Source organism: Treponema sp. R80B11-R83G3, assembly GCF_054786115.1.
In genome coordinates this window covers 1-44,121 of the sequence record NZ_BDHF01000012.1, presented here as the reverse complement: position 1 = coordinate 44,121, position 44,121 = coordinate 1, and the positions used below count along the sequence as shown (strand labels likewise).

Genomic DNA, 44,121 nt, shown 5'->3' with positions numbered 1-44,121 from the left:
CGTTACATGAAGAACGGCTGGCTTTTGTCAGTCCAGATACCTGAAAAAGAAATATTTGAAGATGTGGAAAAAAGGAATTCCCTATTTACGGGCATAATAGAAATATCGTTTGTCACCATGATTGTTTTCGCGTATCTGCTTGTTTCCATGTTTATTAACACTCCCATAAAAAATCTTACAAACGGCGTAGAGAATATTGAACTTGGCAATTTGGACATGAAGATTGATATTAAGTCAAATGATGAATTGGGACAGCTTGCGAGAACATTTAACAAAATGACGGGTGATTTAAAAAACGCGATTGATGAAAATATCCGTGAGCGCGAAGAAAAAAACCGAATTAATACGGAGCTTGCCATAGCCCGTGAAATACAGGCAAGCATGCTTCCCGCCAAGTTTCCCGCTTTTCCGCTCAGGGATGAATTTGACATATTCGCCGAAATGATTCCCGCGAAAGAAGTAGGCGGCGATTTTTATGATTTTTTCCTTATTGATAAAGATAATCTTGCCGTAGTAATAGCCGACGTATCGGGAAAAGGAATACCGGCCTCTTTATTCATGGTAAACGCAAAAACGCTAATTAATTATTATTCATCCGATAAAAACCCCAAAGAAGTTTTTGAACTTATAAATAAAAAACTATGTCAAAATAATGACGCGTGCATATTTGTAACCTCGATTATGGGCATTTACAATATTCCCAAAGGCAGATTTGTTTTTGTCAACGCCGGACATAATCCGCCGCTTATAAAAAAGAGCGGCGCTTCATTTGAATATATAAAAGGCAAACCGCAAATAGTGTTAGCTGTAATGAGAGACGCAAAATACGCGCAAGAGGAAATAACGCTTAACGGCGGCGATACCCTTTATTTTTACACTGACGGCGTTACGGAAGCCATGAACCGCGCCAAAGAATTGTACGGAGAGGAAAGGCTTCTTGACGCGCTTAATAAATACAAATTATCTTCTCCTAAAGAGCTAATTATCAATATAAAAAAAGAAGTGGATAATTTCGCCGAGGGAGCGCAGCAAGCTGACGACATTGCCATGCTGGCGCTGCATATAAATGAGAAGGAAAACGCCGGCAAAAAAAACGAAATAACAGTTGACGCTGTAAAAGAATGTCTTGCCGAAGTGGTTAAATTTATATCCTCGGAATTGAAAAAGACAAGTTATCCGCCTGACATTCAAAATGAAATTGAAATTGCAACAGAAGAAGTTTTTACCAATATTGTAAATTACGCCTACGGACAGGAAGGCGGGAAAGTTAAAATTTCCGTCTCCTCGGAAGATGAAGTAACAATAAAATTTGAAGATAACGGTCAACCGTTTAATCCGCAGGATCAGGAGTCTCCTGACTTGAATAAACCCATAAATGAGCGTGAAATCGGCGGTTTAGGCCTATACATGGTCAAAAAAATCATGGATAGAGTAGAGTACACTCGGGAAAATGGTAAAAATATACTGATAATCGCTAAAAAACATTGATTCCCTTATCACTCTTAGTGTGAACCTCTTTAAGATAAATTCCAAAATACCGATATATAAAGAGAGGTATAGTCATGATTTATGAAAAATGCAGGGATATCCTGCTTCAGGAATGTGAATTAATCCAAAACGCCGTTGTTGAGCAGGAAAAAATACGCCAGGCCGTTACAAACAGGGAATGGACGGTATTTGAAGACCATCTAGGCGCGATGAACTCAATTGAAAGCAAGATTGAAGCTCTGGAAAAAGAACGTGAACAGCTTTTTACCGTTTTTAAGGCGTTAATTCATCAAAATAGTTTTTCTGAAAATCTGGACGCTAAGGGGCAATTTTACGCGTTAGTCATGCTCCTGCCTGAAAGTCAGCGCAATGAATTAACCGCTATTTACCGCAGTTTAAAAATTGAAGCTATAAAATTGAGAATGGCAAACGAATCGTTGTTTGCATATTTGTCGGGAATAAAATCTACGTTAAAGGATTTCTTTGATCTTGCGTTTCCCGAGCGGGGCGGAAAAATGTACACAAAAGAAGGAATGCATTTTTCCAACGATATGCAGAGTATTTTTTTAAACCGCAGTTTTTAAGAGGAGAGTAAAATGACATCGACATTCATGGGATTGGAAATCGGAAAAAGAGGCGTTCAGGCGCATCAGCAGGCGCTTGCAGCAGTAGGACATAATCTTGATAACATTAACACGCCCGGATACTCAAGGCAAAGAGTGGAATTTACTTCTGTTGAACCTATTTTTATGCCAGGGCTTAACCGCGCTGAAACCGCAGGGCAGATAGGGCAGGGGGTCAACGTTGAGCGCATTGAGCGCATCAGGGATCAGCTTCTTGACAGAAGAATTGTCGCCCAAAGCTCGGGCGAAGGCTATTGGACAACGCGCGACCGTTATGTGCGCGAAATGGAGCAGATATATCTTGAAACAGGCACGAATTCCGTAAGAAGCAAAATGGACAGCTTCTGGGACGCGTGGCAGGAACTATCCCAGCACGCTTCGGAAAACGAATTCCGCATCGGCGTTATTCAAAGGGGAAAAACTTTAATTGACGGCATAAAAAATCATTATAACGGTCTTAGCAGGCTGCAAACTCAGACTGATGATGACATTCAGATGACGGTTTCCAGAGTAAACGAAATATCGCGCCAAATAGCCGCCATTAACGGGGACATACAACGGATTAAAGCGCAAGGCGATAACCCGAATGATTTAATGGACAGGCGCGATTTGCTAGTTGACGAGCTTTCATCGTTAATTGACGTAACCGTTACGCAAAAAGACCCGGATGAATTTATGGTTCACACTTCTGGCCATATTCTTGTGCAGGGGCAGGTAGGCAGGCAGTTTGACATGAGAAAAGACGTTGACGCGGAAAGTTTCGCTTACATTTATTGGCGCGATACCGGTAGTGAAATGGTTTTTTCAAAAGGCAGTCTTGGGGCATTGATGGAACTGCGTGATGTGACAATACAAAAAGAAATCCAAAATCTTGACAACATGGTTATGAATTTTACCGACCTTGTAAACGAGATTCACAGCGAAGCCTACGGCGCAAACGGCTCGACGGGGAATAATTTCTTTTCCGAATATCCGTTTGTCACCAATGTAAACGGAAATTACGACAGATCGGGTGACGGGGTTTTTGATTCAAGTTATATTTACAGGATTAACGGGCAAAATACACTCCAACCAATGGCGCAAGTAGGCTTGGAAGGAGTAATAACTCTTTCAGGAAATGACAGGCAGATAGAAGTGCCTTATTATCCGACGGATACCGTGAACGACATTATAATCCGCATAAATAATTCAGGAGCGGAAGTTGTCGCGCGGTTGAACAGGGAGGGGAAAATCTCTTTTAAAGGCACTCCTTCAGAATTAGTTGACGGGCAGAGGGTAAATCCTGATTTTGTTATACGCCATGTGGAAGACTCCGGGCACTTCCTTGTGGGATACGCGGGTCTGCTTCTTCAATCGGGAGCGGACGGCGCTTATGATTGGGGACGCGCGGACGCTGTAACAAGTTTAAGGGGTACTCCTGAAAATTACGCGCTCGCGCCTGTCGCCCATCCCGCCGGTTGGATAGAAGTAAGTCCAATGCTCATTAAAGACCCCACTTATGTGGCGGCGGGCTTTGGCTTTAACGGAAGATCGGCTAATTCAGGAAACGGAGACGCTGCGGCGGATATCGCTTCGATAAGAAACACTCCCGTAATGGTCGGGCGGCTTGAGACATTTGACGACTATTTTGCCGTTTCAGTCGGAAACGTCGCTTTAATGGGCGAAGAATCTGAAAGGGCGCTTGCGACTGAAAATCAGATAATGAAATATTTGCGCGATTGGAGGCAGTCAATATCCGGCGTAAATATCGATGAAGAACTTGCCAATATGATCCGCTTTCAGCAAGGTTATAACGCTGCTGCAAGGTTTGTCACGACTGTCAATTCAATGCTGGATACGCTGATAAACCGCATGGGCGTTTAAATAAATAACACGGAGGAAAAATTATGAGAAGGATATCAAGCGACATGGCCCATTCGGACATGCAGTTTTATTTAAGGCGGCAGGAAGAAAACCTGAATAACATACAATCAAGAATTGACACGCAAAACAGGATACAGAGATTAAGGGACGATCCGCTTGCAGCGTCTCACGCCGTAAGATATGAATCCTATATTACGCGCCTAAACCGTTTTGAGGAAAACACGTATAAGGCAAGGGAGCATTTGGACAATACACATGATTATTTAAACGAAACAAACAGTATTGTTCAAAGAATAAGGGAACTTGCCGTTAATGGGGCAAATGGAGTCGTTCAGCAATACGAGCTGCAAATAATGGGGATGGAAGTAAATGAACTTTTAAAAGAACTTGTAGCGTTATCCAATGCCGTCGGACCAGACACAAGGCAGATTTTTTCAGGCGATAAAGTTTACACTGAACCTTTCAGAGTTGTTGAAGGAACGGTAGAAGGAGCCGGTGAAACGGTGATAACCCGCGTTGAATACCGTGGCGCTGGGGCGAGCAGAAAAGTTGAAATTGGCGACAATATGTTTTTGGAACTGGATTTGGCGGGAGACGAAGCTTTTTGGGCTGAGAAAATGCAGATTTTTTCAACGACTGACGCTACAGATTACAGAGTGCGTGAAAACGGCGCGTTTTTTATTGACGGAGTGGAAATAGGCGTAAACATCGGCGATACATTGCCTTCGATTGTCGCGAAGATTAATGATTCAGCCGCTCCAGTTAAAGCGTATATAGATATTGATACAAGAGGGCTTGTTCTTGAAGGCACAAACGCCCATCTTATCCGCGCCGAAGACAAGGAAGGAGGAGCCGCAGTGTTACGCGATTTGGGAATAATCGCCGGTAATCCGGAAAATGGCGCTCCAAACTGGAACTCTTCCGCGAAAGTTTACGGCGGTTCGTTATTTGACATGGTAATACGCCTAAGGGATGCGATGTACCGGGGAGACCAGGATTTTATAGGAAGCCAGGGAATAGGAGGGATGGATCTCGCGCTTAACAATGTTGTACTAAGATTAGCCGACGTAAGCAGCCGCAAAGAACGCGCTGAAACCGCGTGGCAGAGGATAAACGCTCAAATCCCCAATGTTACAAGCATGTTGGGGCGCGAGACGGGACTTGATTTGGTTGACGCTATTACGGATTTTAAAATGGCGCAATTCGCGCATCAGGCCGCGTTGCAGACGGCGGCAAAAATATTGCCTGCGACATTACTTGATTTTTTAAGATAGGAGTAAAAAATGAAAGTTGATACCAAGGTCTACGGAGTTATAGAAGTTGACGAAAAACAAAAAATAAAAATACCTCAAGGGCTTTTTGGCTTTGAAGATTATAAAGAATATGTATTGTTGGACAATATCGAGCAAGGGCAGTTTTTTTGGCTTCAATCCGTGGATGATAAAGAAATCGCGTTTATCTTGATAAATCCTTTTCTTTTTCGCAAAGACTATGAAGCTAACGTAACTAACGATGAGCTTGCCGAAATTGGAATAAAGTCCCCTGAAAACGCCCTTGTTTTTGTTATTGTTACAATTCCGCAGGACGGAAACTCAATGACGGCCAATCTTCAGGGACCGATAATAATAAACAAAGAAAATATGACGGGAATGCAGGCAATACTATCAGACTCAAAATGGAAAACAAAGCATGACATTATAGCTGAATTTAACAAACAAGGACAATAAAATGCTTATACTGTCAAGAAGAGTAGATGAAAAAGTGGTAATTGGCGATGATATTAAAATCTCGATTATTGAAATTCGAGGCGATCAAGTTCGTATCGGCATTGACGCTCCTAAAAAAGTAAAAGTTTTCAGGCAGGAAGTTTATGACGCTATCAAAGCTGAGAATAAAGCCGCTTCCAAGTCCGCGACTGTTATACCAAATGTAAATTTTGGTAAGAAATAAGGAAGAATTCTACCACGAACCTGACCACTCCAGAGTGGTCAGGCAGGCCAACTTAAACATGAATAAAAAGTTTTATACTATTATTTATCAGGATGAAAAAATAATTGCGGTTAATAAAGCGTCGGGCATTTCCGTGGGCGGTGACAGATGGGACGAGTCGAAGGAAAGGCTTGACAGGCTTATTGAGCGCGATTTTCAACTGCCAAAAATATTTACAGTTCACAGAATAGACAAGGAAACGTCGGGGCTTGTAGTATTTGCGAAAGACGGCGAAACGCACCGAAGTTTATCAATGTCTTTTGAAAAGCGTGACGTGAAAAAACTCTATACCGCCATTGTTCATGGCCGCCCTTCATGGAAAGAGACTTCCTGCGATTTGCCACTTATTCCAAACGGAAACAAAAAACACATGACAATTATTGACAAATACCGAGGTAAAAAGTCTTTTACCCGCTTTATCTGCCTCACTATTGCCGCACACTACACCGTCCTGCAAGCGCTCCCCGAAACGGGCAGAATTCATCAAATCAGGGTACATTTAGCCGCCCTTGGCCATCCTGTAGTTTGCGACGAATTATACGGTAAAATGTCGCCAGTAAAACTCTCATCCTTCAAACGCGGCTACAGAGGCGATCCATTTGAAGAGCGTCCATTACTGGAAAGACTGGGACTGCATGCTCAAGAACTGACATTGCCTGATGGGGAAGTGCTTGTCGCTTCACTACCTAAGGATATGGATAGTTTGATTAAACAACTGGAAAAAAATTCTTAATAATTATCACGAACCATACGAACTAAGAGAGATTGCTTTAAATACATATATTGGCATTAGATGAAAAAAGAGGATTAAATTAACAATTAGCAATGAGCAATGTTGTTGTTCGTTATCAATGCGTGACACCTTCACGCTAAGATAACGAACAACAACCCCTGCTGCCTTCAGCTGTCTACTAAGCTTATATATGCAGTAAACTCTCCGCTTACCTGGTTCGCTCTGGTTCGTGTGGTTCGTGGTAAAAATATCTTCTAATACCTATCCCTAATAGAAATATCACCTAACTTAGAAACCTTGTTATCTGCCATGTATTTGTGCAGTCCGTCAATAATTTCTAACATTGTGTGGGGGTTCGCTAATGTGGCTGTTCCCACTTGAATGGCGCGGGAACCTGCCATGAGGAATTCAAGCGCGTCGTTTGTGCAGGAAATTCCGCCCATTCCTACAATGGGAATATTCACTTTTAAATCTTTTAGTGAGTCGTATAACTCCCAAACTATGCGAAGGGCTATTGGTTTAATCGCGGGGCCGGATAAGCCGGCTATTATATTGTCAAAGACAGGTTTGCGTTTTACAATGTCAATCGCAACAGCCCTGAAAGTGTTTACAAGGGATAACGCGTCAGCGCCGGCATTGACGCAGGCGTTGGCGACAGAGGCGATGGAAGGGCAGTTAGGTGAAAGTTTTACCATTAGCGGCTTGTGCTGGCAGGCTCTGCGGACTGCCACGACCAACGCGGCGGAGGTTCCCGGATCAAGTCCGAAGGCAAGGCCTCCGTCTTTGATATTCGGGCAGGAGATGTTAAGTTCGATCATGTCAACGGAAGAGTTGTTCAGCATAGCGGCGCCTTTAACATACTCGTCTGAAGAAGAACCTGAAAGATTGGCGATTATCGCCGGCCCAAGTCTGCGCATATATTCAAGATCGTTTTCTATAAATGATTTAATGCCGGAATTTTCAAGCCCAATTGAATTTATCAGCCCGCTTGGAGTTTCCCAAACTCGCTCCCCCGTGTTTCCCGGGCGCGGAGTAAACGTCAGTCCTTTTGTGCATATTCCGCCAAGAAGCGAAATGTCAAAAATATTACTGTATTCCCTTCCTTTGCCAAAAGTTCCCGAAGACGCGATGACGGGATTATTGAATTTTACGCCGGCAATTTCTACCGACATATCAACAGGATTTTCATTTGACGTTACATTAGTATTATCACTCATTAAAGATCACCTCACGAGATGAAAAAATCGGACCTTCCATGCAGCAGCGGCGGTTTCCGTTTGTTGTTTTTATTGTACAGCCCATGCACGCTCCTGTGCCGCAGGCAAATTTGTTTTCCATGGAAATAAAACAGGGTACGTTTTTATCTTCGCATTTATTTTTCAAGACGCTCAACATAAGGGCGGGACCGCAACCTAAAATTACGTCAAAATCCTGAGGTGAAAAAAGAAAATCGGTAATCCTGCCGTTAAGGGCGTTTCCGCCGTCTTCTGCGGCAATGGAAAAACGTTTTGAATTAACGGCGTGTCCCATAATGGCGTTTTCCTGCTCTTTCTCCCTGAACCCTCTTCTAAAACCGGCAAAAAAATGAAAATAATAATCCGGTTTTTCACAGACGAGGGCTGCAAGAGGAGCGACTCCCGCGCTGCCGCCGACAAGGGCGGCCTTTCCGTTTTCGGGAAGAAAATCCGCCCAACAGTTGCCAAACGGTCCCGTTAGCTGAATATTTTCCCCCGCTTGAGCGCAGGAAAGTTCCTCCGTCCCCCTGCCTTTTTTTTGTATAAGGAATTTAACGGTATTCGTTTCGGCTATATATTCAAATACGCTGATGGGACGCGGCAACAAAACGCTTGTGCGCAGGGGTTTTATCATAAAAAATTGACCTGCTCTTGGAACCGGCTTTTTCCATGAAAATTCAAGAATAAAATATTCATCAGTAACATTGGTATTTTTTTCAAGTTCGCATACAATACTTAGACTCATTTTTTATTTCCTTGCCTCTTTAAGTATATCATCTCTCATCAAAATAACAGAGAGCCTTGCCTTTTCTGCGGCAAACATATTATCCGCGTTCTCGCTTCCCGGTTCTTTCTTCCATGCGGCAATAATCGACCTTGAAGCGTTCACTACGCCGCCGTTTCCCTCCCGTAACAATAATGCCGCGTCCTTTGCCCCTCCTCCCTGAGCGCCGTAACCGGGTATCAAAAAGAAAAGATCGCCGTAATTTGCGCGTATTTCGGCTGCTTCATCTCTTTCCGTACAGCCTATAACCGATCCAAAAAGCCTGTAGCCGTAATTTCCCATAAAATTCGCGGGAAACGCCGCTAATTTATCACCCACGCTATGATATACGCGTTTTCCGCCGCCAATTTCAAGGTATTCAAAGTCTCTCATCCCGGCATTACTGGTTCGCATTAAAACAAAAGCGCCTTTTTCTTTAATTTGCGCCTCTTTTAACCACGGCTCAATTGAATCTAAACCCATATAAGGGCTTAAAGTTACAAAATCAGCCTCAAAATCGCCTGAAAAATGGGCTTTCGCGTATCTTATAGCGGTATCCGCAATATCGCCGCGTTTGATGTCGGCGATAACAAGGCAACCCTTACTACGAATATATCTTAAAATATCAGAATAAACACGAAGCCCGTCAAGCCCTTTTTCTTCATAATAGGCAATCTGCACCTTAAAACAGGCGCATACGTCGCAAACCGCGTCAACTAGTGTCCTATTAAAAGCCAGCACCGCCTCAGCATCGTTACCCGCTCTGCGCCTCTCCAACTCAGGCACATAATCCGCAGACGTATCCAACCCCACGCAAACATGCCCCCTCTCTTTCACTCTTTCAAACAATCTGTCAACACTAAACATTCACATTATACTCCAAAATTTTTCGAGGAAGACTCTCACAAAGAACACAAAGGGGGAGTAGGGATTGGGGAGTAGGGAGTGGGGTATTTGTCCGAAAGTTATACGTGAGCTTCTCGATAAGCTAACGGACAAAAACCCCCTCTTCCCCCTTTGTGTTCTTCGTACCTTTGTGCTCTTTGTGTGAAGTTCTTGCGAAATAAGTTTCATTTAAAGTCCCCGGCGGAAATGATTTCATCGCAGTACTCGCAACGGTAAGTGCGCTGTTCGCTGTTTTCAAGGTGGAAAACATGGGTCAGATATTTTTCCGTGGAACTGATGCAGCGCGGGTTTTTACAAATAAGTACGTTTTCCACTTTTTGCGGAAGTTGGAGCTTTATCTTTTTTGTTACTTGCTCATTTTCTATGATGCTTACGGTAATATTAGGGTCGATTAAGCCAAGCACGTCAAAATTAATTGATATTGTATTGTCAATTTTGATAATATCCTTTTTTTCGCATTTTGCGGAATTGGCGTTAGCTACAAACGCCACAGTATACGGAACTTTATCAAGCCCAAGCCAGTTAAAAATACGAATTCCCAAACCCGCCTTAATGTGGTCAATAACAATTCCATTTTTTATTTTCTCTATATTTAACATTCGCTTACCCCCAGTATTGAAGCAAGTAACGCCATGCGGACATACATTCCGTACTTAGCCTGTTTAAAATACGCGGCTCTCGGGTCGCAGTCAATCTCAACGGAAATTTCGTTCACGCGGGGCAGGGGATGCAAAACAATCATTTTTTCCTTACCCATAGCCATTTTTTCGGTATTAAGAACATAAGTGTCTTTCAGGCGGATATAATCATCTTCGTTAAAAAACCTCTCCCTTTGAACGCGGGTCATGTATAAAACGTCCAATTCACGCATTGATATTTCTAGGTTTTCCCTTTCTTCAAAAGCGATATTTTGTTTCATTAGCAAGCCCTTGATGTATTCGGGCAGGACAAGTTCGTTAGGAGAAATAAAAATCAGTTTTATTTTGGGGTAACGCGCAAGGGCTTTAGCCAAAGAATGAACGGTACGCCCGAATTTCAAGTCTCCGCAGAAACCTACGGTAATACCGTCAATTTTACCTAAAAGCCGTTTAATTGTAAGAAGGTCGGTCAGCGTCTGGGTAGGGTGGTGGTGGCCTCCGTCACCGGCGTTTATAACGGGAACGGAAGAATAACGGCTGGCAAGAAGCGCAGCCCCTTCTTTTGGGTTGCGCATAACTATGGCGTCTGCGTAACTTGCCGCCATACGGATTGTATCGGCTAAACTTTCACCTTTGGAAACCGAACTGGATCCGGGCTCGGCAAAGCCAAGACAGCTTCCCCCAAGGCGCAACATGGCGGCTTCAAAGCTAAGACGTGTCCTTGTGCTTGGCTCGAAAAAAAGGGTAGCTAAAAGCTTTCCTCTAAGGCTTTCCCTAAGGTATTTTTCATCTTTTTCTATCAACTCTGCAAGCGAGAAAAGATAGTCCATATCACTTAGTGAGAAATCTTCCGGCTCAATTAAGGATCTTCCTTTTAACATTTTAACCTCATTGTAAGCCTGACCACTTTGTAAAGTGGTCAGGCTATCTTAATCGAAGTCTCCGCGTAGCGGAGACAAACCTCATTTGTATTAAAAAAAAACCGCCCTTGTAGGCGGGTTTCTCATAGTAATGTATTTTAGGCAGACAATAATCATAGATGTATTATACCCAAAAGATAATTTTTTATCAAGAGAAATATAAATTTTTAATGATATTTAATGCAAAAAACTAAAATTTGAATTATAATTTAAGGAAGAATATTATGATTTTGCGAATAAAAATTACACTCATGTTTAAAATTAACATGAAGGGGGCTTAAAATGTGCAAAAGAAACCTGTTTATTTGCGTGTTGTTTTTTCTTATTGGAAGCAGTCTTTGGGCAGGCGGCGGAAAGGATAATGTATCCAAATCGGCGGAGGATCCGTCAGGTTTTACAGATACTTTGGATATTTCTGAAAAAAAACCCGGAAAATACAATTATTATATGGAAGCTACGGACAGGGCGGGTAATGTAACCCTTGCAGGTCCGGATAATATCTATATCGATCCAGAATCCGATCTTCCAAGGACGACAATAATTAACCCTCTTCCATCCATGCGCGTTCAGGGCAATATGAATATAGTCGGCATCGCTTTTGACGATGACGGCATTAAAAACGTGGAAATCGCCGTTTATCGGGGAACGGACGGCAAGGGTGAAGAAATAACCCGCGTAACGGCAAACGGGACTGATTACTGGTCGTATTTTCTTGACACGTCAGACGGGGAAATTTGGCGTGACGGGGATTATACCGTAAAAGCATGGTCAACCGATATAAACGATCTTCCCGGTAATGCGGCAAAATACCCTAACGGGGATAAAGTTCCCGAAAAAAATCAAAAAATCGCGGTTGTTTACTGGCGGCTTGACCGTAAAAAACCTGAAACAACTATTACAAGCCACTCGGTAGGCGCCCTTGTCTCAGGGAATATCCGCCTTAGCGGAAAGGTTACAGACGGTAACGGCATAGCCGCTATAAATTACTCTGTTGACGGCGGGGTAAAATACGCTCCGGCAAAATTAAAAATTGACAAAAGAAACGGTAATAATACATGGGAAGCGAGTATTAATACAAAACAATTTGAAGACGGTCCTGTCGTTATCTGGTTTAAAGCGCGTGACGGCAACAACAGTATCGGAACAGCCGCCCATCTGTTATTTGTAAATAATACCGGCCCCGACGTAAAAATCGTATATCCGGAACCCGGCACTACGGTAAACGGAGTTTTTTCAATAGCCGGTTACGCGAAACATCCGGTCGGGCTAAAGTCAGTAACATGGAAAGCCGGAACGCAACAGGGCGAATTTGAATTACTTGCTGGAAATCATTGGTGGTCTGCGGATGTGGACGCGCGCGGTTTAAAAGGCAATGCGATAGAAGTCGAGATTAAGGCGGTTGACGTTTCAGGAAATACGACTGTCGTAAAACAAAAATATAAACTTGATCAAGCCGCTGATATGCCTGTGGTATCTTTAGATTTGCCTAAAACAGGCATTCTTGAAAATAAGCTTGGGCTGGTTGTAAAAGGAAAAGCGGTTGATAAAGAGGGCGTAGCTTCGATTTTTTATTCGCTTGACGGAACTCCGCCTGAGGAAATACCATGCAGCGGTTATTTCCAATTTATAATTCCAACTCCCGCTGAGGGAACGCACATTCTTGACGTTTGGGCAAAAGACGTTACCGGAATTACGGGCAACAAAACGCAGGTGAAGGGCATTGTAGTTTCAAACGCTGTAATACAGCCGGGTATCGCTAACTTTACATGGCCGGAAGGAAAAACCACAAAAGTTGATATTTTCTATACGGGCATGAAAATCAGACCTGTCCCCAAAATGACTATGGCTCTTTCCTACAAAGCTCCCACCGCGCCCAAGTCCGCTACAATTACATTTGGCGATCAATCGCCGGTACCGGTAAAATTATCAGGCTCAAAAGACGTATTTACGGCGACAATTCCCGTTCCTTCTTCTTTACAGGAAGGGCTTATGGAAATTAAATTAACGGGTACCGACCGTCAGGATAAAGAATTTACATACAGCGAATTTGTTTTTGTAACCAATCAACCGCCGCCGGCCGCTGACGAAGAACCCCAGCCTTTTGTCGCCTCTAATAACACATTTACATGGGTAAGGCAGACAGCTCTTAATGACGGGCGCATATTATTGAAAGAAGGCGAAACATTGATGGGCATCAGTTCTGTTCCCGTCATTAACGCGACTCTTCAAGGCACGGGGGCGAATTTATTAAATGTGTCTGTTGACCAAAACGGAATGGTATTGCTTACGGCGGTAAGCGAAGGCGAAACAGGCCAGCTGACGCTCAAGCTTGATGTTGACGGCGGCACATTTAATAGCGGCCAGTTCAGAGTTGTCGCGGAAGCTATTGGACCTGTCGTCACGCTTCAAAACATTGAAAATTACAAATGGATAAAAAATAGCGTTCCCGTTACTTTTAACATAACAAGTAAGAACAAAGTAAGCGCCGTTGACGTGTCTTTAGATATGGGCGACAACTGGCAAAACCTTTTAACTGCGGCGGAATTGGCGGCTATTCGCGCTCCCTTAAACAGTAATTATACAAAAACGCTCGACCTTACGGCCGCTGAAGACGGCTCGATCAACATATTGATAAGGGCGGCTAACGAATCAGGACTGGACTCAGTCGCTAATTTTTCAGTGTTAAAAGACACGCAAGCTCCGCAGGCGCAGAATATTATGCCAATAGCGGAAGCGGGAGTAAACGGAACAATACGCATGGCGTTTGCGGTGGAAGAAATGGGCGCTATTCAGTCCATTACATACAACAGGACAGTTACAACTCCGGCGAGAGCCGCGACTCCGGCTGTCCCTGCGGCTCCTGGGAGAGCCGCAGTTCCGGCTAGTCCCGCAGTTCCGGCATCCACCACAAATCAGGTGAAAGAGATTTTTAACGATAATCAATGGGAAAAAGATTACGCTCCAAGGTTCTTCGAGGTATTGATGGATTCGCTGGAAATGCCCCTTGATAAAAACATGCGTTTTATATTTACGGATAAAGCCGGCAATTCAAGCGAAGTCAATACATGGCTATTTGTAATTGATCAGGAAATGGACGTTCCCATCGTGCAAATAATCCTGCCTATAGAAAACGAGGTAATTACAAATGATTTCATAGTTTCCGGCGTAATGTTCGATGACGACGGAGTGAAAAATTATCAGTGGAAAATAGACAATAATCAGTGGCAAACCGAGGATGCCGAATACGGTTTTTCAATTCCCGTAGCCCTGTCCACGCTGACAGATAACGACCATACAATATCGGTAATTGCCGAAGATATTTACGGCGTAAAAAGCCAGCCCGTTACTCGAGTTTTCCGCGTATCGTTAAACGAACCTACCGCTACGATGACATATCCTCTTTATGACACCGTGTTAAAGGAAGGGATTGAAATTAGAGGGACGGCTTCTGACAAGAACGGCATCAGGGATGTAAGAGCTTCCATTGATAACGGAAATTCGTTTAACTTCGTAAAAGGAAATTATGGAACTGCGGCGGAGACAATTCAGTGGTCGTATCAGTTTAACACTACGATATTAAAAGACGGTCCGCACGTTGTATTTATAAAAGTATATGACAGATACGATATACCGGCGACTTACGCGTTTATGATCAATGTTGACAATACTCAGCCTGAAATTATACTGGACAGCCCTGGAGACGGTTCAATCACCGTTGGTAATATTTCGGTAATGGGCCGCATATTGGATCCCAATTTGAAGGAAGTAAGCATTGAGCTAAGAAGCCTTGACGGGTTTACAATTCCCGCCAATTTAAGGTTAAGGAAACTTGATTTAAGCTCAATGATAAGGGAAAACATTGATATCGCCGCAATGGCGGACGGGCAGTACAATGTCGCGATTATCGCAACTGACAGGGCCGGGAATATGACCCGTCTTTCGCGTAACGTACAAATGGCGCGGCAGACGTACAGAAACTATATAGAAATCCTTTACCCGCTTGAAAATGAAGAAACAAGCGGAGAGTTTAACCTGTACGGTTTTGCCGGAGGCGCGAATCCTGCGGGGACGGTAACGATAAAAATAAACGGAAATGATTTGGATACTGTTCCTGTTGACGATTCCGGTTATTTCGTATTTAAAATGGACGGCGAAAAACTCAATGCCGGAGTAAACGCCATTACGGTAAACAGCAATTTTGGAGGCCCGACTCTCGTATCATCGCGGCCTTACAATTTAATTTACAGGGACGGCGGTCCATGGGTAACGATAGATCTGGAAAGCTTTACATTTGGGAAATTCGCTTATGAAAGGCCGTATCTGTACGGGCGCACGGGATATGTTTTATCGGAAGAAGACCAGGAACTGCTTAAAGATAAAACTGCTGAAAAGGCGGTTAAAGCAAGAATCTTGGCAAAAACTCCTAAATTTACGGAAATAAGTTTTGATAACGGAAGATCGTTTATAATGACAAGCAAGGCTTCGGCAAAAAATATTGATTACCGTTACAGATTAGAAGACGGAGAAATGGCGGAAGGTTACCATTATATTGTTGTAAGAACAACAATGAAAAACGGCGAATTCGCGCTGACAAGAATGTTAGTACAAGTTGACAAGACAAAACCGGAAATCCGCCTTATTTCGCCTGAAGCTGGAAGCAGATACAATCAGAAAATCGCTTATTCAGCGTCAGCGACTGACGACATTGAGCTTGTAAGCCTTACTTACCACCTCCGCGCCGGAGACAAAGCCGCTTATGAAGTGCCTGGTTTCCTGCAAGGACTTTATATTGAAGGCGTAATTCCGCCGTTCTATAGGCAGCTTGCCGTTTCTAACGGCATTCAAGAATGGGCGCCGTCAATGCCATTCGCCGGGGGCGCGACATATACTGATTTTGGCTTTGGGTTAAGCTTCTTTGACGACAATGTAAAAATTCAGGGACAGTACGGATTCCTGACACAAGAACTGTACGATGCTCTTGGCGGTGAAGGCCCGGTTCGTTACGGCGGAGACGTCATTGGCCTTAAGATACTTGCAAATGTTTACACATTGCCTCTTGGCTCGGTATGGGGACCTGACTTTGACTGGCTTTACGCTTCGTTCTCCATAGGCGCTAATTTCTCCCTGTTTAATTTCTTAAACAAGGAGAATCCGGATTATTCGCCGAATAAAGATGGAGAACTCGTGTATTACACCCAGAGCGGCGAATCCACTTGGCTAAGCGCGTTGTTATTGCAAATAGAATTTCCAAAGGTAACCATTCCAAAGAAAAAAGCTTTTAGGACATTCAGCTTGTTTACGGAAGGACAGCTTTGGTTCGTGCCTACCGACGTAAAAGCCAGCCAAATGGGCATAAAGATAATGATTCCTCACGTAATGATGGGATTAAGAATTTACATATTCTAGAAATTTCTAGGAATGAAAATGGGCTGCCGCGATGGCAGCCTCTTTTTTTTACTTTTACTGAAGAGGTCACAAAAAACCAGATAAGCTCTAATTTGGATAAAAATTCGAGCCAGATCAACGTGAGTGCCGTATCCTCGTGCAATCGCGTTAGCGTGGGATATTACCTGTCCACGGCGTACTGTTAGCTGTAGTAGAGGTATTACCGTTGTTATAACCATAATGAATTATAACAGGATTAGTAGTAACAGAATATTATTAAATATTTCTAAATACTAACATCACGGCACTATACATGGGGTTATTGTTATATAACTACGCTATATATAGCGTATACGAAATGAAGTATTTAAAAAAAAATTTGATTTTATGGTAAAGAAAATGTATAATTATAATAGTAATGTGTCAACATTATAGGTTCCTTTAATTGATTTTTCTTTTCATGGTTTCTTCTTAACTTCTTAAGAAGGTTTTATGTCACCTAACATCCGAATGTGGATAGGAGGATATATGCGGTTTAATCCAAATTGGCGTTCTGTAAGGGGGGTGTTATGAAATCAATTATCAAAGCCGTTTTTATAGTTTTGATAGCTATTTCCTTTTTTATAACTTGTGAAAGCCCTATGGGAATGGGCAAGCAGGTGGACTTTGAACCGCCCGTTTTAACGTTGGATCCGGTTCCAAGCCCATACTATGTGCGGGATGGATCAATACTTTCGGGAACCGTTACGGACAATGAAGTGGTAGACCGCGTCATATTTATAAATTCGGTTACGGAAAAAGAACTGTTTCCGGTTAAAATAGACGGAAACAACTGGCGAATTGATTTGGAATTTACCGAGGAACAGAATGGGGAAAAAATTGTTGGAAAGATTGTAGCGTATGACAAGGCGGGAAATTCAGGCGAGCCTTCAATCGCCTTTGTTACGATGATAATAGACATAAGGCCGCCTGTTGTGGATAACATTACCATCCAGCGCACGGACACAAGAATATCAAGGCTTGAACCTTTAAGAGATTTAAAAAATCTTGAGACGACCGACCCTAGCGGGGAGAAAAAAGACGAACTGTACAGATACCAGAACGGCTGGTTTTATCTGAGCGGCGTAGTTAACGACGAAGAAACAAAAATAGAAATAATATCGCTTGACTTCTACGACGTTACCGATGGAAGCAAATCAAATACCATATTGCTTTCGTTATCTGTCGATGAAAATTACACAAATTATTTCCCGCGCTGGACAATTAAAGAAGACGATATTATTAACGCGGGCGTAACAAAATGGGGCACAAGTTATAAGACTGATTATTACGGCGAAGGCAAGCGTTACTACTACCGCGTAGTTATAAAAGCTATAGACAAGTGCGACAATGAAAACATTCCCGTAGAGGAAGACGAGGGATGCATCTGCCTGTTCGCGAAATCTGACAACCCCAAAGGAATTCTTGACCCCGCCATCGGAACCATCATATCGCGCGGCACTCCTTTGCCAATTGACTTTTATGACGATGATTCCATTGACTGGGCTTACGCCGGACTTCTTACATACGAACAGTGGGAAGGGTTAAACGCCGTGTGTTCAGGCGACATCAAGATTCCTTCAGAGTACAGCGACGAGCAAAAACTTGAATGGTTGAAAGACAAGCTTAGGGGAGGGGGAACCGTTTATAACTGGAGATTTGACGCGGAGAGACACGGTGACACTTCCAAAGACGCGATTATCGCCGAACAAATTGAAGGCAAGAAACTGGACGAAAAACTTGTATATATTCCGACAGGCAACCAGGAAGAAGATTACGGCGAGTTTGTGCTGTTTACCCTGACCGCCGACAAAAAACTCGCTCCGCATGACGGGAAAGGCCCCGAATTTACAAACAAAAACGGATGGGCGGGAAGAATCTTGCGTGTTCAGGTAATAGACGAAAACGCCCCCTTGATTGTGTTTGACACGACGAAAACAGATAAATCGGGCAATCCTAAAGATTTCTGTCCGGAAGAAAATACTTTCCCCACGCCGCTTATAAACGGCGAATCTTTTAACATTGTAGGATACACCCTGCGCGAAAACGCTTCCGGAAATAACAGCGTAGTAAAATTCCGCATGGCGTGGATTCCTTACGGAATGCCGGACAACGCCGACAAATGGATTCCGGCTGTACAAAATGCCCTTCGCGGTTTAGACGAAACAGGCAAAATAAATGTAGGCTATCCTGTCAGCTTTGGCGATAATCCTAAACTTGAAGGCGTACAACACTGGGAATTTGTTGAAGGCGGCGCGTCTGAAAAGGGAGACTTTAAAAATGAAGGCAAGGAAGATATTGACACAAGCGTTTATAAAAAACAGAGCTTTATTAAAAAATTCAACGTTTTGGGCGGTTCTGACGACATAAAACCCGCTACCGATAATTTTAAATATAACGGCAACCTTGAAAACGAGACGAAGCTTTTTATCTTCTATGCGGAAGACAACATGGGACATCAGGTATTCAGGCAACTTCGGCTATTGGGCATGAAAACTCCGCCAGACTTGTCAATTTACGACATTACAAACATATACGCAAATGAATCCCTGCCCGGTACAATTGGCGGCGCTAACGGCTTGCCCGACCCCAATAAAACTGGAAACATAGATGTCGGTACGGGAATACCTACAGACGCGTATTATAACGCTCTTAATACGTATAATAATACGGCATACGGTTTCTTAAAGGGCGTAAGAACGCTAACCCCGGACGACAAAACCATTCCGTTCCAGATATATCCGCGCGGAACAATCGTAAAATACTGGGTAAACGCGGCAAAGACGGGGGATATCGCCGTTAAAACCATAAGTATGAAGGACATTACCTTTGAAGTGGGCAAAGATATTTTTATCGGAAGCGATTATAGCATAACGGACGAAGCGCTTAGTTTCTGCGAATATTATCCCGACGTTACGCAAAGAACGTTCCTTTTTGAAGCTACGGACAAATTGGGCAACGTTGCGCGCGTACAGCGCACGATAGCGGTTACAAACGCGGCGCGGTTGGAAAATATAACCACGACGACTCAAAACGGAACTTACGGCATAAACACAGACATTATCCTTAAGGCTAATTTTTCCAGCCAGATATATGTGGAAGAAGGAACCTCGCAGTCAGGTCCCGTAAGACCTTATCTTAATGTGCGTTACAAATTTAAAGGAGAGGATGAATACAGATATGAACGTATCAGATGCGAGGATCCTCCAACCTACGCCAACCCTTCATTGTCTCTTGATTTTAAATTTAATGTACGTGAAAATTTTATAGGACAACTTGAAACAACGTATGAAGGAATGCCTTATGACGATCCTACTGAAGAATATAACCGTCCTATTATGCTGTATAACGCGAAAATCATGGATTATATCCGTAATGACCCCGCCTTTGTTCCCGGTTATAAAAACGAGTCCGTAACAATGCCCAACTGGCAAACCAAAGCGAATACCTTACAAGAAAAGAAAAACATTACTCTTGACGGTGTACGCCCTGTGGTAAAATCAATCATCATGGGCGGGAAAAACGCTAATACTGCTAACAATTACTATTTTAAAACTGGGGAAACAATTGAATTAACTATTGAAGCTGACAAGCCTATCAGAGCTAACATTCCTATAAATCCGACACTCCGATTCTATATACTAGATTCAAGCAACACCCGGCGCGGGCCATTTAATCAACCTTTTAAATATCAAAGGCCCGGCATCGGCAATCAGCTTGTATTCAGTCTTCCAATAATTCCTGAAAGTAATATTTCTTATGATGGAAAACTGACTGATATATCCTTCTCTTCATCGGAAGTCATACTGGATGATGTTGGTAATTCAATTAACACAATAAATATAGTGACTACTCCTCCTGCACCGATTCCTTGGGCTACCGACAATTATTACATTAAACAAAAAGTCCCTGACGCTCCTGCGGCGACATTGGACGGCGCGTTGATCTCATCTTTATCCGAGTCAGGTACAAAGTATTATGTTAATCAACCTAATCTGGTTATACCCGATTCCACTGCGACAGCCTTTGCCGCGTGGGAAGACACCAAGCAGTACTCGCTTGATAACGGCGTGTCATGGGAAACCTACTCTGCGCCTATTTTCGTAAAAGGCGGCGCACACACGATAAGAACCCGTTACATGGACAGGGCGGGGAACGAAGGCCCTTCCGTCTTTAGAAAAATAGAGGTAGAAGGCTCTTTCCCACAACTTGTTTCGGTAAACGCCGTACAGGCTAACGGCTATTATAAAGCGGGAAGCAACTTAACGTTTAACTTGAATTTCGCCGAAACGGTTACCGTAAACAACCGCGATAATGTAACAATAACTGTTAGAAACAGAAATACCGCTACGGCAGATCCTAATGAAACTCAAACCCTTACCACAAATATGGCGAATAACGCGAGCGGTACTACAATTACATTTTACTGGTCTGGCATTACAGGAAAGGAAATGCGGGACGGCCTGTATATTTCCGCCGTAACGTTAACTGGGCTTTCAGATAAATTCGGCAATACAGGCCCTACCGGATCAGGTAACTATACAACTAATAATTTTAATTTCCCCAACAGTTACTCAAATAACTGCCCCAATCTTGCGGCTGGCATAAGGGTAGACGCGATTCTGCCGTCTGTTAGCGGAAGAACTCCGGATCCAAGCGTAACTCCTTCAGGAAACGGCGCAATTACGCAAATAAAACTTACATTCAGCGAACCGGTAATGAAAGGCAGTGGAGCCATTACGGTAAAACCGCACGGTAATTACTCCATTCCGCCCGTGTTTGAAGACGAAGGGTATTATCTCGGAACAGACGGAACAAGGAATCCCACTTATGGGGCAAAAACTTATATTTCCAGCTTCTACGATATTTACAATAACAGCTCTTTGGATTCTACTGACCGAGGGTATCTGCTGCAAGGTGACAGCATGAGCAGTCATACTCTTAACGCCAGAACAGGCCAGAGCGCCGGTCCGTACAAAAAAACGACCCAGGGATTGGTTGCAGGACGCGGCTATTCGGGAAATTATACAGGCGCTAATGTTACAAGCGGCACTAACGCTCCTGATACCGCCACGGGCTACATGATCCCCGACACGGCGACAAAATGGGTGCTTGATTACCAATACGTTATAAACGACACGACTGCCAACAGCGCCGTCAGCCGTATCAGAGGCGTTCTTACTAAAGCAAAATTCCGCTGGCAGGAAATTGACGTTTCAAGTACAAGCATAAGCGGCAGTGAAGTTACCATTAACCTGAATGAGCCTTTGCTGAAAGGTCTGGAATGGGACGTAACTTATCCGGCGGGCGCTTTTACCGATATGGCGGGGAATTCTGCCGTAGAGGGAACAGCAGACGCTTACATCTTTACAAGTCCCGGCGTACAGCCGCCAGTAATACGCGTAAACCGCAGAAGTTACGACGCGAGGACAGCCAACTGGCAAACCAGTCCAACCGGTAACAGTGGAACCGGAGCGTATGCAAACCCGGCGAATACAACACCATGGGACGTGTCCACTGCTGTAAACGATAATAACGGTTGGGGCATTGGCAATTTTAACACCGTGCATTACCGCGTGGAAAGCGAAAGCCTGGGCGTAACAATGACGGTCGGAATTTCCAAAGGAGTAACGAATGGCGGTACCACGGATATTACTTACTCGCGCGCGGCTAAAGGCGCATGGAGCGGCACTGTTCTCGCTGCCAATACGGACGCTACATCAGTCAACGCCATGAACTGGACTGCCGCAGCCGCCAATACCGCTGGCACATGGGTATTGAACAACATTATACGAAGATCAAATAGTGGTACTAACACCAGTCAAACCTATACTGTTATTACAAAAAACGGCATATCCGAATCACGCACGTCCGTAAAACGCGACTTAAGAATGTTTAGATCGTATAACAGGGATTTAACGGCAAGCGAGTTAGACGGCATTACATTATCACAATCATCTAACGGATATCAGGGCGTTCTTACCTTTGACCCGCTTGAATCCAACAAGAGCTATGTCGCCGCGCAGGCTGAAAAGAACGGACAAAGCGCAAAAGGATATGAAGGAATCTATAGAACCGTCGTTGCTTTGAATTTTTCGGCTAATAAAGGCAATAATTACCTTGTGATAGAAGGCTCTAATATTAAAAACGGTATGCCGTCTGTCGCGGGCTTCCCTGTACGGGATGCCGCAGAAACAGGAGACAGGCGTTTTATTAAAGTGTTTTATAACCAGACCACAAACGGGACTCCTGGAACTAGTGAAGGTACTACATTAACAAATACCAGAACGCAATTCTATTGGGTAAGCACGGAAATAGTCTGCGAATGGTATCTTCTGTATTGGGGCGGCAACGGTACTCATCAAAATGCCGGCGAGGTAAATAATTACCTAACCGTAGGTTATGGCGATTTAACCTATGCTTATGACTTGACAAATAGTTAGGAGGAAGAACATGAAAACAAAGATAAAAATATTTGCGGTTTTATTAAGCATATTCGCGGCATCAATGTTCTTTTCCTGCGAAAATCCCATATCGCTTGGAACTAAACTTGATCTTTTAGGGCCGGTCGTTACAATAGTTTCCCCTGCGCAAAGGCAGTCGGTTCCAGTGCGGTTTGACATAGAAGGGACAGTTCAGGACGAATCCGTTGTTGACATATTGCTGATAACCGCCGTTAAAGACAATCAGAATTTTCCGCGCCAGTGGCGTTATAAAAAAGGCGCATGGGAAGTTTCCGACAATGACGGCGCTACATGGTCGCCTTTAACGGGCGCGTCATGGGTTGGGGATAAGTTCGTAACATGGAAGATTACCATCGACATGGTCATTGACGGACAACTCTCTGCCGAAGGCGAGGTTACATTTAACGTTCAGGCGTGGGATAAGGGCGGAATGTCGGACGACAATTCATTTAAAGCGCTTGTCCTGATAGTCGATATTGACCCGCCCAAAGTGATTATTACTAATCCTTACCTTTACGGCAAATACGCGTATCAAACGGACGAAGATTTTAAAAAATTTGACGCTATGCCGGATTCAAGCGACGAATGGAAGGATCCGTCTTATTTGGGCAAATTCATCACGCAAGAATTCCCCCTTAAATGGCAGATAGAAGACGCGAATGACGTCTGGTCGATAAACATAAGCTTTTATCCGTATAATACCGAGATAGACAACGCCCCCGAAACCCCTCTTCCCGAAAATTACATTTTCCGTTATTACAAAAACCTTCCTCCTCCCCCAGCCGGCGCTAATCCGAATGATTATGTCAGGCTGAACGGGGCTGTAACGGTTCCCGATCTTTATGACGAACCCGGTATCTACGATGAAGGCGGGGAATTAAAAAACCCCGTATCGGAAAAAATGACGGTAAAAGTAGTCGCGGTCTGCTATGACGCGGCGGGAAATCCGAATCAGGAAAAAACGCTAGGCTATTTTATTTCATGGCCAAGGGCGAATTCCCCATGGATTGTTTTTACGGAAGGCATAGAGCCGCCGGATAATTATTATGACAAGCAGGTCGCCGTTGACGAGAATAATCCTTTTGCCGATTACATTGAAAAAGACGTGTTTACGGTTTACCCAGGCAGAAGCGTTAAAGCCACAGCCTTCCAGGAGCACGGCGTTAAGGAAGTTAAATACTCCCTATATAAGTGCGACATATCGGGCAACAAGCTTAATAGGCCGGAAACCCATCCTTTTGAAGACGTGTTTATAGACGAAGAAAAACAAGAAAACATAGTCAAATCGAACACGGCTTATGGCGGAACCTATTCAACCATTTTCCCATGGGAAATAAAAGTGCCGCCGCTTACGGGCTATTATGTTTTCACTGCCGAGGCTTTCAGCTCTCAGGACAAGCCAAGCGAGAAATATACGATGCTTTTCAGGGTGCACGACATTACCTTCCCTGATTTTACCGAAGGCCCGTTCCCTGCCGCGACTGATCCTCTTTTCCTTGACATAACAAACAACAAAATTACGATTCACGGCGGCGTAAGCGACGCTACTAACGTAGTGTCCCTGTGCATGGTTTGGATTAATCCTGAGTCGAAGGATTTCGCGGCAATGAGCCAGCTTGCCTATTTTCGCGACAAAGACTACGTAGGCTGGAAAAAAGCGTTAAATCTTTCTGCCGGCGCTTCCGAGCTGGAAAATGCGAACGATGCCTATGATCGCAATCATCTAAACAGATTGTGGATGCTTAACCTTAAACCGGATGTCCCGCCCGTGGACAATGTGACAAACCGCAGACGTTTTACCTATTCACAAGTAATCGATCTTACCGATGATTTAAACATTGCCGCTAATAAACAGCCGTTAAAAAGCCAGATATTCCTGCTGAGGGCGCAAAACCCCGATGGAAAGTGCACGATAATAACTTACGCTCCGCAGGGCGACACTCTGGCGCCGGATATTAAAATTACAAATATGACAATAATCGGCATTGATAATCCTTTTATACCTAACGAATACGCGGTAATCCCCAAGTTTAGAGACGGCAATACGATAACCATTAACGGAACATGGAGGGAAGATTCTCTTGAGATTTTGTCTATAAATGATTACTTTAAGACAAATTTTAATATTAACGTAAATAATCAAGGATTACCGTTTCCTGTTTTAACCTCAAATGCTGACAAGACTACGGGAACATGGACAATAACGGCTACGGTAAAAGATACCCCCGGCGGAGAAGGGCAGATCGCGCTGTCCGCGCTTAAAGACACTCTGGTAATCGGAGCGAGCGTTAAAGACATAGGCGGAAACGTAGCTGAAGCGGGCTGTTCATGGCTAATAGAAAGCGACAATTTAAGGCTTATGCGCATTTCAAGTGAAATAGATGACGGCATATACACGGTGGGAAAACAAATTGACATTTTCCTTGAATTCAGCAAGTCGGTCAGATTAACAACCAGCGGCAATAAGCCTGAACTTATTCTTAGTAGTGCGGGCGGTAATACAGCGCGTGCCGTTTATAAAGACGGGCAGGAAAACCAAAACAGCCGCCAATACTTTACCTATACCGTAGGCGCAGGTCAAAACGCCATAGCCGATAACTATTTAAATGTTATAGGAATTTATTTTAACGGCGTTGCTAACGAGTCTATACCATATAATACCATTAATTATCCATTCTCTTGGTCAAGAGGATCATTAGGAGTAGACGGATATGAAGAAGTTCGCATAACAATGGCTAAAAAAGGCGGCGTTTCATATGACGGCAACACCAAAGAAGCCGAAGGTTACTATTTGCGCACCCTGCCTATTACTACTACCTCGACTGATCCTGATTATCAGTTTACCCTGACGGCTGGAAAACACATTGAAATAGATACGGCTGTTCCTTCCATAACATCCGTTACATCATCCGATGCCGGTTATCACAATTCCGGCGATATTTATATTACCGTTAAATTTAATAAAGCTGTAACAATACCGGTTGCGAAACAATCAGACCCGCCAAACGTTCCGTGCCTTACCTTAAATGTTACCAACGGAGCAAATAATACCGTTCAAACAAGCGCGGACGCGAAAGACGTAAGGGTAAACGGCAGTGATATTACTTTTATGTACAGCATAATAAAACCAGGTGATACGACAAACGGAAACGAGGTTGTCGTATCGGGCTTAAGCGGAATCATTACCGATATTGCGGGAAATGAGTTTACTTATTCAGGAGGCAACAGAACGCTTTCCGGCATATATATCGAAACGCTTAACCCTTCGCCTCCCACGGTACGGGTTCTTACCGCTAATGAAACGGCAAATGACGCTAATGTTATTTTACAAAATGTAAGCGGCATTACAAATCAAGGCTTGTCAACATCTAATAACAGAGATCTTTCCAACGTCTACCAGAATAATTTATGGCTTGCGATAGAGAGATCAGGTACGGCGTATAAATATTCAGGTGGAATTGAATATTCTTTAGACAACGGCAAAAATTGGGTAAAAGCCCCTAATACGGACAATACTCCGTTTAGTCTTACCAAAATCGGTGACAACACATTAATAGCGCGCCAGATAGACGCGGCGGGGAACCGTTCAGATTTAACGTCGCCAATAACCTTTTATTGGGACCCCGGCACGCTTATTTCCCGTATAAGTTCAACTAACGCTAACGGAACCTATACCAATGTGGCTGGGAGCAGCAACGGCAACCAAATCGCGTTTACGGTGTATTTTAGGAAAAATATCTGTATCGCGGCAACACCAACTCCGCAAATTACATTGCAAAACGTTGTGGCTTACAATAACAATCCGATTAACATAACTCCCACTAGCATACCCGGCGGAGCCGTAAATTCGCTCACCTTTACCTATACGGTAGGATTTGACAGCGTGTCGAAAACCGGCGATAAAATGTCGGACGGAGCTTATCTGGACATTGGCGCAATTTCCGGCATTACCGCTTGGGATGGCACTGCCGTGGGCAATGGGGTAAATGTAAGCAGTTTAATTAATATGTCAAATGTGAGTCCAAAACTGGAATCGACCAAACAATTTACGGTGGAAACGGGGGATCTTACAAACACCACGCCCGGGTTTGAGGAGGACTATGGAGCGGAGTCAAGCGCCGACTTCCATGGGATACGTTCCGATGACGGCTCTTACTGGACAACTCTGAAGATACAGTTTAACCGCGCTATTACCAAGGGGTCAGGTACTATAACCATCCAGCAAATTGCCGGAAGCGGAAATTCAGCGTACCGCATGCCCGCAGTCCTGACAGAATCGCAGTACAACAGGTTTAAGGGTAATAGTACATTAAGCGCGGATATTGACAAGTATTATATCAAAGGGACAAATGGCTATGACAATGCGACAGGCTCATCGGATACCACTACCAAGTATATTTTGCAGTACAATTATAATCCCGACAGCAATGTTACCGGTAATGACTCCGCTTTTACCGGCGATGCTTTTATACCGTCCGCGTTCATTTCCGCGTTCCGTAACGCTGAAGCGATCAGCATTAATGTTAACTCGCAGGCTGTTACGATAAGCGGAGACGGTAAAACTCTGAATATACGGCTTACAGGTTCCAGCGCGCCGCAGGTTCCCGGAGCAAGCTATGAAATTACATATCCGGCCGGCCTTGTTGCAGACAACTTGGGTAACGTTTCGGCGGAAGGGAATTATACAGGCGCGACAGCTATAGCCCTGCGAGGCATCGCCAAGCCGTTTGTCAGAATCAGAAAAACACAGGATACGATAACTGTTAGCAATAGCTACTCTCTTGCCCAACCCAGGCTTGTTGCAGTACAGCCGTTACAGTCTTACGCGCGAATGGACTGCCGTACTCCGAACGCGACTATAACTTATGTCGCTACCACATACAAAAACAGCAATAATGCCGATGTAACCGCCCGTAACTGGGGCACTGGTCTTTCTACCACTGCAAGTGGCGCTAACGGTTATCCTGCGGTTAATATTAACGGTCCTCAGGATACGGCCAACGGAGCAACCCGACCTACGAATGTAGCGGCGGAAGCGGTGTTTGATTATACTTACAGTACCCAAATAACTCTGGGCGACAGTAATTATCAGGGATACCAATGGTGGGTATTAGCAAAGGCAAGGTCAGGAGCGACCCCCTATGCATACAGCGCCGTAACGGAAGAAAAAGCCTACCGCACGGTTATTACCTACCAACTGCGCCGCAATGCTAATACTAACCCTTACAATCCGGGACCAATAACAATAGGTGAAAATGGCGGTGAATCTCTTCTTGAATCAGGCGATCAAGTCTGGATACGCGGCGGAGACGCCATAGGCTCTTCTTCCATACCCGGTTTCCCCTTTACATGGGAAGATAACTGGAGCGGCGATTTTACCAATAAACGGGCTGGCATAAGGCTGATGACTCTGACGGAAGCAACCAGCAATAACATGAATCAATCAATATGGAAGTTTGTAACATGGGAAATTAACACAACCGCTTATGTGGACTTTATAAGGGGGAAAGACGCTAGTTCATCGGCGAATCAAGCGTGGCAGTACGGTCCGATAGGATCGGCATATCAAAGATCCGGTTGGACTTCACACAAAGACAAGTACCCCATCTATCCTGGCAAACACCGTTGGTGCGACACGGCAAATGATTGGGCAGGTTTGTATGGAATGAGCTTTTCCGATACTTTCCATAACAGGCCTACGGTTGCTCCTTTTGATGATACCAATTACACGCGCTGGCCGGGGATAAACTCGGAATAGGGAAAACGGCAATAAATAGAAAGGCGGCTTCCGTATGGGAGCCGCTTTTTTTTACAACGAACCAGACGAAGGGGGACAAAACAACGTTTTTTGAGTATTATTTTATCTTTTATTAAAATATTATTTAACTTTAATATTGATATATTCCGTAAAATATAGTATTTTGTTCTTAATATGTATAACAAATCATGGCTTGTAAGAAAAAGCATTTCAAAAAAAAACATCAATGATTGAAGAAAATCATACTAATTCCAGCCATGAAAAAAGAATGGATGCTTCATATTATGAAGTAAAAAGATTAATAAGCGCAATAAAAGCTATGCTAATGTTTATTCCTTATAATGAATTACGTAATACATTACATAAATATTTTTTTCTAAGAAATGCAAGAAACTGTCATTATATGAAAGATTTGCAAAAATTAACAACAAGGAATAAATTCTATCAAAGAAATTCCAATATTGATATTACTCTTTCTAGACTCAGTAAATTATACTATTTTTTAAAAAGATATAAAAATAAAACTAATGATGCGTATCCATTCACAGAGAAAGAGAAAAACGACACGAAATATTCCTTAGAAACAGATGATATTGCTGTTAATATTGGGAATGTCTTTGAAGAGCTATACACGCAATGGCGCGCTCAGACAAAATTCGATTCATTTATTGGCAATTCAACAGATAGTAATCACGAAAAAATTATTCAACTTGGCAACGATGCTGTTCCATTTATTATAAATAAATTAAGAACAGAAAATGCCCATCTGTTTATTGCTCTAAACAAAATAACAGGAAAGAATCCGGTAAAAAAAGAAAACAGAGGGAATGTCAGAAAAATGGCTAAAGACTGGATTCATTGGGACGATAATATAAACGTTTTACATTCAGACTAATATTGTTGACAATCGTGTGACAATTTGGTACACTTATGAATAATAGTAAACAGGAGAATATTTATGAAATTCGTTACAGTAAGAGATTTTAGGACTTCCCCGGCCGCTATTTGGAAAAGATTGCCTAATGAACAAGAAATGATTATTACACATAACGGGAAACCGATAGCCTTATTAACGCCATTAAGCGACGAGACATTGGAAGATACGGTTTCAGCGGTCAGAAGAGCAAAGGCGATAAACGCGGTAAAGAAAATGCAGGAAATATCTGTTTCTTTAGGTAATGATAAAATGACGCTTAAAGAAATAAACGCAATAATAAAAGAGACAAGAGAAATGAGGAAAAATAAAGGATGCGAGTCGTAGTCGATACAAATGTAATTGTTTCCGCATTAATGAATACAAGCGGAATTCCGTCAAAAATATTGTCGTTGACATTAAAAGGAGACCTAAGAATACTGTATGATAACAGAATTATCTTTGAATATATTGATGTATTGTCAAGAAAAGAATTTGGTTTTCCTAAAGAAATAATAGATGATTTGATTAATTTTTTTAAACATGAAGGTGAATTAATTATTTCTGATTATATTAACAAGAAATTTACAGATGAAACAGACAAGAAATTTTATGAAGTATATAAGACCGGTAAAGCGGAATATTTAATTACCGGCAATAAAAAACATTTTCCCAAAGAAGAAACAATAATTTCACCAAAAGATTTTTTATTAATTTTTAAGAATTAACGGGACATTAATTAGCGGCTTCCATGTGTGAGACGCTTTTTTTGTGAAAAAAGTTTTACAAGAAGTCGCCAAACGGCTAAAGTAGACAGAGCGGGTATTCTTGAACAACGCGATGAGGTAAACAATATATATCAAAAAAAGATAAGAAAGACATAGACCTTTCGGATAATACAACTGGAATATCAAATAATGAGGAAACTTTTGATTAAGAAGTTAAATGGATAGAGGAAATTAACGAGGAAATATTTAAAGAATTTGAGTGTAATTTTGGAAATATTTCGGATTATCTTGTAAGACCTATTTATGATGGGAATATTGCGTAAAGCTGCGGATAAAAGACATGATAAACGTAAATTTCTTGGAGCTATTGCCGTAGCGGACAGTAACAAGGAAAAACAAAAATATATTTGGCAAAATGGCTTGTACGTGATAGAGCAATCCGGCGACACAATGAAGATAGATATGCCTGACGGGTTTATCCCGCGCGAGTGGTAATTATTTTCAATAACATGCTAGAATAAATCAATGTCAATAGAATACCAAAAAATTGTCACTACCCTTAAACGCAAAAGAAAAGGCGCTGTCGCGGCGGATGTTTGCGCGGCTACGGCGCTGCCTCTTTCCGTTGTTAACGAACTTTTGCCAAAAGCGGCATATGAGTATTCGGGGCATTTGCGGGTAACGGAATCTGGAGAAATTTTATATTATTTTCCAAACGGTTTTACAAGCCGTTACAGGGGATTAGGAGCAGTGTTTAAAAAGACTGCAAAAAAAATATTTGCCGTTATTAAAACATCTTGCGCTTTTTTATTTAAAATCTGGATAGTAGTGATGCTTGTGGGATACTTTATGCTTTTTATGGCGCTAGCGCTCGCAAGCGTATTTTTATCCGCGGCGGGAAAATCAGGCGGCAGGGGAGGGCGCAGGAGCGGCGGCTCCGTCAACTTTGGCTTATTTAATCTTATTTGGCGGATATGGTTTTACTCGGAATTGACCCGCCCAAGATACGGATATGGGCGCCCAAATGTCAGGCAAAACAGCGAAAAGCGCCCATTGCACAAGGCGGTATTTTCTTTTGTTTTTGGCGAAGAAGACCCGAATAAAAATTGGGAAGATCAGGAATACAAGGCGATTATTTCGTACATTCAGGCAAATAGGGGAGTTATCTCCATTGCGGAATACATGGCGTTTACAGGCATGAACAGCCTTGAAGCGGAAACGGATATTCTTTCTTTTTTATCGAAGTTTGAAGGAAGCCCGGAAGTAACTGAAGAGGGAACAATTGTTTACCGTTTTGACAAACTGCTTTTAAGTTCCGTTACGGGAAAATCAAACGAATTAATTCCCCCCGTAAAAAGGCTTAAAACGTTTTCTGATAATAAAAAGCCGATGAACGGCTGGTTTGCGGTAATTAACGCGGTAAATTTAATATTTGGCTCATATTTCTTATATCAGTCTTTTAACGCGGGACAATTATTAAGCGAGATTCAATATAAAAGCGCGTCTTCGCTTTACGCGTATACGCATTATTTTCTTTCACAAATAACGAATGAGCCTCACAATATTATAAGAGCCGTCTTAGGCATAATACCGCTTGCTTTTTCCCTTTTGTTTTGGATTATTCCCACAGTCCGTTTTTTCATTGAAAAAAAAGAAAACAATGAGATAAAGCTAAAAAATTTTAAACGTTTTAGTTTTAGCAAAATATTTTCTTCCCCAAATAAAATTGACGCGGGCGCGTTTAATCCTTCCGTATCGGAATGCCGTCCCGATGATCTTGCGTCAGCCGCAGACAGGGTAATAAAAGATATGGGCGCGATTTCAAATCCGCAAGTAGAGATAAAAGAAGGTAAAACAATTTACACGTTCAATGAACTTGAAAGAGAGAAAGAAGCGTTAGAAAAATACCGACTATCAGTTGACATTTCGCGTCAAAAACTTGGAAAAACCGTATTTGACACCAACGATTGACATTTGCCGAACAAAAAGTTAAATTAAAAAATACGGCAGACTAGCTCACTTGGATAGAGCGTCAGCCTCCGGAGCTGAAGGTAGTGGGTTCAAATCCCGCGTCTGTCAAACCCTTTGTTATCTTTGTGAGAAAATTTTGCGTACTATCTTAACAACTCGGAATTATCCCTGCGGTTCCATCTTAAAGCAATATCATTGGGGCTTTCAGAGGAGATATTTTTTATGGTTCTGTTCGCGCCCAATTCAAGAAGAAGGGAAATTATTTCAGGGCCGCCTAACCTTGCGGCATAATGTAAAATTGTATTGCCGGAACTGTCTTTGTCGCTTATCGCTTTTCCTGAAAAAACCGCCCTGATGGCAATTTCACCTTTGGAAAACGCGATTTCAGCGGGAGACCTGTTGTCAGCCGCTACAAAGAACGGATCGGCGCCTGAATCGGCGATAATTTTTACAGCTTGCCATAACTCCAAATCAAGCGCCAAACGCAGGGGAGTTTTACCGTTGTTGTCAATGGCGTTTATTCTCGCGCCTTGATTTATTATCGCTTTTATTATTTCATCTGACGTTCTTTCGAGTAACGCGATATGAAGGACGGAATTGCCGTAATCGTCCGGTATGAAAATTCTGTTGTTTTCTAAGAGGGTTGATACCATTTTTGGCGATATGCTTAACGCCGTCTGATAAGGAGTAATGTTTCTTGTATTACGGGCGTGAATGGAAACTCCTGTTTTTAACAAAACATTTGCTATATCTATACGTTCCATCGCGACAGCGATATGCAAGGGGGTATCTCCCCTAGTATTTCTGCATGTTGTATCGGCGCCGTTTGTGACAAGTTTTTCAACTGAAGTTATTACTCCGCATCTTATGGCTTCCATTAAAGGAGTGTTACCGTCAATATTTCTGCATTCAAGATTGGCGCCCTGAGTAATAAGTAATGATACAATTTCAGGCAAATTAAGAATAATCGCGTCATGAAGAGGGGTATTGCCGTTTAACGAATTGGCGTTAATATCCATTCCCGATGAAATTAAAAATGAAATTGAATTATTGGCGTTCCAGCGTACTGCGGCATGAAGAGCGGAATTACCCTGACTGTCGCGTATGTTTAAATTGGCGTTGTTATCAATAAAAATTTTTAATGTGGAAGGGCTGTCGCATTTTGTAGCTAAAAATAAAGGAGTCTGCCCCGTAGCGTTTTGCGTGTCAACGGAAATGCCGCTTCTTATAATTATTGTAATAGCGTTGTTTAACCCCCATTCAGAAGCATAATGAAGCATATTGTTCCCTAAACCGTCTTTTGCGGTAATGGTTGTGGAATTAATTATCCATTCCCGAATATTATCCGTTTTTAACGCAAGGGAAAGCGGGCTATCTCCCGCGCTGTTAAGTGAAAAAACATTCGCCCCGCGAACAATTAAATATTCGCCGATTTCCCTCTGATTAGTCCTTACGGCGATATGAAGAGCGGTATCACCGTCTTTGTTTCTTGAATCAACTAAAGCCCTCTGGTCAAGTATCCGTCCTATTTGTTCGGATTTTGCGCGGTTTATTACCGCAGAATGAAGCATTGTATTTCCCGAACTGTCCCTTTGATTAACCGTTTCTTTTGTAATTAGTAAATTATATGTGCCGTCATTTGCCTTTGCGGAGATGTCAAAAGGCGTTACTCCATTATTGTCAAATGCGAATATTTCCGAACCAAATTCTATTAAAAGCGGAATTATCAAGGTACGGCGTTCCTGAACGGCGATGTATAACGGCGTTTTTCCATTTATATTCCTGATGTATACGTCCCCTCCTGAATTCAATAATAGTTTAATGGATTCGGGAGATCGATTTAACATAACGGCAATATGAAGAGGCGTATCGCCGTGTTCATCGCGAAGATTGACATCGGCGCCTCTGGAAACAAGCAAGGCTAAGACATTCAAATACGCGTCAGGCGGAATTCCAACATGAAGAGGGGTATTTCCGCCGGCATCCATCGCATTGACATCGGCTCCTGAGTTAACAAGCATGGAAATAATGTCAATGTTTCCAATTCTTACGGCTTCATGAAGGGCGGTCGCTCCTGATGTGGTTTTTATATTTAAGTCTATATTTTTCTCAAGCAAGAATATTACAAGGCCGGCATGGTTATCCATTACGGCGTAATGAATCGGCGCAAGCCCCTCATTGCGGCGGATATTATAATTCGCGCTGCGGACTGCGGGACCAAAGTAGGCAAATACCGGATTATCACAGTAACCGCCGGCTAATATTAATTGTTCGGCTATAGCGATATGGGTTCTGGAATCCGCCCGTTCAAGGGCGTAATCAACCGCGTTTTTACCGTCATTATCTTTTTTATTTATTAAGACTGTGGAAGAGGTGGAGGCAGATAATAATTCCGTTACTGCGTTCATATTACCCACAATAACGGCTTTATGAAGAATGGTTTTTCCGTCAGAGTCTGTTGAATTTATTGTCGTGGGGTTTAAAATTGCCGTAAAAATTGCCGGGTTTGTTTCAAGCGCAAGAACGGCTGGGGTAGCGTTATCTGATAATGGTATGGATTTATGAATATCCGCTCCGTTTGCGGCTAACACGCCCGCTGTTTTTGGATCATTATTTTTAAAACAGAGTCCAAGAGGGGTTTGTCCTTCACTATCAACAACATTTGGATTAGCTCCATGCGATAGGAAAAAGATTACAAGCTCCGAATCTTTTTTTTCCACCGCATAAAAAATGGGAGATCTTCCGTCAGAATCAACGGCATTAACGTCAACTTCACCTTGGAAAAATGATTTGGCGCTGTCATCACCTTTCTTTAACAATCCCCAAACTGGGGATGTTTCGCCTTCTGGGGCGCTTTTACGGGCAGTTAAGCAGCTAATGGCAAGCGGTAAAATTACCATAAAAACGCATATAAACACGGGAAAAGAAAATGCCTTTTTCATGTTTATATTATCGGTATAAAAAAAATATCAATTAGCAGCTTAAATATTCAGTTTTTAAGGTTTTATCTCTATTGAAAAATTTTAATTTTGTGATATACTGGAATATAAGCGGGATATGCCGTATTTTCAGGAGGAAAGCATGAAATATTTAAAGCCCTTTATTCTTGCCGCTCTGATGCTGTTTGCGGTTGTCAGTCTGGCGTTTGCCCAAAAGGGACAAACTCTGGAACTATGGTCAATCGCGACAGACGGAAACGGCCCTGATATTTACAGGCGCGCTGTCGCGAGATTTAGAAAAAATAACCCGGACATCAAAGTGAATATTACTATGATTGCCAACGATTCCTACAAACAGAAACTGGCTATAGCCCTGGCGTCGGGACGGGTGCCGGATTGTTTCTTTTCATGGGGCGGCGGCCCTATGCAGGAATTTATCAGAAACAACCAGATTGCGGATATTACCTCATATATGAACGCCAACAATTACAAGGCGAAATTTCTGGATGCCGCGATTGCTCAGGCTACCTATCAGGAAAAAATTTGGGGCGTTCCCGTAAATAACGTCGCGGTTGGCACGATATTCTATAATAAAGAAATTTTTTCAAAGTACAGGCTGGCGGTACCCACAACGATAAGTGAACTGGAAACGGTCTGTGACACGCTAAAGAAGAACAATATTTTCCCCTTCGCCCTTGCGAATAAAACCCAGTGGACCGGCTCCATGTATTATATGGCGCTTGCTACCCGCCGAGGCGGAATTCAGCCGTTTCAAAAGGCGGTTGACGGTTCCGGCACTTTCATGGATCCCGCTTTTATCTACGCCGGTGAAAAAATTCAGGAATGGGTGAAGAAAGGCTATTTTATTACAGGTTTTAACGGTCTTGATTGGGATGCCGGCCAGGCGCGTATGACTATCTACCGAGGAGAAGCCGCTATGGTTTTTATGGGAAGCTGGTTTAATATGCAGGCTCTTAACGAAAGCCCCGTTTTCCATGCCAAGATGGGCATCTTCAAATTCCCCAGAGACGAGCAGGGAACCGGAAATCCCAATACGGCATTTGGCACAATCGGGGATAACTTCTACCATGTGTCTGCGTCTTCAAAAAATCAGGCAAAAGCTTTTGAGCTTATCACCTGCCTGATTGACGATGTCGCGGTAAAAGACGCGCTGGAGGATGGGCGCATACCTCCCGTAAAAGGGGCAAAGCTGACCGACCCGATTCTGATAGAATTGTTTAACCAGATTCAATCGGCTCCTGATTTGCAACTTTGGTATGATCAGTCACTATCCTTTGAAGTGTCCGAAGTTCATAAAGTCACCAGCCAGCAAATTTTCGGCGGAACTTTAACTCCACGCGCCGCCGCGCAAAAACTTCAAGATGCCCAGGCTGCTTATCTTAAAAAGAGGTAAGCCAATGGCCGGCAGAAAACCAGATTCACTTCGCGGCGTTCGTCAGAGAGCGATCCGTATCGCTGCAACGGTGTTTCTATTGCCGGCTCTTATTTTTCTCGCTGTTTATGTCGCGTATCCCATAATTGATACTTTTATCACAAGCACGATGGAATGGAACGGTATGGGGCGCAGCCGTACTTTTACGGGGCTTTCCAACTGGATCGCACTTATAAAGGACGGTTATTTTTGGAGCGCCTTTATCAACAATCTGAAGATTATGTTCTTGTCACTGTTGTTTCAAGTTCCTTTTGCCATGGCGCTTGCCACTTTTTTAGACATTACCGAAAAAAAGGGAACTGTTTTCAAAATTATATGGTTTATTCCCTATCTGCTCTCATCCGTGGCTATAGGCGTGCTTTTTAAATACTCACTGGACGCGGGCAGCGGGATTTTCGCGTCAATTTCAAAAATGTTTGGGGGCGTTGGGGTGGATCTGTTGGGAAATCCAAAGGCCGCGCTATATACCGTCATTGGGGTAGTCTGCTGGCAATACATTCCCTTTTATATGGTTTTATATCTTGCCGCCTACGGGACAATACCCGTGGAACTCTTTGAGGCGGCCAGCATAGACGGGGCGACGCGGAGCCAGTATTTTTGGCGCGTGTCCCTGCCTCTGCTGAGGCCAACAATTATCTCAGGAATAACTCTTTCGATTATCGGCTCTCTTAAATATTTCGATCTTGTCTATGTTATGACAGGCGGAGGTCCAGGAGCGGCTACGGAACTCATGGCGACGTATATGTACAGGACATCCTTCATCAGTTTTAACATGGGCTACGGAGCCGCCATCGCTTCGGGAATGTTTATTCTGATAACGCTGACGGCCCTTGTCGTTGTCAGTACAATAAACCGGAAAGTGGATGCGTAAAATGAAACCGAAACGTTTTTCTTTTTTCTGGCTGTTCGCATTGCTTTTTGCGGTACTGTGGCTGGTTATAACCGGCGCGCCCTTTGTGTTTCAGATAATGACCACTTTCAAGAGTCAGGGAGAATTTATTACCGACGGTCTTTTCAAACTGCCTAAGTCGATAAATTTTAGGAATTACGTTACCGTCATGCAAGGCGGATTTTATCAATATTTCTTAAACAGCATATTCGTCCTTGCAGTTTCCCTTACATTGCTGTTATTCCTGAGCGCTTTTGCCGCCTACCCGCTTTCACGGATGCAATTCAAGCTGAACAGGCCAATATTCGCCGCCATTGTCGCCGCCATGTCCATTCCCATTCACATTACCCTTATTCCCGTGTTTATAATGACTATTCGTTTTAATATGTATGACAAGGCTTACGCCCTTATCGGCCCCAATGTGGCTTTTAACCTGCCCATATCCATTTTCATCCTGACATCGTTTATGCAGGGTATTTCCAAAGAGATGGAAGAAGCCGCCGAGATTGACGGCTGCGGAAAATTCTCGACATTTTTCAAGATAATCTTCCCTCTGTCAAAATCGGGGCTTGCGACTCTGGCAATTTATAACGGGGTAGTAATATGGAACGAGTTTGTATTTGCAATGGTGCTTACCCAGTCTCAGGACGCACGCACCCTGCCGCTTGCGATCTGGGAATATCAGGGGCAATATTCGATAAATACGCCGTTGATCATGGCGTTGCTGGTTTTATCCAGTCTGCCGGTCATTTTATTGTATATTTTCGGTCAAGACAAGTTAGTTAAGGGTATGATGGCGGGAGCGATCAAAGGGTAGCGCCGCACGCTTTTTGTTGACAAATGGTTTATGGGGCGGTATATTTTTAAGTAGTTAAAAAATTATATATATTTCTGAGTATTCAAGGAGTTTAATATGAAAATGAGAAAAGCCGTTCTTTTTTTATTACTAAGCGTACTGCTGGTATCGGGAATGTTTTTAACAGGCTGTGCTGAGGAGGAGACGCAACAAATAATTCCTACTACCAAGCAGGTGGAGATAGTTAAGCATCCTGTCAGCAAGTCTTTTACTCTGGCGGAATGGAATTCAGCCTCCGCCGCTTCAAAAACATTAACCGTGGAACTGTCAGAATCGAAACCTAATACTTCATACAAATGGTACTCAAGGACTTCGCCTTCCAGCGAAGGAACGTTAATCACAAACGAGACAGGAGTTTCCTATGCGCCTGTAATTTCATCACCCGGAGACTACTACTACTATGTAACAGTTACAATAGTCACGACAGAAAACACAAATGAGCTTGTAAGCGGCACCGCGCGTATAAGAATAACCGATACAGCCGTTCCGGCGCCTACCTCATTTGCCATAGGCAGTACCCGCGTCAACTATGTGCGCGGCGTAGGCGGCACAGGATCATTTATGTTCAGGGACGGTAACAACGCCGATGCCAGCCCGGACGCTGATGTCCACTACATTGACCTGCTCATGGGCGAGATGGGTTGCAATATCCTGCGCATAATGGTACAGGACGATTATTTAAGATACATACAAAATGAGATTCAAAGCCGGAATCAGAGCGTGTTTTACCATAATGCCCGTAGTAATTTCTTTGCCGTTATTAGGCGGGTCAACCAATTAGGCGGTTATGTGTACGCGAATCCCTGGACCGCTCCCGGAAGATTTAAAGCGAATAACGCGGTACGGGGCGGTGTCATCACTGAAACTCCATCAAACTTTGTAGGCTACTCTGACTGGTTACGGGACTTCCTTAAATGGCTCAACTCCAACAACGCGCCTATTTTTGCGCTCGGCATCCTCAATGAGCCTGACAATGGCGCGAATGCCGCTTATGAAGGTATGGGGATGACATCGGCTGTTCATAGGGACTGGTTCAGGACCGTAGGGCATTTTACTACCCAGCGGGTAACAAACCCGAGCGGGGCGGGTCTCACTTCCTCAATGTTTGAAGACGACATTATTCCAGGCTACGGCGGCGGCAAAGCGACCCACCACGTATTAGCGATGACCGCCGACAATATGGGCAGGCCTGATTATTATACTGATATAATAAACAGTAACAGCGGCACAAACCCGGCGAATAATAATTTCGAAATACTTGGCCACCATTGGTACAACAGCACTCAGAGGGTTACCGCTCTTGCCGGTTCCGCCGGCACCGCGTGGGCAGACCGACCCCAGGCAAGTTATACTGGCCGCTTTGAGTCGGAATCACTGGCGATGTCCCCGCAAATGTACGCGCCCGGATCAACGGCAGGGAGTATAAAACGGGAGATTTGGCAGACGGAGCATGACTTCAACTACTGGTCAAAATCAACAGAGATACCCGGCAGTAATGTTCAGCGTTACTGGAATTCCGCGTTTGCCGCGATGAACGATGTGGATTGGGGTTTGCGCGTTGTCCATGAAAGCGTCTTTGACTGGTGGTTTTCTTCAAGCTACTCCGGCCTTGTAACCAGTTATCAGGGTACTCCTGTAAACGGCAACGGACAAGGACAAGAAACGGGGAGCGTTGGAGCGACACCGTGGCCGGCATACACGTATACCCCCAGAGGGAGGGCCTTTGCCCACTATGCCCGCTATGTCAACGAGACATGGCTTCTGGACATAAGCCTTACGCGGGGTACTATTAATTTTAATACTACTACTAACTATTTCAACGCGGGCGCGACAGATCCTAAGATAAGCGCGTTTGAAGATACCGATGGCAAGTTTATCAGTATTGTCATGTTTACCCCGAATGCCTCTACCAATACTTCTAACATCAACAGCGCCAATTCCAGCGGCAGTATAGACGCCAGTTTCGGCAGCGGCGGTACAAATGGGACAAACGATCCTACAAGGCTCAGCGTCAATGTGGGCAGGATAGAGGTTGTTCTGCCAGATGGCTTTACTGCAGAAAGCGCCAGCGCTTTGCGGTCTTATGGATGGGAAAACGCCAACGGTCAAACATGGGATGACGTGCCGAACGGCACGCCTCGGTACTGGATTAACGAGCCTGTGTTCCTTTACACCACGACCGAAGGCAAATCAGCCGTAGAGGTTACTTTGCCGGGAGGAAACATTATCTCGATCATGGTTAAGGGGCAATGGACAAATGCCGGTGGCAGACATTTTGAGCCAAGAAAGAGGCCTTATACCGTAAAATAGGAGAGACTTTATAATGAAAAAAGCTGTCGTTGTGCTTATTGCCGTTTTTACGGCAATAAGGGCGTTATACGCGCAGGAGATAATCTATTCCGGCGAGATTAAAACCGGTTTTTACATTGAACAGGAAAAGATAGGAGACCATGACCCCGTGGCAACTGGGGGAATGACCAATAACGACGGCGATTCCGGCACGGGCCAGGGGCGGCTTCGCCTTGATTTTAATTTCACTTATCAAAATCTTGGAGTGCGCCTACGCTTTCAAATAGAGCCGGACTCTACTAATCTGGGTCCGTATTACCCTGAATGGAGCTTTGTCTACGCTTATGGCAATTTGTTTAATGACCAGTTTAGAATATCTATGGGGCTTTTAGGCGAATCGCCATGGGGTACCGGCGGTCCTAACTTACAGAGTGATCCGGAAAACCGTGAATATACCGGCTACAACAGCCTGAGTAAAGAACCCTACACCGTGAGTGAGGGGCTTATGGGAATACGCTTTGAAATTAAGCCATCCTTTGTTCCGGGACTGAATGTGGGTTTCGTGTTGAACCAGCCCGATCGTACCCAGCTTCCTACCGTGGAACAAACCTTCGGCGATGTGCTTGGTGAGTCGGTCGTGGGCGCCGCTTATGAGAATGATTATTTTGCCATCCGAGTTGGCTACCGCTTTGACAGCAAAGTAGACACTTACGCTAACCCCCAAATAAACGAAGGAGGCCGCCTGACCTACCGTCTTGAGGAGAAGGCGCTTAGAACCATTGTAGACGATATGCGGATATGGCTTAACGGTTATTATTACGGGATAGGAGGCGAGAAGCAAGATATTGACAGTTTAGACGAGGAAGGAAAAACTATCAGGAAGACAATGGGCGGGGGAGAGTATTTTATTAACTGGCTGTACTGGCTGTGGGACACGGATAATTTTATTGCCCAATTTAACGCCGGTTTTGGCATATACAAATCGTATTACAACCCGGAATTCACGCCAACAGAGAGACAGGAATACCAGAGACTGGAATTCAGGCCGGCGTTTTATTATAAATTTTTTGACAACCTGTTACAGGCCGGTCTTGGTCTGGGGTTCGGCATGGAATTCGGCGACGGCAAGACTTATAAATCTGCCCCTTATCAGTATATCTCCGTTGAGCCGCAAATAAGGCTGAATATTGGAGGTGGCGGTTACATAGCGGCGGTGTACGCTTTTACCGACAAATACGCGTGGTTCAATGAAGATGAAATAGAGCGACGTGGAGAAAAGTCCGTAAAACATTCGGTAAACATCCGAGCGGTGTACGCGTTTTAGCAAAGGGGGAACCGCATGAAAAAAATAGTCACCGCGTTGCTAATAAGTCTGGTTGCGGCAAGTTTTACTTTTGCTTTGGAAGACATAGAGATTACCGGAGAAGTTAAAACCGGGTTTTTATTCGAGCGGAGGGACGAGGGCGGCGAAACCACTTCTTATGCCAGAATAAACAACAATGACGGCGACACGGGCGCGTCTGAAGGACGGATTCGGATTGGCATTGCCTTTGAATTAAAAAATATCGGGATACGGACGCGGTTTTTTCAGGATAATTTCAGACGCGGGACAAGCGCGAACGATCCTAACCTGCTCAAAATCCGAACGGATTACGCTTATGGTTACGGCGGCACAATCAACAACCAACTTAGAATTTCAGCCGGACTTTTAGGCGAGTCTCCCTGGGGAACCGGCGGGCCTGAATTGTATCAGGAACTGGAATCTTCAGGCGGCGCCCCGATAATGGGGATACGCGTCGAATGGAAACCCCTAGGTCCTTTACGCGGTCTGAACTTGGGCTTTGTGCTGAACCGGTCAGATGAAGGGGTGCCGTTGGACGCTAAGGAACAATTCGGTGATCTTTTTAAAGAGTCGATAGTGGGTATCGCTTGGGAGCATAAATATTTCGCGTTCCGTTTTGCCTACCGTTTTGACCGTGACGTAAAAAGCGACGCTGTATTCGTAACCGGGGAAAAATTTGTGTACCGCGTTGAAGAGCGCCTCCTTTGGATGCTGTTGCCCGGTATGCAAATATGGGCAAACGGTTACTGCGAAGGCATTAACTCGGAAGGGAGGGGAAGCGGGTATGGCCCGCCAGGTTATATTCAGAACTGGCTCTATGCCCACTATGATTCCATGTATTTTAACGCCGGCATTGACGCTGGATACAGGGATAACTTTGTAAAAAAAACAGGGCAGTTATTGGAGATCAGGCCGTCTTTCTATTATAAATTTATCAATAATCGTTTGGTCGCCGGCGTTATGGGCGGTCTTGTAATGGGCTTTAACGGAAGCGAGTCATATCCTGACGTTTTTTACAATAACTGGTATCTTGAGCCTCAGGTAAAAGTAAACATATACAACAATTTCTACATTGCTTTCGTCTACCGTTATACTTCCAACGCCTACCAAACGCTTGACAATAATGACTATTACACCCAATGGTTTAATTTGCGTCTGTGTTATACGTTTTAAAAGTACAGTGAAAAAAGTATCTTTCCCGCATTTTTTATGGCATGGTAAAGGCGCAAAAAAAAGCTGCCCGGAATTTTTCCGGACAGCCCTCAAATAAACTTAAACCGTGTTATTCGGTGTTACCGGGTTCAATTGTAATTGAATCAATGGTGATAATCACTTTTGGGAAACCAGTTGCTGTAGTACCGGCAGCATTATTATTATCTCTAAACATTGCCTGTATCGCGAAATATTTGAGCGCAGCCTCTTTTTTATTACTGGAGAATTGCCGATATTCCACAAGATGATCATTTGACGGGTCTGTATTGCCTGTTAATGGGTCTTCTTTACCGGTGTCAGTTCCATTCCAAGCATCATTGACAGTCGGGTCAATCAAATGTAGGCGGAATCCGGCGAATCCAAGCTCACCGGATGCGATTTGCGTATCTGGCAGCGTCCCCTGTTCCCCTCTTGCTACGGTTCCGACAATTCTGAAGGTGACTCCTGTTAATGACGGATCCAACAACTCATAGATTTGGTCGGCATTAAGAGGTATGATCGCCCTTTGCCTGTTGCGCCCGTCGAATGTAATTGTCAATTTACCTTCATCGTAAGCAGTTGTCGCATAATCTGTTGGCCATTTTATGCTGCCTACTGTCCAATTTGACGGCATACTTGGAAGCGCACTCCAATTAGAGTTATTCAAATCCAAATTCATGTCTACAGGTTCTGGATCGCCGTCTGCCCACTTTGCGGTAAGGTTATAATTTCTATTAATGAGGGTT

At 43.7% G+C, this 44,121-nt stretch carries 28 protein-coding genes and 1 tRNA gene; 22 read left to right on the top strand and 7 right to left on the bottom strand.

Annotation, left to right across the window (positions count from 1 at the left end; genetic code table 11):
• The 7 genes from ACYVRH_RS03140 to ACYVRH_RS03110 form a co-directional block, all read left to right on the top strand.
• On the top strand, nucleotides 1-1,488 hold a 1,488-nt coding region (locus ACYVRH_RS03140), incomplete at its 5' end, for an ATP-binding SpoIIE family protein phosphatase (RefSeq protein ID WP_461255477.1).
• 74 nt (nucleotides 1,489-1,562) lie between these two features.
• Nucleotides 1,563-2,072 carry a hypothetical protein gene (locus tag ACYVRH_RS03135; protein WP_461255476.1) on the top strand — a complete coding sequence of 170 codons (510 nt, stop codon included), beginning with the start codon at nucleotides 1,563-1,565 and terminating at the stop codon, nucleotides 2,070-2,072.
• Between the two features lie 12 nt (nucleotides 2,073-2,084).
• Entirely contained in the window at nucleotides 2,085-3,974 is a 1,890-nt protein-coding gene (gene flgK / locus ACYVRH_RS03130; protein WP_461255475.1) for a flagellar hook-associated protein FlgK, read from the top strand.
• A gap of 23 nt (nucleotides 3,975-3,997) precedes the next feature.
• Nucleotides 3,998-5,248, top strand: a complete 1,251-nt coding sequence (locus ACYVRH_RS03125) for a flagellar hook-associated protein 3 (RefSeq protein WP_461255474.1) — start codon at nucleotides 3,998-4,000, stop codon at nucleotides 5,246-5,248.
• 9 nt (nucleotides 5,249-5,257) lie between these two features.
• Nucleotides 5,258-5,701: a flagellar assembly protein FliW gene (fliW, locus tag ACYVRH_RS03120; RefSeq protein WP_461255473.1), complete on the top strand. Its 444-nt coding sequence runs from the start codon at nucleotides 5,258-5,260 to the stop codon at nucleotides 5,699-5,701.
• Between the two features lies 1 nt (nucleotide 5,702).
• On the top strand, nucleotides 5,703-5,924 hold the full coding sequence (csrA, locus tag ACYVRH_RS03115; RefSeq protein WP_461255472.1) for a carbon storage regulator CsrA: 222 nt from the start codon (nucleotides 5,703-5,705) through the stop codon (nucleotides 5,922-5,924).
• A complete protein-coding gene (locus tag ACYVRH_RS03110; protein WP_461255471.1) occupies nucleotides 5,911-6,696 on the top strand; it encodes an RluA family pseudouridine synthase in 786 nt (261 codons plus the stop codon). The genes csrA and ACYVRH_RS03110 overlap by 14 nt, the downstream gene beginning before the upstream one ends.
• A gap of 254 nt (nucleotides 6,697-6,950) precedes the next feature.
• Here ACYVRH_RS03110 and ACYVRH_RS03105 read toward each other — a convergent pair whose 3' ends face one another.
• The 5 genes from ACYVRH_RS03105 to pyrB form a co-directional block, all read right to left on the bottom strand.
• Nucleotides 6,951-7,913: a dihydroorotate dehydrogenase gene (locus tag ACYVRH_RS03105; protein WP_461255470.1), complete on the bottom strand. Its 963-nt coding sequence runs from the start codon at nucleotides 7,911-7,913 to the stop codon at nucleotides 6,951-6,953.
• On the bottom strand, nucleotides 7,906-8,676 hold the full coding sequence (locus ACYVRH_RS03100) for an iron-sulfur cluster-binding protein (protein WP_461255469.1): 771 nt from the start codon (nucleotides 8,674-8,676) through the stop codon (nucleotides 7,906-7,908). Before ACYVRH_RS03100 ends, ACYVRH_RS03105 begins: the two co-directional genes overlap by 8 nt.
• Before the next feature lie 3 nt (nucleotides 8,677-8,679).
• Nucleotides 8,680-9,561, bottom strand: coding sequence for an orotidine-5'-phosphate decarboxylase (gene pyrF / locus ACYVRH_RS03095; protein WP_461255468.1), 882 nt, complete (start codon nucleotides 9,559-9,561; stop codon nucleotides 8,680-8,682).
• 203 nt (nucleotides 9,562-9,764) lie between these two features.
• Nucleotides 9,765-10,199 (bottom strand): aspartate carbamoyltransferase regulatory subunit, encoded by a 435-nt coding sequence (locus tag ACYVRH_RS03090; protein ID WP_461255467.1) that lies wholly within the window; start codon nucleotides 10,197-10,199, stop codon nucleotides 9,765-9,767.
• A complete protein-coding gene (gene pyrB / locus ACYVRH_RS03085) occupies nucleotides 10,193-11,119 on the bottom strand; it encodes an aspartate carbamoyltransferase (RefSeq protein ID WP_461255466.1) in 927 nt (308 codons plus the stop codon). Before pyrB ends, ACYVRH_RS03090 begins: the two co-directional genes overlap by 7 nt.
• 321 nt (nucleotides 11,120-11,440) lie before the next feature.
• On the opposite strand from pyrB, the gene ACYVRH_RS03080 reads away from it, so the two are divergent.
• The 9 genes from ACYVRH_RS03080 to ACYVRH_RS03040 all read left to right on the top strand — a co-directional run bounded on the left by ACYVRH_RS03080 (nucleotide 11,441) and on the right by ACYVRH_RS03040 (nucleotide 32,524).
• Nucleotides 11,441-16,564 (top strand): Ig-like domain-containing protein, encoded by a 5,124-nt coding sequence (locus ACYVRH_RS03080; RefSeq protein WP_461255465.1) that lies wholly within the window; start codon nucleotides 11,441-11,443, stop codon nucleotides 16,562-16,564.
• A 548-nt stretch (nucleotides 16,565-17,112) separates the two neighbouring features.
• Entirely contained in the window at nucleotides 17,113-23,025 is a 5,913-nt protein-coding gene (locus tag ACYVRH_RS03075) for a hypothetical protein (RefSeq protein WP_461255464.1), read from the top strand.
• A 10-nt stretch (nucleotides 23,026-23,035) separates the two neighbouring features.
• Nucleotides 23,036-28,804, top strand: a complete 5,769-nt coding sequence (locus ACYVRH_RS03070) for a hypothetical protein (RefSeq protein WP_461255463.1) — start codon at nucleotides 23,036-23,038, stop codon at nucleotides 28,802-28,804.
• A gap of 226 nt (nucleotides 28,805-29,030) precedes the next feature.
• Entirely contained in the window at nucleotides 29,031-29,699 is a 669-nt protein-coding gene (locus tag ACYVRH_RS03065) for a hypothetical protein (RefSeq protein ID WP_461255462.1), read from the top strand.
• Nucleotides 29,700-29,762: 63 nt separating this feature from the next.
• Nucleotides 29,763-30,065, top strand: coding sequence for a type II toxin-antitoxin system Phd/YefM family antitoxin (locus ACYVRH_RS03060; RefSeq protein ID WP_461255461.1), 303 nt, complete (start codon nucleotides 29,763-29,765; stop codon nucleotides 30,063-30,065).
• Complete coding sequence (locus ACYVRH_RS03055) at nucleotides 30,053-30,445, top strand: putative toxin-antitoxin system toxin component, PIN family (protein ID WP_461255460.1); 393 nt, start codon at nucleotides 30,053-30,055, stop codon at nucleotides 30,443-30,445. Before ACYVRH_RS03060 ends, ACYVRH_RS03055 begins: the two co-directional genes overlap by 13 nt.
• Before the next feature lie 303 nt (nucleotides 30,446-30,748).
• Nucleotides 30,749-30,940 (top strand): hypothetical protein, encoded by a 192-nt coding sequence (locus ACYVRH_RS03050; RefSeq protein ID WP_461255459.1) that lies wholly within the window; start codon nucleotides 30,749-30,751, stop codon nucleotides 30,938-30,940.
• 30 nt (nucleotides 30,941-30,970) lie between these two features.
• A complete protein-coding gene (locus tag ACYVRH_RS03045; protein ID WP_461255458.1) occupies nucleotides 30,971-32,416 on the top strand; it encodes a hypothetical protein in 1,446 nt (481 codons plus the stop codon).
• 34 nt (nucleotides 32,417-32,450) lie between these two features.
• Nucleotides 32,451-32,524, top strand: a tRNA-Arg gene (locus ACYVRH_RS03040).
• 35 nt (nucleotides 32,525-32,559) lie between these two features.
• On the opposite strand, the gene ACYVRH_RS03035 is transcribed toward ACYVRH_RS03040, so the two are convergent.
• Nucleotides 32,560-35,316 carry an ankyrin repeat domain-containing protein gene (locus tag ACYVRH_RS03035; RefSeq protein WP_461255457.1) on the bottom strand — a complete coding sequence of 919 codons (2,757 nt, stop codon included), beginning with the start codon at nucleotides 35,314-35,316 and terminating at the stop codon, nucleotides 32,560-32,562.
• Between the two features lie 181 nt (nucleotides 35,317-35,497).
• Here ACYVRH_RS03035 and ACYVRH_RS03030 point away from each other — a divergent pair, with 181 nt between their 5' ends.
• From ACYVRH_RS03030 to ACYVRH_RS03005, 6 genes are all read left to right on the top strand, one after another.
• Nucleotides 35,498-36,769: an extracellular solute-binding protein gene (locus tag ACYVRH_RS03030; protein WP_461255456.1), complete on the top strand. Its 1,272-nt coding sequence runs from the start codon at nucleotides 35,498-35,500 to the stop codon at nucleotides 36,767-36,769.
• 4 nt (nucleotides 36,770-36,773) lie between these two features.
• Nucleotides 36,774-37,679: a carbohydrate ABC transporter permease gene (locus ACYVRH_RS03025; RefSeq protein WP_461255455.1), complete on the top strand. Its 906-nt coding sequence runs from the start codon at nucleotides 36,774-36,776 to the stop codon at nucleotides 37,677-37,679.
• 1 nt (nucleotide 37,680) lies between these two features.
• A complete protein-coding gene (locus ACYVRH_RS03020; RefSeq protein WP_461255454.1) occupies nucleotides 37,681-38,514 on the top strand; it encodes a carbohydrate ABC transporter permease in 834 nt (277 codons plus the stop codon).
• Between the two features lie 96 nt (nucleotides 38,515-38,610).
• Nucleotides 38,611-40,863: a glycoside hydrolase gene (locus tag ACYVRH_RS03015; protein WP_461255453.1), complete on the top strand. Its 2,253-nt coding sequence runs from the start codon at nucleotides 38,611-38,613 to the stop codon at nucleotides 40,861-40,863.
• Between the two features lie 13 nt (nucleotides 40,864-40,876).
• The gene (locus tag ACYVRH_RS03010; protein ID WP_461255452.1) at nucleotides 40,877-42,166 is read left to right on the top strand and encodes a hypothetical protein; all 1,290 of its coding nucleotides are present in this window, start codon (nucleotides 40,877-40,879) and stop codon (nucleotides 42,164-42,166) included.
• Nucleotides 42,167-42,181: 15 nt separating this feature from the next.
• The gene (locus tag ACYVRH_RS03005; protein ID WP_461255451.1) at nucleotides 42,182-43,357 is read left to right on the top strand and encodes a hypothetical protein; all 1,176 of its coding nucleotides are present in this window, start codon (nucleotides 42,182-42,184) and stop codon (nucleotides 43,355-43,357) included.
• Nucleotides 43,358-43,466: 109 nt separating this feature from the next.
• Here the strand turns inward: ACYVRH_RS03005 and ACYVRH_RS03000 are convergent.
• Nucleotides 43,467-44,121, bottom strand: a 655-nt coding sequence (locus ACYVRH_RS03000) for a hypothetical protein (RefSeq protein ID WP_461255450.1), incomplete at its 5' end; no start/stop codon positions are given.

Excerpts from the sequence above, each read along its gene's own strand:
- ACYVRH_RS03065 (WP_461255462.1), top strand. The coding sequence starts at position 29,031 with ATGATTGAAGAAAATCATACTAATTCCAGCCATGAAAAAAGAATGGAT.
- ACYVRH_RS03105 (WP_461255470.1), bottom strand. The coding sequence starts at position 7,913 with ATGAGTGATAATACTAATGTAACGTCAAATGAAAATCCTGTTGATATG.
- ACYVRH_RS03080 (WP_461255465.1), top strand. The coding sequence starts at position 11,441 with ATGTGCAAAAGAAACCTGTTTATTTGCGTGTTGTTTTTTCTTATTGGA.
- csrA (WP_461255472.1), top strand. The coding sequence starts at position 5,703 with ATGCTTATACTGTCAAGAAGAGTAGATGAAAAAGTGGTAATTGGCGAT.
- ACYVRH_RS03125 (WP_461255474.1), top strand. The coding sequence starts at position 3,998 with ATGAGAAGGATATCAAGCGACATGGCCCATTCGGACATGCAGTTTTAT.
- ACYVRH_RS03100 (WP_461255469.1), bottom strand. The coding sequence starts at position 8,676 with ATGAGTCTAAGTATTGTATGCGAACTTGAAAAAAATACCAATGTTACT.
- pyrF (WP_461255468.1), bottom strand. The coding sequence starts at position 9,561 with ATGTTTAGTGTTGACAGATTGTTTGAAAGAGTGAAAGAGAGGGGGCAT.
- pyrB (WP_461255466.1), bottom strand. The coding sequence starts at position 11,119 with ATGTTAAAAGGAAGATCCTTAATTGAGCCGGAAGATTTCTCACTAAGT.
- ACYVRH_RS03090 (WP_461255467.1), bottom strand. The coding sequence starts at position 10,199 with ATGTTAAATATAGAGAAAATAAAAAATGGAATTGTTATTGACCACATT.
- ACYVRH_RS03020 (WP_461255454.1), top strand. The coding sequence starts at position 37,681 with ATGAAACCGAAACGTTTTTCTTTTTTCTGGCTGTTCGCATTGCTTTTT.
- ACYVRH_RS03135 (WP_461255476.1), top strand. The coding sequence starts at position 1,563 with ATGATTTATGAAAAATGCAGGGATATCCTGCTTCAGGAATGTGAATTA.
- ACYVRH_RS03060 (WP_461255461.1), top strand. The coding sequence starts at position 29,763 with ATGAAATTCGTTACAGTAAGAGATTTTAGGACTTCCCCGGCCGCTATT.
- ACYVRH_RS03075 (WP_461255464.1), top strand. The coding sequence starts at position 17,113 with ATGAAATCAATTATCAAAGCCGTTTTTATAGTTTTGATAGCTATTTCC.
- ACYVRH_RS03025 (WP_461255455.1), top strand. The coding sequence starts at position 36,774 with ATGGCCGGCAGAAAACCAGATTCACTTCGCGGCGTTCGTCAGAGAGCG.
- ACYVRH_RS03005 (WP_461255451.1), top strand. The coding sequence starts at position 42,182 with ATGAAAAAAATAGTCACCGCGTTGCTAATAAGTCTGGTTGCGGCAAGT.
- flgK (WP_461255475.1), top strand. The coding sequence starts at position 2,085 with ATGACATCGACATTCATGGGATTGGAAATCGGAAAAAGAGGCGTTCAG.
- ACYVRH_RS03045 (WP_461255458.1), top strand. The coding sequence starts at position 30,971 with ATGTCAATAGAATACCAAAAAATTGTCACTACCCTTAAACGCAAAAGA.
- ACYVRH_RS03055 (WP_461255460.1), top strand. The coding sequence starts at position 30,053 with ATGCGAGTCGTAGTCGATACAAATGTAATTGTTTCCGCATTAATGAAT.
- ACYVRH_RS03070 (WP_461255463.1), top strand. The coding sequence starts at position 23,036 with ATGAAAACAAAGATAAAAATATTTGCGGTTTTATTAAGCATATTCGCG.
- fliW (WP_461255473.1), top strand. The coding sequence starts at position 5,258 with ATGAAAGTTGATACCAAGGTCTACGGAGTTATAGAAGTTGACGAAAAA.
- ACYVRH_RS03010 (WP_461255452.1), top strand. The coding sequence starts at position 40,877 with ATGAAAAAAGCTGTCGTTGTGCTTATTGCCGTTTTTACGGCAATAAGG.
- ACYVRH_RS03050 (WP_461255459.1), top strand. The coding sequence starts at position 30,749 with ATGATGGGAATATTGCGTAAAGCTGCGGATAAAAGACATGATAAACGT.
- ACYVRH_RS03035 (WP_461255457.1), bottom strand. The coding sequence starts at position 35,316 with ATGGTAATTTTACCGCTTGCCATTAGCTGCTTAACTGCCCGTAAAAGC.
- ACYVRH_RS03030 (WP_461255456.1), top strand. The coding sequence starts at position 35,498 with ATGAAATATTTAAAGCCCTTTATTCTTGCCGCTCTGATGCTGTTTGCG.
- ACYVRH_RS03015 (WP_461255453.1), top strand. The coding sequence starts at position 38,611 with ATGAAAATGAGAAAAGCCGTTCTTTTTTTATTACTAAGCGTACTGCTG.